A 57671-nucleotide genomic window follows, 5' to 3' on the forward strand; every position below is an offset into this window, starting at 1 on the left:
CTTTGATCGTTTCGGAGTCTAGAATCGCACTAGCGGTATAGCTAAAGCCGCTCCCCGTGTCTGCCTTCACGATGGAGAAAATGGTGAACACCTCCTCACCCTCAGCCTTGGTCGCATCCTCGATCACCTTCCCCTTCTCAACCGTTTCACCGACCAAGGAAGTGTACTGTTCACGAATCAACGCTCCATTCTCCATGAAGAAGCTCTCCACCTCCACTTGGTTCGTCTTCTGACCAAGAGGCGCCGCATGGGTCTTAGGATTGTAATCTTCTTTCACATAACGATAAAAGACCATCCGCTCGTGCAAGTCGGCATCGTCATCATTAACCATCCCCGCAGTGCGCAGCTTGACTCGATAAGGCCGGTCCGCACGAGTCCGCAACGGCACCGCAGGATCCTCGGAGGTAATCGTCACCTTGGCTTTAGGCTGATAAGTCCCGATAATCTTGCTATCCAGGAAGTAGATCTTGGTATCAGGCTCAATACCTTGCGCGTACAACTCAAACTTCGCACCGCTCTCAGGGATCGCCATTGGTGCCGGCGTCACGCCTTCCAAAGTAGGAAGGTAGTAATCCCAGATGAGCCCACTATCGTCCATCTGGATCTGACGGATCAAATCACCATCAGCCTCGGTTTGAGCAAACACTCCAGTCACACAAATAGGCAACAGCCCACAAGCAGCCAACAGAGTTCTGCCACCAACTCGAATCGCTCTCTTCATAGTATCTTTTGGTTCGGGGTTTAATTCTTGATAGAGTCTCTATCCCTTTCCAGGGCTCTTCGCAGCCTTCAGCTGCTTCTTCACATCTCCTCGGTAGGAAATTGGATGCCGCTGATAGACCGACACGGAGATTCGTTGATCAGCAACAATCGCTTCAAGCAAAGGTTCCTTGAGATGCTCCTTGCCGGTTGCCTCCTCGACGCTCAAATCGATAGTACGCAGCCACCCGAAGTTCTGACGCAAAAACTCAGGCCATAACACAAACTGTCCAACAGGCTCGTTCACCACCCGGTCACTCAAGACTTCAGGCACAAACATCACCGCCCCTTCAGGCAAAATCGTGTGCTTGCCGTCGTAAGCGATAATCGTCGAGTTGTCGTAGATCGACGGATTCATCGGCACCGACTTGTTCGGCACAATCATGTAGTTCCGTTCTCGGTCGATCTTCTTGCGCTTCGCGTTCATCTCCTCACGCGTCACACGGTTGGCCGATGGCGCCTTGAGATCCTTCGGCAGACCATTCGCATCCAAGCGGTCTGACTTCTTCAGCCACACCACCTGTTGGGCGGAAACATCCCCTCCAGCCACGACCGCGGCCACCATCAACATGTAGAACAATTTCTTCATATAAACTCTAGTACCTCCAAGCGTCCCAAGGCCCCGCAGCGACTTCCTCGTCGTCCACAAATCTCCAATCCACCTTGGCTCCGCTCTTAATAGCGAGAAAATCTCTTACCGCAGGGCTCACGTCAATCCCCGCATCGTCATTTCGGTTCGGTAGCGGCCGGTTCTGACCAAACACATAGTCAACATCATCGGTCCGAAATGGACCAACATCCCGCCACTGCGCATAGCAAACTTTTCCGTTGTAACGGATCGCAACCCAACGCCCGTCACAAACCGTAATCCCCGGCCCGCGATAGTCCTCCCAGTACCACGGAATATAATGGTCCGCCCCCTCACGCAGCAATCCCGTAGACGGGTCGATGTCGTTAAACGGAAGCGCCACGTAAAATGGCGACTGATCAGGATAAAACCCAATCGGCAGGTAGCCATTTCTGGCGTCGGGCGCATCAAACCCACCAAAGGTCTGCTGCCAATACGGATCCCACGAACTCTTGTCGTTGCTCACCGGGTTGCCAGGCCGAGCCTCTTCCCCAACCCAGAAAACCGTAGCCGTAATTCGATCACGCCAACGATAAGTGGGGTCCAACACCCGGTAGCGGGCCAAGCCAAGGTCACGAACATCAACCCCATGCGGCCGTGGCAACACGGACTCCATCGAGGCTGCTCCAATGGCACACCGATCCATCATCGCTTCATGCGCATCCGCCAGCCGGCCGGATAATCCGACAGCATTCACCGAATGCACACTCGCAATGGCAAACGCCAAAATCATCAGATCACATTTCACTGTCATTCTGATCGCAACACCACCCTAACGAAAACCCTCAGAAGTGAAATCCATTCAACTCCTGAGGGCTTGCTTCAACCACAAGATGCCTGCCACCCAGAGCAGGCCTGCGGTTCAAATGTTACTTGCTTGGGTAGGCACCTCCGCCACGCCCCTCGTCATCGACACACCAAACACCATCAACCTCGAAGACAGCATCACTTGGAACCGCATCAGCAGAACCATAGCAACTCTCGGCATAGGCCTCGGCCTCTTCCTTAGAATAGAAAACTTCCATCCCCTCGTAATCCTTCATGGCATTAGGTCCGCCATGCCCTTTGCCAGGGTTACTAACATCTACACCATCAATGTTGTTTCCGTGACCATTGTTAGACTTACCGGATCCCCTCCATCCATCGAGGGCATCGTCGTAGCTTACCGAATCGTCAGAACCAAAATCGTCGTCGTCACGATCGTCGTCGTCATCGTCGGCGTTTGCATCATCCCAGCCTCCCAAATCTCCAACAGGATCCGGAATCGTCACGCTTCCGGTGAGTCCGTCGTTCTTGGAGCTGATCATCTCCATATTCTTCACGACTTTCCAACCAATATTGGGCTTGGTCCCGACCTCCGCATACAGTGGGGTGTCAAGCTCGCCTACCGGCTTCGGCGGCTGCTTCACACCGGTCCCCATCAGGATGAGATAACCGTCAGGATTAGAAACGTTGGTCGTGAGAACGAACTTAAGTGTCACGTTGCTCTCATCAATCGCCGGCAGCGGCGACACCACTTCGATGTCATCTGTCGTTCCGGTCGCCCGGCCATCAGTCAAGGTGAGTGCATTCCCCACAGACTGACCATTGACAAAGGCCTGAATCTTGAGGTGTGCGTCAACCAAGTCTTCCTGTTTGTTCTTACCCGAGGTCGAGAAGCGCCCATTCGACAACACCTCCGCACCCACCGGCGCTGTCGCGTTCAAACGGGCGTAGTACCCTTGAACCTCGTAATGATACCAGTCACCCATGTTCGCTTCCACTTCGTCGATGGTGTTGGTCATGGAATAAGAATCCATGCCCGGTCCTCCAACAACAAAATCAGCAGACGCTGGAACGACAAAAGCTCCTGCCAGGAGGCAGGCCGACAACATTGAAACATTGGGGCGGGTTTTCATATTCGTTTCGTTACGCTGTTTTTCAGGGGCCGGCAACAGGGGGATCCGGCATAATCCCTTCACACTGAGAAGACGTTACCAAGTCTCAATTTTTCATTCTAGTGACAATATTTAAAATATTGCCTGAAAAAATCCCCCCAATTTTGGGTAGGGTCGGTTATAAACTCCAGAATCCTAACCACTCGTCAAGCACGCGATAACAAATAAGGCTGGTTTATTCCATCCCCCTAACCGAGGCTCGACGATCCGCTCTCGCTTGACAAAACGCCGCCACAGCCGCAGCTTCAAGCCATCACACAACCCGACAGGGGGGCCTCGCGACGGCGAGGTTGAGACCGGACGTAGCACGGAGGGCCGATGACCATCGCCAGCCTGCAAACCGGAGACCCTTCAAACCTGCTCCGGATAATGCCGGCGAAGGAAGATCGGCCCAGCGAAGCCAACGGCATCCAAGCATCGGAACAGCCCGCGGATTTTCAGCCCCACTCTCTCAATCGCCACCCATTCCGGGTCGGCGATTTTTTTTTACCCTCACATCACCAACCAGCCATGATCAAACCTACCGACACACCTCCAGCGGAAGATTCGCTCTTCCCGAACTCGAAACGCATCTACGTCAAAGGCACCCTCCACCCGGAGCTTGAAGTACCGATGCGCGAGATCCAACTCTCGCAGACCAATCACCCAACTGGTCGCGTCGAACAAAACGCACCAGTCCGCGTTTATGACTGCTCCGGACCATGGGGCGACCCTGAGTACGACGGCGAGGTCACCGAAGGCCTGCCTGCCCTGCGCCGAGACTGGATCCTCGACCGCGGCGACGTCGAAGAGTACGAAGGACGCAACATTAAGCCGGAAGACAACGGCTACCTCTCCGACGAACACGCCCGCAAGTTCAACGAAAAGAAGGAGGCAAAGAACAAGCTCAAGGAGTACCCGGGCTTGAAGCGCAAGCCACTGCGCGCCGCTGCAGGCCACCCGGTCACCCAGAAGTGGTACGCCGATCAGGGCATCATCACCCCTGAGATGGAGTACATCGCCATTCGCGAAAACCTCGGTCGCACTCAGGCATTCCAAACCATCGCCGATCAGTACGACAATCCGAACGGCTCCTCGACTACCACGCCAGATGGCTACGAAATGCCACGTCCGTCGCAGATCGACCCATTCAAGCAAGTCTCACGCAACATCCTCGAACATCAGCACCCTGGCCAAAACTGGGGCAACGAGCTTCCTGAGCTCATCACTCCTGAGTTCGTACGCCAAGAAGTCGCCGCCGGCCGCGCGATCATCCCATCCAACATCAACCACCCGGAAGCCGAGCCCATGATCATCGGCAGCAAATTCCTGGTGAAGATCAACGCCAACATCGGCAACTCCGCCGTAGCGTCCACCATCGACGAGGAAGTCGAAAAAATGCGCTGGGCCACCAAGTGGGGCGCCGACACCGTGATGGATCTCTCCACCGGAAAAAACATCCACGCTACCCGCGAATGGATCCTGCGCAATTCCCCGGTCCCAATCGGCACCGTTCCGATCTACCAGGCCCTCGAGAAGGTCAACGGTCGGATCGAAGACCTCACTTGGGAGCTCTTCCGCGACACTCTCATCGAACAAGCCGAGCAGGGCGTCGACTACTTCACCATTCACGCCGGAGTCTTGCTGCGCTTCGTGCCTCACACTGCCCGCCGCATGACCGGCATCGTCTCGCGCGGTGGCTCGATCATGGCAAAATGGTGCCTCTCCCATCACAAGGAGAACTTCCTCTACACCCACTGGGATGAAATCTGCGACATCTGCGCCGCCTACGACGTCTCGTTCTCCATCGGTGACGGACTCCGCCCGGGCTCGATCGCCGACGCCAACGACTACGCCCAGCTTGCAGAACTCGAAGTGCAGGGTGAACTCACCCAACGCGCATGGGCGAAGGGCTGTCAGGTGATGAACGAAGGCCCTGGCCACGTTCCGATGCACCTCATTCAGGAGAACATGCAAAAGCAGATCGAATGGTGCAAAGGCGCTCCATTCTACACGCTTGGACCACTCACCACCGACGTCGCCCCAGGCTACGACCACATCACATCCGGTATCGGTGCCGCGATGATCGGCTGGTACGGCTGCGCCATGCTCTGCTACGTCACACCGAAGGAGCACCTCGGCTTGCCGAACCGGGATGACGTGCGCGAAGGGGTGATCACCTACAAGATCGCCGCACACGCCGCCGACTTGGCAAAAGGCCACCCAGCAGCTCAGGAACGCGACAACGCACTGTCGAAGGCTCGTTTCGAGTTCCGCTGGGAGGATCAGTTCAACCTGTCACTCGACCCGGACAAGGCCCGCAGCTACCACGACGAAACCCTACCGGCAGATAGTGCGAAAACCGCTCACTTCTGTTCTATGTGCGGCCCCACGTTCTGCTCGATGAAGATCACCGACGACGTGCGCAAGTACGCCGAGGAACACGGTTTCACTGAACAAGCAGCAATCGAACAGGGAATGGCGGAAAAAGCCAAGGAGTTCGCTAAAAAAGGCGGAGAGATCTACAACTAATACCATTTGAACGGTCAAATTGGCGGAATGGCGGAGAGCTTTTTCGAGTGAGGCAAGACGCGAACCGCGATGCTAGCGGGCTACCTGAGCTGTGAGCAACGCGGCATCACTCAAAAAGATCCCGCCAAGATCACTTTCTTCACTCCCTATTCGTCTAATCGAATCCCCCATCGGTTACGCCAAGATGACCGTTTAAATGGTATAATCGGTGAATCACCTTCACCAGCCGGCGCGCCCCTTCATCCAGAGGGGGCGCGCTTTTTCATATCCAGTCCGAAGCCCCCCCCAGACATGCTGCTCGGATATCGACCATCCATTGCAGATCAGCCCCCAATCACCAATGACGGTTGATCCGCGCATTTCTCCGCTTACGCTCTACACGAAAATTTCAACCTCGCCACACTCATGAGCACCACGAAACCACTGACAATTGCCACCGTCGGCTGCGGATCCCGCGCCCTGACCTACATGAAGCTCGCCGCCTCGAGACCGGAGCAATTCCAGATCGTCGCTGCTGCCGATCCTATCCCTGAGCGTGTCGCCGCCGCCAAAGAGATCAGCCAAAACCCCGAGTTTCGCTCGTTCGATTCGGCCGACGCCCTGCTGGCGGAACCAAAACTCGCCGACATCCTGATCATCGGCACTCAGGACAACTACCACTACGGCCCGGCCAAAACAGCCCTCCTCAAAGACTACCACCTTCTTTTGGAGAAGCCGGCCACTCAGGATCTCGAAACCACTGAGGAACTCGCAGCCATTGCCACCGAGCGCGGACTAAAAGTCGTACTCTGCTTCGTTCTTCGCTACACCGCGGTGTACCGCAAGATCAAGGAGATCGTCGACTCAGGCCGCCTCGGGGACATCATCTCGCTGCGTGCCTCTGAGGGTGTCGGCGCATTCCACCAAGTCCACTCGTTCGTCCGCGGCCACTGGGCCAAGTCGCAGGAATCCACCCCGATGATCGTTGCCAAGTGCTCGCACGACATGGACATCATCGCCTGGATCATGGGTGAAAAATGCAAACGCGTCTCATCTTTCGGCAACCTCACCCATTTCCACGCAGGCAACCGCCCGGAAGGCTCGCCAGACCTCTGCACCGATGGCGACAACGAGCACAAAAAGAACTGCCCGTACTGCGCACTTCGTTACCTCGACGAGGACATGGAAGGATGGCTCAAGATGGTCTATCCAGATCCTGAAGGCATCCACGATAAGGAAGCGGTCCTCGAGTGGCTCAAGAATTCCCCGTGGGCGCGCAACCCATACGCCTGCGATAACGACGTCGTCGACCACCAAGTGGTCAATATGGAGTTCGTCAATGGTACTACCGCAGCACTCACCATGACCGCCTTCGATCAAGGCCGCAGCATTGAAATCTACGGCACCAAGGCATCACTCCGCGGCGGCGACGCCAACAAACTCCACTTTGGTAAAGATATCGTCATCCGCGACCACATCAGCGGAGAGATCGAAGAAATCGAAATCAAAGTCCCGGAAAAAGGCGAAGAAGGCTACGGTCACGGCGGCGGCGACTTCGGCCTGATCGATTCCCTCTATCAAATCATCACCGAAAACAGCGACTCCGCTTCTCTCATCGAAAACTCGGTCGAAGGCCACCGCATCGCCTTCGCCGCCGAAGCCTCAAGACTCAGTGGCGGCACTCCGGTAAACCTCGCCGACTAACCGCAATCTCTTCTAAAAAAGAATCTTCCCTCTGGGCGGGTGTGTTTATAAATCGGATTATGCCGATAAAACACCCCGCCCTTTCTCGTACCCGCCGCATGCAAAAAACTTTACTCCTTTCGTTCGCGTTTGCCGCGTCGACTTTCGGAGCCATCGCAGACTCGACCACCGTCGAGATCAACGACTTCTCGCACGAGACGGCGGCGGAAAAAGCCGATCGGATGGCGTGGTTCGACGATGCCCGCTTCGGCATGTTCATCCACTGGGGCCTCTACGCCCAGCCGGCAGGTGTCTGGAAAGGCAAAGACTACCCGGGTGTTGGCGAGTGGATCCAGAAACACGCAGAGATACCGGTCGCGGAGTACGAGCCACTGCAAAAAACATTCAACCCACAGAGCTACGATCCTGAGTCATGGGTCAAACTCGCCAAGGCGGCAGGAATGAAATACATCGTGATCACCACCAAACATCACGATGGCTTCGCCCTCTATGACTCAAAGTACACCGATTGGGACATGGGCGGCACCCCATACAAAAAGGACCTCCTCAAACCTCTCGCCGACGCCTGTCGCAAACACGGACTCAGGATCTGCTGGTACCACTCGATCATGGATTGGCACCACCCCCACTATGGCGACAAGGACATCCACCCGTGGATGGGCAACGGCACGATCGACCAACCCGACATGGCGATCTATTGCAAGTTCATGAAGGACCAGCTCCACGAACTGCTCACCGAATACGGCGACATCAGCCTCCTCTGGTTCGATGGCCAATGGGAAGGATCGTGGACCCACGAGATGGGCAAAGAACTCTACGACTACTGCCGCACACTCCAACCCGACATCATCATCAACAACCGGGTCGACAAAGGACGCAGTGGCGCCGCAGGTATGACCAAAGAAGGCACCTTCCGCGGCGACTACGGCACGCCGGAACAGGAGATCCCTGAGACCGGCTTCGGCGAGGGCGCCTATTGGGAGTCGTGCATGACCATGAACGACACCTGGGGATTCAAATCAAAGGACCACAATTGGAAGTCCTCCGAAACCCTCATTCGCAACCTCATCGACATCGCCAGCAAGGGCGGCAATTTCCTTCTAAACGTCGGACCGACGGCAGATGGCATCATCCCACAGCCATCTGTAGAGCGCCTGCAGGACATCGCCAAATGGATGGATACCAACGCAGAGTCGATCCATGGCACATCGGCAAATCCATTCCCTGAAATCACGTGGAATGGCCGCTGCACCCGCAAAGAGACTCCCACAGGCACAGTGCTCTACCTCCACCTTTTTGAGTGGCCGGAAAACAGGGAACTCACCCTGCCCCAATTCCCCAACAAGATCAAAAGCGCCACTCTGATGCACGCTGACACGGCGCTGGACTATGAACTCCAGAGTGACAGTTGGCAGATCAATCTACCAACACAGCAGCCAGATCCAATCGCATCTGTTATCCGAGTGAATCTCGAAGGAGACCTGAAGCTAGAAGCACCGCAGCCATAACGCCCTACCAATGAAGCTCACCGCCCTCGCCTCCGGCCTCCTCATCAGTCTCTGCTCCGCATTTGCCAAACCTCAAGCATCTCCGAACATCATCTTCTTCTTAGTCGATGATATGGGCTGGCAGGACACCTCACTGGCGTTCCATTCCGAGCGCACAAAACTCAACGAGGTCTATCATACCCCAACACTAGAGAGGCTTGCCACGGAGGGCACGCTCTTCACCAACGCCTACGCATGTGCCATCTGCTCGCCATCACGGGTCAGCTTGATGACCGGACAAAACGCGGCACGCCACAAGGTAACCTGCTGGACGCTACGCAAGGACAAATCCCCCGAGCCCAACCACCCACATCTCGCCCCGAGCACGTGGAACGTGAACGGTCTGCAACCCATCGGCGCCGGTGTCCCCAACTCGGTAGAAGCCACTACCCTGCCGGAAGTGCTTCGCTCATACGGCTACCGAACCATTCACGTCGGCAAAGCTCACTTTGGTGCCATGGACACCCCAGGTGAAGACCCTGTAAACCTCGGCTTTGATGTCAACATAGCCGGCTTCGCGGGAGGTGGACCCGGTTCTTTCCACGGCGACAAGAACTTCTCCGGCAAATGGCGGGGAGCCGACCCAATCTGGGACGTCCCCGGACTCGACAAATACCACGGTCAGAAAATCAACCTCACCGATGCCATCACCCGTGAGGCAATTAGCGAAATCGATCGCGCGGTGGCGGACGAAAAACCATTCTACCTCTACATGGCGCATTACGCAGTCCACGCGCCTTGGGAGGACGACCGACGGTTCATCGAGAAATACCAAGGAAAAGGCCTCCCAAAGCAGCAAGCCACTTTCGCCTCCATGCTCGAAGGGATGGACCACTCACTCAGTGAGCTAATCAATACCCTCGACCGACACGGCATTCAGGACGAAACCATCATCGTCTTCATGTCCGATAACGGCTCCCCTCAACAGTGCCAACGGAACCTTCCCTTACGCGGGTTCAAAATCTCGGCCTACGAGGGCGGATCACGTGTCCCTCTGGTCGTAAAATGGCCGGGCGTCACCAAGCCAAACAGCCGCACGGATTACCCGGTCATTATCGAAGATCTCTTCCCCACCATTCTCGAGATGGCTGGCAACCCGCCGACACCAAACGAGCACATTGACGGACACAGCATCGTCCCAGCGCTAAAAGCGCCGGATACCAATCACCCGGACCGCTCGCTCTTCTGGCACTATCCAAACTACTACAACCAGCCCGCCTTCAGCTCGATTCGCCGTGGGGACTGGAAGCTCATCTATTGGCATAGTGACCAATCCGTCGATCTCTTCAACCTCAGTCAGGATCTCGGAGAACAACACGACATCTCAAAGCAGCACCCCGAGATTGTAAACGACCTGCGAAGCGGACTCGGCAAACACCTGCGCTCTGTCGATGCCTCCATGCCCATACTCAAGGCGAGCGGCAAACGTGTTCCTTATCCAGACGCGCCACTCGCTCAGGATTAACCCACGCCCATTTTCCGAACCTAGGACTCGCCGTTCATCACAGGGATTGATGAACGGTGCCCCCCTTAGGCGGCCTCGCCATCGGTCAATGACACGCCCATAAGCGCCAAGCCCTTCAAGGCAAGTACTCCGAACACGAACCCGCCGGTAGCGGTGACGCCGAATGCCAACACCGTGTCCAACAATCCGTGCACCCATCCAGCATCGCGCAACACACTGATCACCATCACCAAAGCGGCAACAAAAACACCCATCACAAACGCCGCACTCGCTACCAGATCCCCATCACGCCCAGCCCCGAAAACGCCAACGCTCTTCGAGCGCGCCCGCACATTCCGAACCCACCGCCGGACTGATTGCACCACCCCCGATCGGCGACGTGCTGTCGGAAGCATGCCAAAATCAACATGCCACGAACGATCATTGAGGTCATGACGTTCGGCGGCACGCCCTGCCGGCCGGCTACTGTAACCGGAAGAAGAAACCAATTCGCCCGAAACCGCTACAGCAGGTGCACAGACATCCACGGATAACTTTGAATCTTTCATCGTTTGCTTTTGTTTGTTCGGTTGTTGTGTGAATCTCCGCCGCCAACGGAGATCCCAGATTTTCGGGCACAGCTCACGCTAGAGCACCCAATTGAATGCTTTCATTCAGGCTGCTGAGCCTGACTCGGCCTCCTCGTTCCGGAGGCCCCTCTCATACGGCTCCACGTCAGCCAACCCGACGCTTGCCATCTCCCATTCTCAGCAACATGACCATCACCCCTTGGATCACCAGGTCATGTACCGGCAGCAAATCGGGATAGTCCTCATTCTCTGCCTTCAGGTAACTTTTGCCCCCCTCGCGCACCAATCGCTTGAGCGTCGTTTCGCCATCGATCAAAGCCGCCACCACATCACCCGGGCGGGCCTCCTTGAACTCCAGGATCACCGTATCCCCATCACAAATATGTGCGTCGATCATCGAATCTCCGCGCACCCGCAATGCGAATGTCCGTGCGTTGCGTGACACCCCAAGTGTCGATACGTCAATAGAGATGCAGCCATCACTTTCCTCCTGCGAGTCCGTCGGCATCCCAGCGGGAATCTGCCCGTACAAAGGCACGTCGATAATCTCCTCGCGCTCCAACTCCTCAGGAAACGCCAATGCTCTCGCCTTACCGGCAGTGCGCTGGATCACCCCCTTCTTCTCCAATGCGCGGAGGTGGGTCACCGCCGCGGTCTGACTGGCAAATCCGAAGTGGGCTTGGATCTCACGAGTCGAGGGCATGACGCCGGTTTGATGATGGACTTCCCGCAAGTACTCGAGAAGTTCGCTTTGTCGCTTGGTAAGTTGAGGGTCCATAACGGGGTGTTCTCTTTACTGTTCGAGAGAACACTACTCAAAGGAACATTTTGAGACAAGAACTTTTTACCTACTGATTTCCTGTCCCCTCATGAGCGTCGGATACAGAGGGACATTTTCGAACACGAGCCCCACGGTCGCTCGCTCAATCGAGTGGATTGTCACTTCCCCCGGCGGGTTTGATCCGCGACGACAACCGGGAGTTGGTTCGTAATGCCTATTATCCTCCACAGGTCCAGCGAATCGCACCTTGCGTCCCCCGCTCTGATCCACCAAGTTCAGCCAACCCACCTTCTTCCCCTGCTATGAGACTTCCCCACTGGATCCCCCTCATCTTCCTTTTCATCCTCACCCACGCGGCATCCGCCGCCTCGGCTCCGTCGATCTACGGCAAGGCCGCCATTGTAGTCGATGCCGATACCGGCGTCGTTCTCTATACCAAGAACGCGGACCAGCGACGCCCCGTCGCCAGCACGCAGAAGCTTCTCACCGCTTTGCTAGTCCTCGAAAAGGGTAACGTCAACGGCATGCTCACGGTCGACCGGTCGGACACGCTCGTGGCTCCCGCCAAGATCGGCCTGCGTACAGGCCAACAATACCGCCGCATCGACTTGCTGCGTACACTTCTGGTAAAATCCAGTAACGATGTCGCGCACTGCCTCGCACGGGACCACTCGGGCTCGGAGGCCGCGTTCGCCCGCCTCATGACTCGACGCGCCCGCCAACTCGGCATGGTCAACAGCAACTTCAAGAACGCCTCGGGATTGCCCGCCGATGGTCAGTACTCGACCGCCCGCGACATGGCCCGCCTCGCCATTACCTCCTACCACACACCAGCCATCCGGGCGATCACCAAGATTGAGACGCTTCCCTTCCGCTTCGCCAACGGCCGCACCAGAACGCTTCACAATACCAATAAGCTTCTCAAGCGGATGCCTGGTGTAAACGGTCTCAAAACCGGATACACCAACGCTGCCGGCCGCTGTCTCATCTGCTCGATCAATCGCGACGGACGCAATATCATCACCGTCGTACTCGGCAGCTCGTCACGCCACATTTGGAACGACAGCCGCAAGCTCCTCGAATACGGGCTCAGTCAGGCGAAGTAACCCCAACCTCCACACACGTGCCCGCGTCCGATCCACACCACCGGCTGCCGGAATCCGAGCTAGCAGACTTGGAGAACCGTGGACTGCTGCGTTCGCTGCGCCACATGGCATCCCCGCAGGGGCGATCTCTCACCCCACAAGGCGGCCGGCCGATGGTGAATTTCGCATCCAACGACTACCTCGGTCTCGCCACGCACCCCACGCTCAAATGTGCCGCCAGCGATGCGGCCGACCGTTGGGGAACCGGTTCCGGTGCCTCCAGGCTCGTCTGCGGCACGCTCCTCCCTCACGTCACGCTTGAGTCGCGCCTCGCTGAATTCAAACAAGCAGAAGCCGCACTGACATTCTCCTCTGGCTACGCCTGCGCCGTGGGAACACTCGGCGCTCTCGCCGGCAAGGATGACATCCTGATTCTAGACAAACTCTGCCACGCATCGCTGGTCGATGGCGCACGCCTCTGCGGTGCCACCCTCCGCGTATTCCCCCACAACCACCTCGACAAGCTCGAGTCGCACTTGAAGTGGGCCCAATCCAAGATCCAGGCCAATGGCCGTATCATCGTCGCCGTGGAGTCGATCTATTCGATGGATGGAGACACGGCTCCGCTCGAAGCCATCGTCACTCTGAAGGAACAATACAAAGCACTGCTGCTTGTCGATGAAGCGCATTCGATTGGAATCTGTGGGCCGGGTGGGCGCGGGCTCGCCGCCGCTCTCGGAGTCGCTTCATCCATCGATTTCCAAATGGGCACCTTGTCGAAAGCTCTTGGTGGTTCGGGAGGCTACCTCTGCGCCTCGCGCAAGTGGATCGACCTCCTGATCAACCGCGCCCGATCATTCATTTATTCAACCGCTCCATCACCCATCAGCGCCGCAGTAGCCACCGCCGCAATCGACCTGGTCGACAGCGAGGAAGGCGACACCTTGCGCTCCCAACTGCAATCCAACATCACCAGGTTGAGAGCCCTCACAGGCAACTCGGAGCTCACCGGACCAAGCGCAATCGTTCCATTAATTGTCGGCGAGAGCGATGCCGCGCTCTCCCTCTCAGACGCCCTGGCCAAGCGGGGAATCCTGGCACCCGCCATACGCTACCCGACCGTACCCAAAGGCAGTGCCCGCATCCGCTTCACCACCACCACCGCACACACGGATGAGGATTTCGTCCTGTTGCAGGATGCCTTAACTTGTCGTTGATTACTCATCATGCCAAAGCTCGCCCTTCTCCAATTGCCTGCATCTGCAGACCGTGCGGAAAACATCTCCCGCACCGAGGCCGCCATCCGTGAGGCCGCTGCCAATGGCGCCCAAATTGTCTGCACCCAAGAACTCTTCACCACGCTCTATTTTTGCCGTGAGCAAGATCCGGAGCACTTCGATCTCGCAGACGAACTTCCAGGTGACATCACCGAGCATCACTGCGCACTAGCCAAGGAGCTTGGCATCGTCATCGTCGCTTCGGGCTTCGAACGCCGCGCCCCCGGGCTCTACCACAACACAGCCTGGGTCGTGGATGCTGACGGTTCATTCCTCGGACTGTATCGCAAAATGCACATCCCTCAGGACCCTGGGTTTGAGGAGAAGTTCTTCTTCACGCCGGGCGATATTGGCTACAAAGCTTGGGACACCGCATTCGGGAAAATCGGTGTGCTCATCTGCTGGGACCAATGGTACCCCGAAGCCGCACGCCTCACCGCGCTCCAGGGCGCTCAGATTCTCATCTACCCAACCGCCATCGGCTGGCTTCCAGAAGAAAAACCCCAACTCGGCGAAGCCCAGCACTGCGCATGGGAAACCGTCCAGCGTGGACACGCCGTCGCCAACAGCTGCTACGTCGCCGCCATCAACCGCGTCGGCACCGAGGGCGACACCGAATTCTGGGGACAGTCTTTCGTTGCCAACCACTACGGACAGGTCGTCGCCCGCGGCTCGATCTCAGATCAACAAATCATCTACGCCGACTGCGACCTCGATGCCATCGATGAACACCGCCGCATGTGGCCGTTCTTCCGCGACCGCCGCATCGACAGCTACTCTAATATTCTGAAGCGCTGGGACGACTGATCTCGGCAATCCAAAAAAAATGGCGTGCTTTCCGAGGAAAGCACGCCATTTGAAGTTCATCGACTCACTTCTTGTCTTCAGCTCGCTTCTTGGCAGCTCCCGAGGCGAAGATCAATCCAAACACAAGGAATACCACGCCGAAAAGCACCACCACCCAGATCAGCACCGGGCCGGACTTCTGCTTCTCTTCAAGCACCATCCCGAGATGACGATCGAGCTTGCGGCGCACCTGGTCCGGTGCCTCCAAACTCAACAAATCGTAAAAACCACGGATACTTCCCGCTCCGTCGATCAACGCCACCCGCTGGTCGTGCTCGTACTTCTCGGGGCCATCGACCTTGATCACGTTGTAGAACATGAGCTCCTTGTTCATGTACTCATGCAGCTCGTCGCGCCCCTCAGGAGTCAGCGAGGTCAGGAAATGCCAGCGATCGTTATCCACGCCGTGTACCTTGGCCCACTCCTTGAGTACTTCCGGGCGGTCCACATCGGGCTCCAAACTCACCGCAACAAATTCCAACTTCTCGTTGTCTTCATACTTGTCGGCGACCTCCTTCATCGACTCAATCACTCCGGCACACTGTGACGGACACTGCGTGAAAACGAAGCTCACCAAATACACCTTGCCTCGCATCTCGCTCAACGCCATCTCCTCGCCATTCGAATTGAGAAAGGTCATGTCTTTCTCAACCCGTCCGACATACAACGGACGCTCGTCCTTCTCCTTCTGCTGACGGTTGAGAACCCCAACCCAGTTGAATGCCACCACCGCGCCCAACGCGATCACCACGCACAACGCCAACACCACATTGGCGTTCTTCTTCGAGAGTTCCTTGTCGCTCATATTTTCAAGATTCTTTGAGAGTTGCAATCACTGGTCGACCAGCGCCGCGCACGGGATAAACTAGGACATCACTTTATTCAGAAAATCAACCGGCCCGCCATCACCCAATTTCACCCTATGAAGAAAGGACTTCCCGCATCATTCCTCACCAGCGCCAAAGCACTTGCCGACTGCCCAGCCGACGGCTTGCCCGAGTTCGCCTTCATCGGACGCTCGAATGTAGGCAAGAGCTCACTGATCAACATGCTGACCTCAAAGAAAGGATTGGCTACCGTCTCAAGCACCCCCGGACGCACCCGCTTGCTCAATTTTTTCAACATCAACGCCAACCGCCCATGGCGACTCGTTGACCTTCCAGGCTACGGCTACGCCAAGGTCTCCGCCAAACAAAGGCATGAGTTCCACGACCTGGTTTCCGATTACCTGACCTCACGAGAAGAACTCACCTGCGTCGTGCAACTGGTAGACTCCAGACTGACGCCCCAAAAGATCGATCTCGAGTTCTCCCAATGGCTCATGGACTCCGAGATCCCGTTCATCCTCGTCTTCACCAAGACCGACAAATCCAAGAGCGGCAAAGTGAGCGCCAACATCACCGCATTTACAGACGCCATGTCCGAATGGTGCGAAGGGCTCCCCCGCATCTTCACCTGCTCTTCCAAAACCGGATCCGGCCGCACCCCGCTGCTCGAGTTCATCGATCAATGCCTGGAAGTCTCGTGACCTAACCACACCAAAGCTCCCCCGCCCCGAACCTTCACCCCTCAAATATTTTCTAGTCGCTATAATATTTTAAAAAAGTTTCATCTAATTGCCGAAATGACGCAACCCAATGGCGAGATCCCCTCGTTATTCATAATCAGGCAGTCGCAGCGAAAATCTCCGCTGCTGCCCTAACGTCATCCCTTAACCGCATTATGAAACTTCCCCATCCCCGCGCCACCAAGATCGGCGCTATCACATTGGTGTCATGCGCTGCCATGACTGTCAGCTCATGGGGTCTCTCCATCGGCGAGGCCGTCAACAAGGCTCTCTCGCGTGATCCCGCGATCAAACAAGCCGTAGCATCAATCTACCGCGCCGAAGGCTACTCGCGTGAGGTCAAAGCCGACTTCATGCCTCAGGTCAATATCGAAGGACAAGCTGGATGGGCAAAACGCGACCGAAGTATCGACGGCGTAGCCACCGGAGGTGACGATTTGTTCAGCCGCCGTATCGGAGTACGCGTTCGTCAGTTGCTCTTTGATTTCGGCTACCAGAAGAACCGTCTGCGGGACGCCCGCAAACGCGAAGAGGCCCAGGCCTATCTCGAGAAAGCCGTCCGCGATGCCATCGCACTGGAAACCGCCGCCGCCTACCTCGACGTAGTCGCCGCCCGTAAGGAACTCGCTCTGGCACACCGCAACCTCTCACTCCACAAGGAGATCGGAGAACTCGCCAAAGGCCGGACCAACTCCGTCGGTGACGATTCAGACGTCGAACTCTCCGCGGCACGGATCGAGTTGGCGGAAACCCTCGTGCTCGAGCGCGAACTGTCATTGGCCCAGGCCGAAGCCGCATTCGCCCGCTTCACCGGCATGGAGGCTCCCGCCAACATGTCCATGCCTCGCATCCCGAATATCACCAGCAAGTCGCAGATTGACCCTCGTGCCAACTGGCGCTACTCCGCGGTCACCACCCAGTACGCCGCTGCAATCCACCGTAAAAAGGCAAAGCAACGGAACAACTATCCCAAGTTCTTCCTCGAAGGCGGCGCATTCGTCGGTGAAGACGTTCTCGGCATTGAAGGACGCGACGACGAATACAACGCACTGCTGGTCATGAACTGGAGCGTATGGGACAGCGGCCGCAATAAAGGCGTCGTCCAACAAGCCCAAGGCGATATCGATGAACAAGCAGCCCTGATCGAAGAGACTCTGGTCAAACTCGAACAGGACATTCGCTCGACCTGGGAAGACCTCGCCACCCACCGCCAACGTATCAACGTTCTCAACGTCTACTCGGATAAGTTGAGCCGGACCGGCGATCTCTACCAGAATCAGTTCGACAACGGAAAGCGCCCACTTCTCAGCTTGCTGGATATCCGCAATGAGAAAATCTCTGCGGACACACGCATCGTTGATGAAGAAAAACAAGCTCGGATGCTCGCCTACGAACTCCTCGCTCTCGGCGGCAAACTCTCCACCTACTTTGACCCGGCTCAAGGAGGCAAAGGCGGAGTCGGCAAATAGCCGCGAAATTCTCCATCTCAACAGATTCCTCCAAGCGCCCGTGTAGCACCGCTGCACGGGCGCTTTTTTGTGTTCCACCCGTTCCTTCCAGCATCCCCCTCTTCAAAGCACCTTCCAGGGTATGCTTCAGCCTCTCTTTGGCGCTCCCTGCCAACAGCCCTTCCGCCGTAGTCATCCCCACATCGATCGCCCCTTGAAAAACCGCAAAGTAACGCGCCTGAAGTTATGGCTATTATTAAGCGTTCTAGAAATCACAAAACATCACAACCCTATCATTTACAACCACTTACAACCAACATAAGACATCCACACCCCATCCGCCACCCGCTGATCTCGTCAATTCCCCCCCCAGGCCATCTCATCACTCGAAAACAGGTCCCCTCAATGACCCCACACCGTTCGACGCCGAGAACGTTATTGAAGACAATCCGGGCATGCGGCTCCAGGCTCCACGCCAGAGGCTTTGCCGCATAATCACGAGCTCCGCCCGCTGGCATAGCCCCGAGTCGACAACCTCCAAAAATCACACCAAAAACACCGCTTTTTTAAAAAAGACACCCCCAAAACACACCACTCGCTTTAAATCTTGAAACCCCTGTTTAAAAACAGACGCTGAATCTGATTTTTTATATTGAATCAACTTCATCATAACCGATAGAGCGTCAATAGTTTGCGGCAGAGAGACAGCTCTTACTGAACTGGAATCCCCCTCACCAGCCGCAAATGATCAAGTCCCCCGTCTCGCGCGCTTTGGCGCTCGCTGTGAGTATCGCAACTTCTTTCACCACAGCGAGCGCGCTGGTGATCAGTGAAGGTGAGATCTACGGAAAAGGAGCCGCAACCCAAGAGCAGGCACAACAGCCTCAGTTTCCTCTCGCCGGCAATTCCGTCATGATCGCCCAAGGATCCGGAGTTTACCTTGGAGATGGTTGGGTGCTCACCAGCACACATGTGGGATGCGCCCCTGTAAGGTTTGCCAATGGCAACACGCTCGCCCCGGACAAGAACACTTGGAGTGTCTTGGAGTCCCGCAACGGAAAACCAAGCGACGTCGCGATCTTCCGGCTCGCAAAGTGGGAACAGTCAGACTTTCTCAAAGAGTTGCCAACCGTGCGCATCTCCCACGAAGCTCCAACCAAAGGCGACCGTGTCGTCCTCGCCGCTACCGGCTACGTGCAAAGCGGCGAGCGCAAACCACTTACCATCAACGGAGAGAAGATTGCCACACAAGGAGTCTACTTGAAGCAAGAGCGAGACTTCCTTTTCGGAGCCACCACCATCTCTCGAGTCCAGGAGAAGCTCGTGAAAACCAATGGAGGCTTGGAAACCGCATCGTTCGTGACCCGCTTTGGACGCGATGCCGGGGAAGCTCAGGCAACTGCAGGAGATTCCGGTGGAGCCGCCTTCCGCTTCAACGAAGCTACCCGTGAATGGGAAGTTGTCGGGGTCATCTTCGCCGTCTCACACCGCGCACGCTTCGTTCCCCACAGCGCCAAGACCTATATCGGATCGTTGGCGGACTACCGCGAGCAAGTGACCTCACTGACCAGTGAAAGCCGTCCCATCGCCACCACAGCGAGCACGGTGGACGCCAATGGCTAATCTCTAACGCATCCGAGGCCCATCCCAAGGAGCTCATCTCCTCGCCCCTATGCCATTTGAATGGTCAAATTGGCGGAATGACGGAGAGCTTTTCGAGTGAGGCAAGGCGCGAACCGCGATGCTACCAGGCTACCTGAGCGGTGAGCAACGCAGCATCACTCAGGACACGCCCGAATGGCATTAACTTAGTCCTCAGCGTCGTCAATTCCGCGCTGAAAGCGCGTCTCATAACAGCCTAGGGTCAGCGAGCCTCAGGCGAGCGCCACCCTAGGTAAATACGCCCACCAATCCCCGGCCGAGCGTGCGATACCGCCAAGGCGCAGCACCCTCCCCGATGGCCGCTCCCGACACGAACAGGCACCCTAAGTTAGTGCCATTCAGGACACGCCCAAGGCTCTCGCACTCAGCTGCGCATCGCACGCTTCATCCCTCCCTTTACTGCGGGTCTCGCTTGGCCTCCCCGGCTGGAGCAAGCTTCGACAGCTTCTCCAATGACGAAACCAACGTTTAGGAATGGTGCACCGCCCCTTATGGCGGAGGCCTGATTCCTGTTACCGGATGAAACCACTAAAACAGCTCTGGAACAACGTCGATGTTAGTCGTCACTATCTCCGACTTGTTCGGCTTGTTCGAATTCTATGGTTTGGTGTTGGTTTGGGTTGAACGCGACTTTCGCCATGGCCATCTAAGAAATCGATGGGCAAACCACATGATAGAGCCAACCACTGTAAAAATTAGCGGAATTGCTAGGGTGATCGTAGCTACGGTCGCAAGGAAAGCGCCTATTCCTGATCTCTCCACTCCCCATACGTGTATTTTGGTGACGCCGAAAGTTGCCAGCATACCGAATAATAAAACTACGACCGATATCGGTATTCCTATTGCTGTCCAAAGGTCAATCACGCAGCTCTTCCAACTGCTGCTCTGTCCATCTAAGGAAGAAAGAGCTTTGCGATAGGTTGTGAGGAGCTTCTTCATTTCTTGCCAAAAGGTGGGGGCTCAACATGCGACCTCCGTTTCGATTCATCCAATCGCCGACCGCACGAACTGCGGTCTTGCCTACTTCTCTCGCATCGCACGTTCCTTGGCTCGAGTGAATGGATTCAACAAATAGGCCAGCACCGTCTTCTGGCCGGTCAACACATCCACTTCCGCGATCATACCGGGCATCAGGTCGAGCTTCTCTCCGCGGCGGTCTTCCCCCAAGGTCGACTCTTTGGTTCGCACCTTGATCTGGTAAAAGCTATTGCCTTCTTCATCCGTGATCGTGTTGGCACTGATGTGCTCCACCGTGCCGTCCAGACCACCGTACACCGCAAAGTCGTAGGCAGTGAACTTCACTGTCGCCTCTTGCCCCGGACGAATGAACGCAATATCCGATGGGCTGATATTGGCTTCCACCACCAGCGTATCGTCCGCCGGCACAAGATCCATGATATCCACTCCACTTTGAATGACCCGCCCCACGGTATCGATATAGATCTCATTCACAGTGCCGCGCACGGGCGCACGAATGACCGTCCGGTCCAACCGGTCCTTGTCTCGTTTGATCGCATGCACCAAGGCGTCGTATTCCGCCTTATCCACGTCATACCCCTCCATCGCCTCGCGCTTGCGCCGCGTCTCCATGGTACTGAGTTGACCGTTTAAATCCGCCAGCTCCTTCTCCACCCGGATATACTCCAACACAGACACAGAGCCCATCCGCCGCGACTTATCGAGCACGGAAAGCTCTCGCTTCACCAACTTCAGCCGGTCTTCGAGTGCATCGCGCGTCTCATTGTAATCCGTCAGGCGCATCGCAAAGAGTTTGGTCTCATTCTCCACCAGGTCCTGCCGGATCCCCTCACGGAAAACCAGTTCTTCCTCACCCTCGGCCTCCGCCATCAAGCGGACCATCCGAGCCTCCAAGGCATCCTTCCTGGCCAGGTTCTCCTGGTAAGCCGCCTCGTAGATGTTGTCGCGAATGCGCAGCAGCACATCGCCCTCTTCCACCATCTGCCCCTCCTCCACATCGATAGACTCCAAAATACCGCCCTCGAGGCTCTGAATCACCTGCACCGAGGAGGACGGAATCACCCGACCGGTTCCCCGGCTCACCTCGTCAAGCTCGGCCCAGTTCGCCCACACCAAAAATGCTACCAACGCCACGATGGACACCAACAAAATGCCCCCACGCCAGCCCGAGGACTGCCTCTGCAACAATGCCTGGCAATCGGATACGTAATCCAAATCATCCGCCTGAAGCGGAGTCTGTGGCCCACCCACTTTGACAGGCGAATCCTTCGCTGCCAGCAATTCCAACTCCTTGGCCAACACCGCAGCCGGATCGGCCTTCCCATTTTTCATCGAACTCTGCTTCTTCATGACAATCGGGTGACCTGTTAATGTTTCGCTTGTGGCTGTCCTTCGCTCGCCTGCTCACGCAGCTTGGCCAATACCTTGTCCCTGGGGCCTGAGAGATAGACCTTTCCTTGGTCCAAGACCAAACAATGCGTCGCAATCTTCACCACCGACATCTTGTGCGTGGCTACGACCATCGCTCGCTCGGGATCCTCCTTAACGTACGCCTGGATCGCCTTGAGGGCCCGCATCTCACTAGTCACGTCCATGTTTGCCGTCGGTTCATCGAGCAATAGAACCTTCGGCGTCTGTAACAACACACGAGCCAAACAAATCGCCTGCCGCTCCCCTCCGGAGAAACTTTGCCCCCGCTCCGTCACCGGCGCGTAAAGCCCCATCGGGTGACTGTTTATCAGATCGCCAATCCCGATCTTATTCGCCACCTCGATGATTTCCTCATCACTGGCCCACGGTTTCCCGAGACTCAGGTTGTCTCTCAGGGTTCCCTGAAACAGGGCCGACTCCTGTTGCATGTAACCAGCAAGACGGCGCAAGGTCGCTGGGTGGTATTGCGAATAGTCGAGATCATTGAGCAGAATCTGGCCGTCACAAGGTTCGTTGATCTTGTTCAAGAGCTTCAACAACGAGCTCTTGCCCGAACCGATCTTCCCTAGCACCGCCCAGCACTCGCCAGGACGAATGTGAAGGTTCAGTCCCTTGATCGCATAACGGCCCTCATCATCATATTTCAGGTTCACATCCTTGAGTTGGTAATCGGGCACCAACTCGGTCACCAATGAGAACTTCTGGCTCTGATCGCCTCCATACTCCAGCGGCATCGCCATCACCTCACTAAGCCCTTTGAGCGAGGTCTTCACCTGCGCCAGACGTGTACCAATCGCAGCAACCGAAGCCAATGGGTTCAGTGCGCGGGACAACAAAATGATACAGGCGATCATCGCCCCCATTGTCATGTCTCCAGCCTTCACCTGGAACACACACAGCACGACCAGAATGACATTGGACGTATTGATAATCCACGACGACGAGCAGTTCGCCAGCAGGGAATACCAGTGCGCTTTGACATCCACATCAGATGAATCCCGGATCATGCGCTCCATGCGGTGCCGGAAGAACCCCTGTGAGTTACTCCCCTTGACCGCTTCCAATCCATGGATCGTCTCCGCTAGGAATGCCTGCCGTTCCAACCCTTGGCGGTAGCTCTCGCTCGCCACGCGCATCAGAGGAAACCTCGCTAGGAAGCCCATCACCAACATGCAAATCGCCGCCGCAACAGGAACCCACCCCACAGGGCCTCCCAAGTGGAAGATCACTCCGATCATCAACAAACTAATCGGCATGTCCACCAAGCCAGCGAGCGTCGCGGAAATGAAGAACTCCCGCAGTGACTCATACGCCCTCGCTTTGCCCGCCAAAATCCCCGACGACCCCGTCTTCCCCTTCATGCTCACCGCCATCAAATGGTCATACACCATCCCTGAAAGCACCCCGTCCAACCGCTTGCCCAAACGCCCGAGAAACGCTCCGCGAAGCAACCTCATGAAAAACTCAAACACAAAGATCGCCAGCACCCCGACCGCCAACACCCACAAAGTCTCCACCGCATTGTTAGGAACTACGCGATCATAAACTGTCATGGTGAAAATCGGCATCGCGATCGCAAACAGGTTCACCATCAACGAAGCCGGAATCGCACGCAGAATCTCGGACTTGAACTGCCACACCGTTTTCCAGAACCAGCCCGTATTATCCCCCGCCGCATAAGCCGCGCTGCGGTTTTCCTCTTCAAAGCGGCTCTCAAACCCCGACGGCCGGAACATCACCAAGTACCCCGAGTAGAGCTTGTTCAACGCACCACGGCCTATGTTCACCCACTGCTGCTTCTCCTTGTCCCACTCCAAAGTATTTGGAGCCCCCGCCTGACCAGACGGCTCGATCACAGCGACTCCCCCCTCTTTCAAAATCAACAACGCCGGCAACACCGCCTCGTGCAGCTTGGCGATGGGCCGCTTCACCAAACGGCACTGAAACCCAATCCGGCGCGCAATCTCGAGCAAACTCTCCATCGAAATCGAAGCCTTCTCCACCGGCACTCCGGCCGACGCCTCATCCCAACTAAATGAAATACTGTGCCAACCGGCCATCCGCTCCAATCCCTGGCATAGCGGGCTTCTCGTCCAAAAACCTTCCCTCCCCTTGAGAGGAGTACGGGGGCTTTCGATGCCACTCAAGTCCACCTCGGTGGAGCCCTCACTCAGCGTAGAATCTTGCACGGGGGTTGATGCCATAACCTACACCCTACACATCTACATGACGCTTAGGAAGTTTTAAAGACACAGCAACATGTAACACTCCCCCCACGTCAGTTCGCCAGCACCTTGGTTAGCAAACAAAAACAACCCACCGCCCCGGCTGTAAATTGCCAGAGCGGCGGGTTGCTTGATTGAGGCCGACTGATTACACGACCACTGCTGGTGGCACATCGTCGCCGCCGTCCGAAACCACATCAGGTGGAGTCAGCAGGCTGGTGTCTTCAGCAGGAGGAGCGAGCTCCTCACCACTGTTGGCAACTGCCATGTCATCGGCTGGAGCGTCCTCACCGGAATCCGGCAACAAGCTCTCGATCGATTCGGCCTCTGTGGCAATTTCGGCCAACTCTGGAGCCTCATCGCTACCGACGCTGTTGATCTCGTCGAGCACATCTCCCATCGATTCATCGTTACCTTCACGAAGGTCAAGAATCACATCAGCGAGCTCGCCAGTGGTTCCGTCCTCATTGGTGTAGGTTGATTGCCCGGTCACAAACGCGTCGCCATTTGCGGCAGTGTAACCTTCGCCATCGCTTTCAAGATCGATGCTGGCGATACCGCGCTCGGTCAGGGAGGTCAACTCACCGACATCAGTCTCAGCGTCGCCGTCCTGATCCTGCCAGACCATGAACTTGTCGAACTCGTCATCGTTGGCATCCAGGACTCCATCTCCATTGCTATCAAATGCAAGGGCGAGGCCTTCCAGGTCGGTATCCGCATCCGGATGTTTGTCAGCAAACATCATTTCGGATCCATCATCGACCACGCCGTTCTGGTTGCCGTCATAGACCAACCAGCCGTCGTCAGAGTTCAACCAGGCGGATTGCTCGAGGTCGCCATCGCCGTCGAAGTCAAAGCCCGCATTCGCGATCTCTTCGATCGACACGAGCTCGATGCCGTCACCATCCAGGTCAAGCGCGATTGGTGGAGCTGGAGCCACCGCGGTGACATCAATGGTCAGCGTTGCGACGGACGTATCACCGTCCACGTCCTCAATGGTGTAGAGGAAGTTCTCCACGCCGAACGCACCATTCACAGCAGTGGTGTACTCATAATCACCTGCATTGATGCTGAAGACATCGGCGAACTCGAAGGTAAACGAGCCACCCAGCGCAGTCACCAGAGCCAGCGTGCTGCCAGCCACCACATTCGCATTGCTGCTATTGGTGATTTGGTTCAACGCAGAGTCATAGGTGTAGGTGGTTCCATTGTGCGCAATGCTCACCAGGCCGCCTGCTCCATCAGCACCGAAGTCATCGGCCACTCCACCATTGGCATCGCCATCCAACACGTTGCCAGAGACATCATTGGTGATGGTCGAGTTGAACGTATCGTTCAAATCGCTGGCGGAGGTGATCTGAATCACGTTGCCGGCAGGAGCATCGTTAGGATACCCCACATCTTGCAGGTCTCCATCCGATGGACCGCTGCCAATGCCGATGGCATAGGCATTGTCGATGCCCTCGGTCACTCCCGCACCTGGATCCGTGTCTGCCGTCTGCAGGAACGCCTCCCAATCGGCAACCTGAGCATCAGTCAACGGATCATACCCGTTAGGGCTCCGTGGCTCACCATCAGAGATGAAGTACACGTTGTTCAGGTCGGCAATCTGCGGTGCAGGCTCCCATGAGTTCTCGGTGTCATTCAGAGCATCCCTGTAGTTGGTCCAGCCACTACCGGTGATAGGACTCAGGAAGTTCGCAAGATCAACCAATCCCTGCGCGGTGGTCACATCGAACCAAACCGATGGTGCACCAGCTTCAGTAGCAAATGGAATTACACGCACTGACTGCACTCCTGGCTGCTCGGCGAACTCAAGGATCGCTGCCTTCGCCAATGAGATCGGATCTCCAGGGTTTGTCTTGTCGCCCATCGACCCCGACTGGTCCAAAATGAACAACGCATTCAATGTCTGGCTACCAGTAGCCTCCACCGAGTAACTGTCATCATTGGCAGTCGGCACCGCATCCACGGTGATGGTCAGGGCCGCCGAGTCAGACGCTCCATTGGCATCCTCCAGGGTGTAGATGAACTGCTCAACCGGCGCATTATCGGTTGGTGCCGTGTAGTTGTAGGTACCCACATTGTCTCCGACCATGTCGATCGAGATCGATCCACCGGTTGCGGTACTGATGGTCAGCACGCCGGTACCCGCATCAAACGATCCGAGACCTCCGACAATACCGTCATCGGTTCCATTCAGTTCGTAGACCACGCCGTCATACTCAAACGAGCGGATGACATTTGGCCCGGTTCCAACACTATCAGCTTGCAACTGATTGACCGACGAGTCGGGATCAACTCCGGTGATCACGTTGCCACTGGTGGACTGGCCGGTGAAGAGCACATCCTGATCATCCAGTGCATCGATCTGGTCGCGCACCTCGATCTTGAACGACCCCGTATCGGTATCTCCATCCGCATCCATGATGGTGTAGAGGAAGACCTCTTCCGTAGTCTGATTGACCTCAGGTGCATCGTAGTTGAAGCCACCGGTCTCGAAGTCGAAGTCGAGTGTTCCACCCAACGCGGTTACCACCGTGAAGTTCGAACCAGCCACCACATTGGCATTGGCATCATTGGTGATCTGGGTTCCATCATAGCTGTAGGTAACGCCATCGATCTCGATCGAGACCACTGCGATGTTGCCACCCAATGGCCCATCGGATCCGAAGTCATCGGCAACGCCACCTTCCAAGTCACCAGCGAGAATATCACCGCTGATCTCAGCAGGAATGGTGCCGAGCAATGTGTCCCCGAGGTCATCGGCAGAATCAATCTGGATCACATTACCGTCAGGTGCATCGTTTGGCACCGCCACCGACTGCAGGTCCTCGTTGCTGGCCCCGGCTCCGATACCGATTGCATACGCATTGTTGATATCGTTCACCGGATCCTGCACGAAGCTCTCCCAGGCAGCCACCTCGTTCACGGTGAGCCCTTCGGCATCCGTGGTGGCCTGACCTCCGCCATCGTTGATTCCATCGTTCGAGCGAACCGTAGGCTCACCGTCGGTGATGAAGTAGATGTTGTTGGCGTCGGCTCCTGGGTTACCTGCCCAGGCGCTCTCAGCATCCACCACTGCGTCTTCGTAGTTGGTTAATCCGTTGCGCACACCATTGGTGAACGTACCGGTATCCCCTTGGGTAATGCCATCGAGATAAGCCTCCAGGTCAGCGAGTGCTCCTGGTTGGGTCAAATCGAACCAAACCGAAGGTTCGCGGCCGAAGCTGTCGAACGGCAACACGCGGATCGCAGTGACCTGACCGGTCTGTGAGGCGAACTCAAGAATCGCGTCCTTGGCAAGCGACAGCTTGGAGTTTGGATCTGTCTCGCTACCCATCGATCCGGAACGGTCGAGAATCATCAGCGCGCTGACAGTCGCGACACCCGGCTCGTCGAGCGAGTAGCAGTCGTCGTTGGCAACTGGTCCATCGTCCTCAATCTGGAAGACACCCTGACCAATGTTCAACGTAGCGGAATCGCTGTCGCCATCGGCATCGGTAATGGTTTGCACCACCTTCAAGCCGCTTGCAGTCGCAAGGTTGAGGATCGCCGAGTCGTCGTCGTTGGAGGTATCTCCATGCCAGACATTGGCCTCCTGGGTGAAGGTCAGCTCACCATTGGTTGGATCAATACTCAGCGTGAAGTAATCCGTCAGGCCGACCGAACCAGTGATCACATTACCACTCTGGTTGAGGACAATCTCTGCTCCCTGACCGATACCATCGATTCCGTCGATGGTGTCTGTGTTATCCAGGGCGAAGATTCCGCTCTTCACATCGACGCCGTCGAGGATCAGCGAGTAGCTCACACTGCCCTCTCCGTCCGAACCGAAGTCCGGAGTTTCGAAGTTGGCGGCAATCGAGTAAGTCACCGTATCCAATCCGGCAGGATCGCTGTCGCCATCGGTCTCTGACCCAAGCGGACGGGTCTCATCGAGCACCAGAGGAGCAACGGTCGCATTGGCCACTGCTGCGGTCGGGCCATCGTCCTGCAGCTTGAACACATCCTGCCCGATCAATATCTCGGCACTGTCTGTGTCTCCTTCAATGTCCGTCACGGTCTGGATCAACTTCAGAGCGTCAGGCTGAGCGGTCATCAGTGTCGATGTGTCGTCGTCATCGTTCACATTACCGTGCCAGACGGTCCGCACTTGCCCTTGATCATCATCAAGCTGGGTAAAGGTGATCTCACCGGTAGCTGTGTTCAACGTGATGGTGAAGTAATCCACTCCTTTGGCCGACCCGGTGATCACATTACCGCTCTGATTGAGCACGATCTCAGCACCTTGGCCGATTCCATCGGCATCCGCCAGTGTCGTATCCGTTGGGTCGACAGCATACAGGCCGCTACCCACGTCCGTGCCGCTCAGCAACAAGGCGTAAGTGGTAGCTCCCGGTCCATCGGCACCGTATTTAACCGGCTCGAAGTTGCCAGCGAACCCAGCGGTCACCGAAGCAAGACCTGCAGGCGAGCTATCGCCATCCGTATCGGATCCCTCTGGTCGCGACTCGTCGAGAACCAGTTCAGGCAATGCATTGGCATTGGCCTCCGCATCCGGCACGTCGTCGATCACATTGGCAACCAGCACATCGCTGGCCACATCGCCATCCGTGTCAGTCAACACCACGTCAAACACCTCGAAGAGCGAGTCATTACCTGGCTCGGTGTGGGTTTCGTTGTCCACCAGTTCATAGGTGTAAGTCACCTCACCAGTGCCAGGGTCATATCCGGTGATGGTCAACACATTGCTCAGTGGCGTGTTGATCACCACAGGTCCGACAAAGACGCCATCGGTAATTACTGCTTCACCATCGACGGTGAGATCATCAATTCCATCTTCAGCCTGGATGAAGAAGTTCTGAGGCTGGGTGGTCGACTCCTTGGTATCGTCCGATCCCTCGGACTCGCCAGGGCCGCGGCTGGCCAACAAGTCATCCTCGTTGACCAACACATCTCCGCCCACCGACTGAGGAGTCAGCCCGGTGATGATCGGCACATCGTTCGGTGTCAGCGTGACATGAAGTGATCCACCAACCTGGTCTCCATCGGCATCCTCAATCTTCAGATCGAACGAGAGATCCACCGGATCACCTGCATCAATCACTTGAAGCGAGATGTTGGAAACCGAGAACGGCTCTTCATTGCCCCCTTCAACCTCAAGACGGTTGTAGCCATCGTCGGTGAAGCTCGCAATCGACCATCCTTCCATCAATCCACTGAGTTCCACGCCATTGGCGCCATCGAAGGTCGCATTTGCGCCGCTTCCTCCGATATTGACCGCATCGCCAGTCACAGTGCCAATCAGCACATTGAACTCGTCGTAGATCTCGATCTTGGTGATCGTGTCCTTCACGTCGCCCACATCGCCGGTGACAAAGTTGTCTCCATCGGCATCGTATGCGGTGACCTTGAAGGCAACCGGACCGGTACCTGGCACCTGGCTCAAGCTGAACTTCGCTCCGTTCACGGTGTAGTGATCGTCGATGTTGAAGTCAGCTCCACTGACGCTGAACTCACCGAAATCGATCCGAACAACCTCGCCGGTGTTGACCGAGTTGTTGCCCACACCAATGTCAGTTGCGTTGTTGTTCACGGATCCACCGGTTGCAGTCACGAGCAACTCGGTATCAGTGCCGGGAGTCTCAATGATCGCCCATGGCACGTTGCCGGCATCCACGCCCGAAAGGTCGGAGAAGCTGACGCTGCTTCCGTTGTCGACCGAGCCAAACAACTCAACGCTGTAAGTGTCGTTGCTCAGTGACAAATCCCCGTCTTGGTTGAGCGTGATCGTAAAGACTTTGCCTGTGTTGGCATCGCCCCCGGTCGCACCAGTCAGAACGGTTCCATCACCATTGAGGTAGAGCAGAATCGCATCTCCATTTGATGTCTGACCACTGTCCTGGCCATTGGTGATGTTGGTGAAGCAGACCGACGCAGGTTCGTCCGCACCGATGTTGTCATCGACATTGACATCCGAATCCAAGTTGAAGGTAGCGGATGTGCCATCTTTATTGGCAAGCTCGCCAGCCTCTGGATGGATCGCCACAGGGATGTCATCCTGCACGGTCACCACGAAGCGTCCGGATCCACCGAGTTCGACGGCATCGCCGTCATAGTCGGTTCCTACCAAGAGCGCGGTGAAGTCGAGTCCCTCCACGGTTCCTCCTCCATTGACTTGGAGCGCGGTGTTCTCATCGTTGTTGCCGTCGTCCTCGTGATCGAGCTGATCATCAAGATCAAAGCTCCACGATCCGTCTGGATTCACCTGCAAGGTGAAGACAACGCGTCCACCCGCAGTCGCGGTCAGCGTGTCGCTGGTGCCATTGAGCGAGTAGCTCACCAGCTCACCTTTCGAGAGCAGTTCCGGCAGATCACCGGGATCGAGCTTCAGGCTCACAGTCAGAGGTTCGTCGGCACCTACCACAAACAGATCACTCAATGCTCCAGCAATTCCAGATGCCTCGTCATCCGCGTTGGTGTCACCGACTTCCTTGTTACCGTCGGACAGATCTCCAGGATCACCACCAACCAGAGCCATACCATCCTCTTCCACAAATGCGGTGACAGCAGGAGCATCGTCGTTGGTAACCGGCACGTCGTCCCAAACGGTCACGGTGAAGTCACCGATTCCTGTAAGCTCAAGGGAGTCGCCATCATAATCGGTTCCCACCAGCAACCTGGTGAAGTCGATGTACGAGACACTTCCACCACTGGTCAGGAGTTCGGAATTCTCACCGCCTCCGGCAACGTGATCGAGCTGATCATCCAAATCAAAGCTCCACGATCCGTCAGACTCGACCTTCAAGGTGAAGACCGTACGCCCACCTGCGGTTGCAGTTAAGGTATCGGCCGCAACATTCAGGCTGTAGCTCACCGCATCCCCTTTGGAGAAGAAGGTTGGCAGGTCGCCGTCGTCGAGCTTCAGGCTAACGCTCACTGGTTCGTCAGCACCCGCTGAGAACAACCCGGTGAGATCCTGAGTTCCGCTGGCCTCATCATCGGCGAACGTGTCTCCGACTTCCTGATTACCCTCGGACAGATCCCCTGCATCTCCCGACACAAGCGACATACCGTCTTCCTCAACTTCAGCACTCACTGGTGCCGCATTCGCAGCCTCCACCGGCACGTCGTCTTCCACCGTAATGACGAAGGCTCCGGATCCATCCAGTTCGAACGCGTCTCCGTCGAAGTCGGTTCCCACCAGCAAGCTGGTGAAATCAAGAGCAGAAACACTGCCGCCGCCCACAGTTTGCAGTGCGGTATTCTCGCTGTCGGTACCGTCATCCACGTGGTCGAGCTGATCCTGCAGATCGAAGCTCCAGGATCCGTCCTTGTTCACCTCAAGAACAAACACGGTACGCCCTCCGGCAGATGCGGTCAGGGTATCCCCCGCACCGTTCAACACATAACTCACTTCCTCTCCCTTCGAGAGCAACTGAGGCAACACACTGCCATCGAACTTGAGACTTACCTCGATAGGCTCGTCCGATCCCGAGGCAAACAGCTGGGTCAACGCACCAGCGTTGCCACTGGCCTCATCGTCATCATTACTGTCTCCCACCAGATCTTTGTTGCCCTCGGATCCATCACCTGTGCCAAACGACATACCGTCTTCCTCAACGGTCGCCAACACGGCAACCCCATTTGGATTCTCAACCGGCACGTCATCCTGAACAGTGACCACAAACTTGTCGCCACCTGTCAGCTCTACTTGGTCTCCATCCGTATCGGTAGCGACCAACAACTTGGTCATATCGATGGATGTCACACTTCCTCCGCCACTCAACGCGAGATCAATGTTCTCGCCGTTGCCCGCGACATGATCCAACTGATCTACCAGATCAAACGTCCACGAGCCGTCTGGCTCAACCTCAACCACGAAGACAACGCGGCCTCCAGCACTAGCGGTCAGTGTATCGGTGGTGCCATTCAACGAATAGGTCACCTCTTCGCCTTTCGAGAGCAATGCTGGCAGATCCCCGTCGTCCAGTTTCAAACTAATGCTAACTTCCTCATCCGCACCGGCCACAAACAACCCGGTGAGCGATCCGTCTGGTCCGGAATCCTCATCGTCAGCATTTGTGTCGCCTGGCTGTTTATTGCCTTCAGACAGGTCGCCGGTTGCCAATGACATTCCGTCCTCTTCTACAAACCCCTGAACTCGTGTTGCAGGATCCACTGCAATCGGCACATCGTCTTGCACCGTGATTTTGAAGAGCCCGTCCCCAGGGAGACCAACGCTATCACCGTCGAAGTCGGTTCCAACCAGCACGCTGGTGAAGTCGATCGCGTCGACACTGCCACCACCAGCAAGCTGCAGGGCTGTGTTTTCGCTATCGGTGCCGTCATCAACGTGATCGAGCTGGTCATTCAAATCGAAGTTCCACGATCCGTCTGGGTTCACCTCAAGGGTGAAGACCTCACGACCTCCCGCCTCGGCGGTCAGAACATTGCCGACCACGGTGTAAGTCACCAGTTCGCCCTTCGAGAGAAGCGCTGGCAGACCACTGACATCAGGATCCAGTTCCACGGTCACATCCTCGTCAGATCCATCAGAGAACAGTGCGCTCAATGAACCAGCTGCACCGCTGGTCTCATCGTCGGCATTGGTATCGCCGACTTCCTTGTTACCCTCGGAAAGGTCACCGGTTGCCAGCGACATGCCGTCTTCTTCCACCGCTCCGATCACAGGTGCCGGCTGTACCGCAGGAATCGGCACGTCATCGGTCACAGTGATGGTGAAGAGCGGTTCACTTGGCAGACTCACCTGATCGCCGTCGAAGTCAGTTCCCACGATCAGACTGGTGAAGTCGATCGCACCAACGCTTCCTCCACCGGCCAGTTGCAGTTCGGTGTTCTCGTCGTCGTTGCCATCATCGACATGGTCGAGCTGGTCATTCAGATCGAAGTTCCACGATCCGTCTGGGTTCACCTCGAGGGTGAAGACCTCACGACCTCCGGCAGATGCGGTCAGGATGTTGCCGACCACCGAGTAGGTCACCACTTCTCCCTTCGAGAGAAGCGCTGGCAGACCACTGACATCAGGATCCAGTCCCACGGTCACGTCTTCGTCCGCACCATCGGAGAACAACGCGCTCAACGAGCCTGCTGCACCGCTGGTTTCATCATCGGCATTGGTGTCGCCCACTTCCTTGTTACCTTCGGAAAGGTCACCAGTCGCAAGCGACATTCCATCTTCCTCCACTGCGCCGGTCACCGGAGTAACTTGCGGCGCAGGCACCGGAATGTCGTCGGTTACGGTGATGGTAAAGAGTGGCAGATCCGGCAGGTTCACCGAGTCGCCATCCGCATCGGTTCCCACGATCACACTGGTGAAGTCGATCACATCCACGCTGCCACCTCCAACGATTTGCAGTGCGGTGTTCTCATCGTTCGCGCCATCATCGACATGGTCGAGTTGGTCGTTGAGATCGAAGTTCCAGGACCCGTCCGGGTTCACCTCGAGAGTGAAGACTTCGCGGCCTCCTGCCGATGCGGTCAACACATTGCCGACCACTGCGTAGGTCACAGCCTCACCTTTCGAGAGCAGCTGTGGCAGCCCATTGGTGTCCACATCCAGGCTCACAGTCACTTCTTCGTCGGCACCATCGGAGAACAACGCGCTCAGTGAACCAGCAGCACCGCTGGTTTCATCATCCGCATTGGTGTCGCCAACTTCCTTGTTACCTTCGGAAAGGTCGCCGGTTGCCAATGACATGCCATCTTCCTCAACCGATCCAGTCACTGGGGCCGGCTGCACAGCTGGCACCGGCACATCATCTTGAACCGTCACGGTGAAGAGCAAATCACCTGCCAACTCAACGGTATCCCCGTCGAAGTCGGTTGCGACAATCACGCTGGTGAAGTCGATCGCATCCACGCTGCCACCACCTGCAAGCTGCAGTTCGGTGTTCTCGCTGTCGGTGCCATCATCCACATGGTCGAGCTGATCGTTCAGATCGAAGTTCCACGATCCGTCCGGATTCACCTCGAGAGTGAAGACCTCACGCCCCCCGGCCGATGCAGTCAGCACGTTGCCCACCACTGCGTAGGTCACCAACTCACCTTTCGACAGCAAGGCTGGAAGCCCGTTGGTGTCAGGATCGAGTCCCACGGTCACCTCTTCATCCGCTCCATCGGTGAACAGCGAAGTCAATGAACCAGCTCCACCATCGGCTTCATCATCCGCATTGGTGTCACCACCCTCTTTGTTGCCTTCGGAAAGGTCACCAGTCGCAAGCGACATGCCATCCTCTTCCACAAACGCTGCAATTGGAGTAACTCCCACAACAGCCTCAGGCACGTCATCCACCACGGTGATGGTGAACAACGGATCACCCGGCAGCCTGACCTCATCCCCATCGAAGTCGGTTCCGACAATCACACTGGTGAAGTCAATCGCATCGACGCTGCCACCACCTGCAAGCTGCAGTTCGGTGTTCTCGTCGTCGTTGCCGTCATCGACGTGATCGAGCTGGTCGTTCAGGTCAAAGTTCCACGATCCGTCTGGATTCACTTCCAATGTGAAGACCTCACGGCCACCAGCCGATGCCGTCAACACATTGCCCACCACGCTGTAGGTCACGACCTCACCTTTCGAAAGCAAGGCAGGAAGACCGCTGGTGTCCGGATCCAGGCTGACTGTCACGTCCTCATCGGCCCCGTCCACAAACAGCGCGCTCAGCGAACCAGCAGCCCCGCTGGTTTCGTCGTCGGCATTGGTGTCGCCCACTTCCTTGTTACCTTCGGAAAGGTCACCAGTTGCCAGCGACATGCCATCTTCTTCCACCGATGCAGTCACCGGTGTGGCCTGCGGCACGGTCACCGGAATATCATCGGTAACAATGATGGTGAAGAGCTTGTCTGCAGGCAACTCAACGGAGTCTCCGTCGAAGTCGGTGCCGACAATCACACTGGTGAAGTCGATCGCATCCACGCTTCCACCACCTGCGAGCTGCAGTTCGGTGTTCTCATCATTCGCTCCATCATCGACATGATCGAGCTGATCATTCAGATCGAAGTTCCAAGATCCGTCTGGATTCACTTCAAGAGTGAAGACCACCCGTCCTCCAGCCTCGGCGGTCAGCACATTGCCGACCACGCTGTAGGTCACTACTTCGCCCTTCGAGAGCAGAGCTGGCAGACCATTGGTGTCCACATCCAGGCTGACGGTCACGTCTTCGTCCGCTCCATCGGAGAACAACGCACTCAGCGAACCAGCACCTCCACTGGTTTCGTCATCGTCATTGGTGTCACCGGCTTCCTTGTTACCCTCGGAAAGGTCACCAGTTGCCAGCGACATGCCGTCTTCTTCCACGGCTCCCACCACTGGTCGGATATCCACCGCAGGAATAGGCACATCGTCAGTCACAGTGATGGTAAAGAGTGGCAGATCCGGGAGAGTTGCCGAGTCTCCATCCGCGTCGGTTCCCACGATCACACTGGTGAAGTCGATCACATCCACGCTGCCACCTCCGACGGTTTGCAGGGCGGTGTTTTCATCGTTCGCTCCATCATCGACATGGTCGAGCTGGTCGTTGAGATCGAAGTTCCACGATCCGTCCGGGTTTACCTCGAGAGTGAAGACTTCGCGGCCTCCTGCCGATGCGGTCAACATATTGCCCACCACTGCGTAGGTCACAGCCTCACCTTTCGAGAGCAGCTGTGGCAGCCCATTGGTGTCCACATCCAGGCTCACAGTCACTTCTTCGTCGGCACCATCGGAGAACAACGCGCTCAGTGAACCAGCACCTCCGCTGGTTTCATCATCGGCATTGGTGTCGCCGACTTCCTTGTTACCTTCGGAAAGGTCACCTGTTGCCAATGACATGCCATCTTCCTCAACCGATCCAGTCACTGGGGCCGGCTGCACTGCTGGCACCGGCACATCATCTTGGACCGTCACAGTGAAGAGCAAATCACCTGCCAACTCAACGGTATCCCCGTCGAAGTCGGTTGCGACAATCACGCTGGTGAAGTCGATCGCATCGACGCTGCCACCACCTGCAAGCTGCAGTTCGGTGTTCTCGCTGTCGGTGCCATCATCCACATGATCGAGCTGATCGTTCAGATCGAAGTTCCACGATCCGTCCGGATTCACCTCGAGCGTGAAGACCTCACGGCCCCCGGCCGATGCAGTCAGCACGTTGCCCACCACTGCGTAGGTCACCAACTCACCTTTCGACAGCAAGGCTGGAAGCCCGTTGGTGTCAGGATCGAGTCCCACGGTCACCTCTTCATCCGCTCCATCGGTGAACAGCGAAGTCAATGAACCAGCTCCACCAGTGGCTTCATCATCCGCATTGGTGTCACCACCCTCTTTGTTGCCTTCGGAAAGGTCACCAGTCGCAAGCGACATGCCATCCTCTTCCACAAACGCTGCAATTGGAGTAACTCCCACAACAGCCTCAGGCACGTCATCCACCACGGTGATGGTGAACAACGGATCACCCGGCAGCCTGACCTCATCCCCATCGAAGTCTGTTCCGACAATCACACTGGTGAAGTCAATCGCATCCACACTTCCTCCACCTGCAAGCTGCAGTTCGGTGTTCTCGTCGTCGTTGCCGTCATCGACGTGATCGAGCTGGTCGTTCAGGTCAAAGTTCCACGATCCGTCTGGATTCACTTCCAATGTGAAGACCTCACGGCCTCCGGCCGATGCAGTCAACACATTGCCCACCACGCTGTAGGTCACGACCTCACCTTTCGAAAGCAAGGCAGGAAGACCGCTGGTGTCCGGATCCAGGCTGACTGTCACGTCCTCATCGGCCCCGTCCACAAACAGCGCGCTCAGCGAACCAGCAGCCCCGCTGGTTTCGTCGTCGGCATTGGTGTCGCCCACTTCCTTGTTACCTTCGGAAAGGTCTCCGGTAGCCAGCGACATACCATCTTCTTCCACCGATGCAGTCACCGGTGTGGCCTGCGGCACGGTCACCGGAATATCATCGGTAACAATGATGGTGAAGAGCTTGTCTGCAGGCAACTCAACGGAGTCTCCGTCGAAGTCGGTGCCGACAATCACACTGGTGAAGTCGATCGCATCCACGCTTCCACCACCTGCGAGCTGCAGTTCGGTGTTCTCATCATTCGCTCCATCATCGACATGATCGAGCTGATCATTCAGATCGAAGTTCCAAGATCCGTCTGGATTCACTTCAAGAGTGAAGACCACCCGTCCTCCAGCCTCGGCGGTCAGCACATTGCCGACCACGCTGTAGGTCACTACTTCGCCCTTCGAGAGCAGAGCTGGCAGACCATTGGTGTCCACATCCAGGCTGACGGTCACGTCCTCGTCCGCACCATCGGAGAACAGCGCACTCAGCGAACCTGCACCCCCACTGGTTTCGTCATCCGCATTGGTGTCGCCACCTTCCTTGTTACCTTCAGAAAGGTCACCGGTTGCCAATGACATGCCGTCTTCTTCCACAGCTCCCACCACTGGTCGGATATCCACTGCTGGGATCGGCACATCGTCAATCACGGTAATTGTGAAGAGCAAGTCACCAGGCAACTCGACTGCATCTCCATCAAAGTCAGTTCCAACAATCACGCTGGTGAAGTCAATCGCATCGACGCTTCCACCACCTGCCAATTGCAGTTCGGTGTTCTCGTCGTTGTTGCCATCATCGACATGATCGAGCTGATCATTGAGATCGAAGTTCCACGATCCGTCTGGGTTCACCTCAAGAGTGAAGACCACGCGGCCTCCTGCTTCGGCAGTCAGGATGTTGCCCACCACTGCGTAAGTCACATCCTCACCTTTCGAAAGCAGAGCTGGAAGACCACTCACATCCGGATCCAGGCTCACGGTCACTTCTTCATCCGATCCGTCGGAGAACAGTGAGCTCAATGAACCTGCAGCACCGCTGGTTTCATCGTCGGCATTGGTATCTCCAGCTTCCTTGTTACCTTCGGAAAGGTCACCGGTTGCAAGCGACATGCCGTCTTCCTCCACCGATCCAGTAACCGGACGGATATCCACCGCAGGAATAGGCACATCGTCAGTCACGGTAATTGTGAAGAGCAAGTCACCAGGCAACTCGACTGCATCTCCATCAAAGTCAGTTCCAACAATCACGCTGGTGAAGTCAATCGCATCGACGCTTCCACCACCTGCCAGTTGCAGTTCGGTGTTCTCGTCGTTGTTGCCATCATCGACATGATCGAGCTGATCGTTCAGATCAAAGTTCCACGATCCGTCTGGGTTCACCTCAAGAGTGAAGACCACGCGGCCTCCTGCTTCGGCAGTCAGGATGTTGCCCACCACTGTGTAAGTCACCAGCTCACCCTTCGAAAGAAGTGCAGGCAGACCACTCACATCCGGATCCAGGCTAACGGTCACCTCTTCATCCGATCCATCGGAGAACAGCGCACTCAGCGAACCAGCTGCACCGCTGGTTTCATCATCGTCGTTAGTATCTCCAGCCTCCTTATTACCTTCCGAAAGGTCACCAGTTGCCAACGACATGCCGTCTTCCTCAACCGAGCCCGTCACAGGCACCGGCTGCACCGTAGGCACCGGCACATCATCAGTCACCGTGATGGTGAAGAGCAGATCACCTGGAAGGCTCACTTCATCTCCATCGAAGTCGGTGCCAACGATCACGCTGGTGAAGTCGATCGCATCCACACTGCCACCGCCTGCGAGTTGCAGTTCGGTGTTCTCGTCGTTGTTGCCATCGTCTACGTGATCAAGCTGATCGTTCAGATCGAAGTTCCACGAGCCGTCCGGGTTCACTTCCAAAGTGAACACTACCCGGCCTCCGGCTTCCGCGGTCAGGATGTTGCCCACCACGGTGTAAGTAACGATCTCTCCCTTCGAAAGAAGTGCAGGCAGACCATTGGTGTCAGGATCCAGGCTCACGGTCACTTCTTCATCCGATCCGTCGGAGAACAGTGCGCTCAATGAACCAGCAGCACCGCTGGTTTCATCATCGTCGTTGGTATCTCCAGCTTCCTTGTTACCTTCGGAAAGGTCACCGGTTGCAAGCGACATACCGTCTTCCTCCACCGATCCAGTAACCGGACGGATGTCCACAGCTGGGATCGGCACATCATCAGTCACAGTGATGGTGAAGAGCAAGTCACCTGGAAGCTCGACGGTATCCCCGTCGAAGTCGGTTCCAACAATCACACTGGTGAAGTCGATCGCATCCACACTTCCACCACCCGCAAGTTGCAGTTCGGTGTTCTCGTCGTTGTTGCCGTCATCGACATGATCAAGCTGGTCGTTCAGATCGAAGTTCCAAGATCCGTCTGGGTTCACCTCAAGAGTGAAGACCACGCGGCCTCCGGCTTCGGCAGTCAGGATGTTGCCCACCACGGTGTAAGTAACAATCTCACCCTTCGAAAGAAGTGCGGGCAGACCACTGACATCAGGATCCAAGCTCACGGTCACTTCTTCATCCGATCCGTCGGAGAACAGTGCGCTCAATGAACCTGCAGCACCGCTGGTTTCATCGTCGGCATTGGTATCTCCAGCCTCCTTGTTACCTTCGGAAAGGTCACCGGTTGCAAGCGACATGCCGTCTTCCTCCACCGATCCAGTAACCGGACGGATGTCCACAGCTGGGATCGGCACATCATCAGTCACAGTGATGGTGAAGAGCAAGTCACCTGGAAGCTCGACGGCATCTCCGTCGAAGTCAGTTCCAACAATCACACTGGTGAAGTCAATCGCACCAACGCTTCCTCCACCGGCCAGTTGCAGTTCGGTGTTCTCGTCGTCGTTGCCATCATCGACATGGTCGAGCTGGTCATTCAGATCGAAGTTCCACGATCCGTCTGGGTTCACTTCCAGAGTAAAGACCACGCGACCTCCTGCCTCGGCAGTCAGCACATTGCCGACCACGACGTAGGTCACGACCTCACCTTTCGAGAGCAGCGCAGGCAACCCGGTCACGTCCGGATCCAGGCTCACGGTCACCTCTTCATCCGATCCATCCGAGAACAACGCGCTCAATGAACCAGCAGCACCGCTGGTCTCGTCATCGTCGTTGGTATCTCCGATCTCCTTGTTACCTTCCGAAAGATCACCGGTTGCCAACGACATGCCGTCTTCCTCAACCGAGCCCGTCACTGGAACAGGCTGCACCGTAGGCACCGGCACATCATCGGTTACAGTAATGGTGAAGAGAAGCTCACCTGGAAGGCTCACTTCATCTCCATCGAAGTCGGTGCCAACGATCACGCTGGTGAAGTCAATCGCATCTACGCTTCCTCCGCCTGCGAGTTGCAGCTCGGTGTTCTCATCGTTGTTGCCATCATCGACATGATCGAGCTGATCATTGAGATCGAAGTTCCAAGATCCGTCTGGGTTCACTTCCAGAGTAAAGACCACGCGGCCTCCGGCTTCAGCGGTCAGGATATTACCCACCACGCTGTAGGTCACAACCTCGCCCTTCGAGAGCAGTGCAGGCAACCCGGTCACATCTGGATCCAGGCTGACGGTTACTTCCTCATCCGATCCATCGGAGAACAGCGCGCTCAATGAGCCAGCAGCACCGCTGGTTTCATCGTCGTCGTTAGTATCTCCAGCCTCCTTATTACCTTCGGACAGGTCACCGGTTGCCAACGACATGCCGTCTTCCTCAACCGAGCCCGTCACAGGCACCGGCTGCACCGCAGGCACCGGCACATCATCGGTCACTGTGATGGTGAAGAGCTGATCACCTGGAAGGCTCACTTCATCTCCATCGAAGTCGGTGCCAACGATCACGCTGGTGAAGTCGATCACATCAACGCTTCCTCCACCTGCAAGTTGCAGTTCGGTGTTCTCGTCGTTGTTGCCATCGTCTACGTGATCGAGTTGATCATTCAAATCGAAGTTCCACGAGCCGTCTGGGTTCACTTCCAAAGTGAAGACCTCACGACCTCCGGCCTCGGCGGTGAGGATATTACCCACCACGCTGTAGGTCACAACCTCGCCCTTCGAGAGCAGTGCAGGCAACCCGGTCACATCTGGATCCAGGCTGACGGTTACTTCCTCATCCGATCCATCGGAGAACAGCGCGCTCAACGAACCTGCTGCACCGCTGGTTTCATCATCGTCATTGGTGTCGCCAACTTCCTTGTTGCCTTCGGAAAGGTCACCGGTTGCAAGCGACATGCCGTCTTCCTCCACCGATCCAGTAACAGGACGGATGTCCACAGCTGGCACTGGCACGTCATCGGTCACGGTGATGGTAAACAACAAGTCACTTGGAAGCTCGACGGCATCCCCGTCGAAGTCGGTTCCAACAATCACACTGGTGAAGTCGATCGCATCAACGCTGCCTCCACCTGCCAGTTGCAGTTCGGTGTTCTCGTCGTTGTTGCCATCGTCTACGTGATCAAGCTGATCGTTCAGATCGAAGTTCCACGAGCCGTCTGGGTTCACTTCCAAAGTGAACACTACCCGGCCTCCGGCTTCCGCGGTCAGGATGTTGCCCACCACGGTGTAAGTAACGATCTCTCCCTTCGAAAGAAGTGCTGGCAACCCGGTCACGTCCGGATCCAGGCTCACGGTCACTTCTTCATCCGATCCGTCGGAGAACAGTGCGCTCAATGAACCTGCAGCACCGCTGGTTTCATCGTCGGCATTGGTATCTCCAGCTTCCTTGTTACCTTCGGAAAGGTCACCTGTTGCAAGCGACATGCCGTCTTCCTCCACCGATCCAGTAACAGGACGGATATCCACCGCAGGGATAGGCACGTCATCGGTTACGGTGATGGTGAAGAGCAAGTCACCAGGCAGCTCTACGGTATCCCCGTCGAAGTCAGTTCCAACAATCACGCTGGTGAAGTCAATCGCATCAACGCTTCCTCCGCCGGCCAATTGCAGTTCGGTGTTTTCGTCGTTGTTGCCATCATCGACATGATCGAGCTGATCATTGAGATCGAAGTTCCAAGATCCGTCTGGGTTCACCTCAAGAGTGAAGACCACACGACCTCCTGCCTCGGCAGTCAGCACATTGCCGACCACGACGTAGGTTACGACCTCACCTTTCGAGAGCAGCGCAGGCAACCCGGTCACATCTGGATCCAGGCTCACGGTCACCTCTTCATCCGATCCATCCGAGAACAACGCGCTCAATGAACCAGCAGCACCGCTGGTCTCGTCATCGTCGTTGGTATCTCCGATCTCCTTGTTACCTTCCGAAAGGTCACCAGTTGCCAACGACATGCCGTCTTCCTCCACCGATCCAGTAACAGGACGGATATCCACCGCAGGGATAGGCACGTCATCGGTTACGGTGATGGTGAAGAGCAAGTCACCAGGCAGCTCTACGGTATCCCCGTCGAAGTCAGTTCCAACAATCACGCTGGTGAAGTCAATCGCATCAACGCTTCCTCCGCCGGCCAATTGCAGTTCGGTGTTTTCGTCGTTGTTGCCATCATCGACATGATCGAGCTGATCATTGAGATCGAAGTTCCAAGATCCGTCTGGGTTCACCTCAAGAGTGAAGACCACACGACCTCCTGCCTCGGCGGTCAGCACATTACCAACCACGACGTAGGTCACGACCTCACCTTTCGAAAGCAACGCTGGAAGACCAGTCACGTCCGGATCCAGGCTGACAGTCACTTCCTCATCCGATCCATCAGAGAACAACGCGCTCAACGAACCAGCAGCACCGCTGGTCTCGTCATCGTCGTTGGTATCTCCGATCTCCTTGTTACCTTCCGAAAGGTCACCAGTTGCCAACGACATGCCGTCTTCCTCAACCGAGCCCGTCACAGGCACCGGCTGCACCGTAGGCACCGGCACATCATCGGTTACAGTAATGGTGAAGAGAAGCTCACCTGGAAGGCTCACTTCATCTCCATCGAAGTCGGTGCCAACGATCACGCTGGTGAAGTCAATCGCATCAACGCTTCCTCCACCCGCAAGTTGCAGTTCGGTGTTCTCATCGTTGTTGCCATCATCGACATGATCGAGCTGATCATTGAGATCGAAGTTCCACGAGCCGTCTGGGTTCACTTCCAAAGTGAAGACCTCACGACCTCCGGCCTCGGCGGTCAGGATATTACCAACCACGACGTAGGTCACGACCTCACCTTTCGAAAGCAACGCTGGAAGACCAGTCACATCAGGATCCAAGCTAACAGTCACCTCTTCATCCGATCCATCGGAGAACAACGCACTCAGCGAACCAGCTGCACCGCTGGTTTCATCATCGTCGTTAGTATCTCCAGCCTCCTTATTACCTTCGGACAGGTCACCGGTTGCCAACGACATGCCGTCTTCCTCAACCGAGCCCGTCACAGGCACCGGCTGCACCGCAGGCACCGGCACATCATCGGTCACTGTGATGGTGAAGAGCAGATCACCAGGAAGGCTCACTTCATCTCCATCGAAGTCGGTGCCAACGATCACGCTGGTGAAGTCGATCGCATCAACGCTTCCTCCACCTGCAAGTTGCAGTTCGGTGTTCTCGTCGTTGTTGCCATCGTCTACGTGATCAAGCTGATCGTTCAGATCGAAGTTCCACGAGCCGTCTGGGTTCACTTCCAAAGTGAACACTACCCGGCCTCCGGCTTCCGCGGTCAGGATGTTGCCCACCACGGTGTAAGTAACGATCTCTCCCTTCGAAAGAAGTGCAGGCAGACCATTGGTGTCAGGATCCAGGCTCACGGTCACTTCTTCATCCGATCCGTCGGAGAACAGTGCGCTCAATGAACCTGCAGCACCGCTGGTTTCATCGTCGGCATTGGTATCTCCAGCTTCCTTGTTGCCTTCGGAAAGGTCACCGGTTGCAAGCGACATGCCATCTTCTTCCACTGATGCGGTAACCGGACGGATGTCCACCGCAGGCACTGGCACGTCATCGGTCACGGTGATGGTAAACAACAAGTCACCAGGAAGCTCGACGGTATCCCCGTCGAAGTCGGTTCCAACAATCACACTGGTGAAGTCGATCGCATCCACGCTTCCTCCACCCGCAAGTTGCAGTTCAGTGTTCTCGTCGTTGTTACCATCATCGACATGATCGAGCTGATCATTCAGATCGAAATTCCACGATCCGTCTGGGTTCACCTCAAGAGTGAAGACCTCGCGGCCTCCTGCTTCGGCTGTCAGCACGTTCCCCACCACGCTGTAGGTCACAGCCTCACCTTTCGAAAGCAGAGCCGGAAGACCAGTCACATCAGGATCCAAGCTGACCGTCACCTCTTCATCCGATCCATCGGAGAACAACGCGCTCAGCGAACCTGCTGCACCGCTGGTTTCATCATCGTCATTGGTGTCGCCAACTTCCTTATTACCTTCGGAAAGATCACCGGTCGCTAGCGACATGCCATCTTCTTCCACTGATGCGGTAACCGGACGGATGTCCACCGCAGGCACTGGCACGTCATCGGTCACAGTGATGGTGAACAGGAGCTCACCTGGAAGCTCGACGGTATCCCCGTCGAAGTCGGTTCCAACAATCACACTGGTGAAGTCGATCGCATCAACGCTGCCTCCACCTGCCAGTTGCAGTTCGGTGTTCTCGTCGTTGTTGCCGTCATCGACATGATCGAGCTGGTCATTCAGATCGAAGTTCCAAGATCCGTCTGGGTTCACCTCAAGAGTGAAGACCTCGCGGCCTCCTGCTTCGGCAGTCAGCACGTTCCCCACCACGCTGTAGGTCACAGCCTCACCTTTCGAAAGCAGAGCCGGAAGACCAGTCACATCAGGATCCAAGCTGACCGTCACCTCTTCATCCGATCCATCGGAGAACAACGCACTCAGCGAACCTGCTCCACCGCTGGTTTCATCATCGTCATTGGTGTCGCCAACTTCCTTGTTACCTTCCGAAAGGTCACCGGTTGCCAGCGACATTCCATCTTCCTCCACCGCTGCGGTGACTGGGACGATCTCCGGTGCGGGCACCGGCACGTCGTCGGTCACGCTGATGGTGAACAAAAGCTCACCTGGAAGACTCACCGAGTCGCCATCGAAGTCGGTACCAACAATCACACTGGTGAAGTCGATGACATCCACGCTTCCGCCCCCTGCGAGTTGCAGTTCGGTGTTTTCGCTGTCGGTGCCGTCGTCCACATGGTCGAGTTGGTCCTTCAGGTCGAAGTTCCACGATCCGTCTTCATTCACCTCCAAGGTGAAGACTTCACGCCCTCCGGCCGATGCGGTGAGCACGTTCCCCACCACGACGTAGGTCACGGGCTCACCCTTCGAGAGCAAAGCAGGAAGCCCGCTCACGTCCGGATCCAAGCTCACGGTCACCTCTTCGTCCGAACCATCAGCGAACAAAGTGGTGAGCGAGCCAGGTCCGGCTCCGGTTTCATCATCGGCATCCGTGTCTCCAGGCTCTTTGTTGCCCTCGGACAAGTCGCCGGTGGCCAACGACATTCCATCCTCATCCACTGATGCAGTGATTGGCCTGATCTCCGGTGCAGGCACCGGCACGTCGTCGGTCACGCTGATGGTGAACAAAAGCTCACCAGGAAGGTTCACCGAGTCGCCATCAGCATCAGTACCAACAATCACGCTGGTGAAGTCGATGACATCCACGCTTCCACCGCCTGCGAGTTGCAGCTCGGTGTTCTCGCTATCGGTGCCGTCGTCCACATGATCGAGTTGGTCCTTCAGGTCGAAGTTCCACGATCCGTCTTCATTCACCTCCAAGGTGAAGACTTCACGCCCTCCGGCCTCGGCGGTCAGCACGTTCCCCACCACGACGTAGGTCACGGGCTCACCCTTCGAGAGCAAAGCAGGAAGCCCGCTCACGTCCGGATCCAAGCTCACGGTCACCTCTTCGTCCGAACCATCAGCGAACAAAGTGGTGAGCGAGCCGGGTCCGGCTCCGGTTTCATCATCGGCATCCGTGTCACCAGGCTCTTTGTTGCCCTCGGACAAGTCGCCGGTAGCCAACGACATCCCATCCTCATCCACCGATGCGGTGATAGGGACGATCTCTGGTGCAGGTTCAGGCACGTCGTCCTGAACGGTAATGGTGAACAACAGCTCTCCGGGAAGGTTCACCGAGTCACCATCAGTATCAGTTCCAACAATCACACTGGTGAAGTCGATGACATCCACGCTTCCACCGCCTGCGAGCTGCAGTTCGGTATTCTCGTCGTTGTTACCATCGTCCACATGGTCGAGTTGGTCCTTCAGGTCGAAGTTCCACGATCCGTCTTCATTCACCTCCAAGGTGAAGACTTCACGCCCTCCGGCCGATGCGGTGAGCACGTTCCCCACCACGACGTAGGTCACGGGCTCGCCTTTCGAGAGCAAAGCGGGAAGCCCGCTCACGTCAGGATCCAGACCAACAGTCACTTCTTCGTCCGAACCATCAACGAACAAAGTAGTGAGCGAGCCAGGCCCGGCTCCTGTTTCATCATCGCCATTTGTGTCACCAGGCTCTTTGTTACCCTCTGACAAATCACCGCTACCAAACGACATCCCATCTTCATCCACCGATGCGGTAATCGGTGTAACCTCAGGCGCAGGCACTGGCACGTCGTCTTGAACGATAATGGTAAACAACGGATTCCCCGACAGCCCGACGGAGTCTCCGTCGAAATCGGTTCCCACAATCACACTGGTAAAGTCAATAAAATCAACGCTGCCGCCGCCCACCAGTTGCAACTCCGTGTTCTCGTCGTTGTTACCATCATCGACATGATCGAGCTGATCATTCAGATCAAAGTTCCACGAGCCGTCAGGGTTGACCTCAAGAGTGAACACCTCACGCCCTCCGGCCGATGCGGTCAGCACATTGCCCACCACCGAATAAGTCACAGGCTCTCCTTTGGAAAGCAGCTGAGGCAACCCACTGGTGTCAGGATCAATACTCACAGTCAGCTCCTCGTCACCACCTGAGGTAAACAATGACGTAAGGGATCCGGCACCACCACTGACCTCATCATCATCGGTGGTATCACCGGGCTCGCGGTTACCTTCGGAAAGATCCCCGTCCGCCAGCGACATACCATCCGCGCTCACGGTGCCAGTCACAGGCACAGCCTCCACGGCAACCTCAGGCACATCGTCTTTGAGAGTGAAGGTGAACATCTTGTCCCCGATAAGACCAGCCGAGTCTCCATCGAAGTCAGTACCGATGATCACGCTGGTCAGGTCGATGACATCCACGCTGCCTCCGCCCTGCAGTTGCAGTTCGGTATTCTCGCTGTCGGTGCCGTCGTCGACGTGATCGAGCTGATCAGTCACATCAAACGCCCACGATCCGTCCGGATTGACCTCGAGAGTGAACACGACACGACCACCAGCCTCGGCGGTCAACACATTGCCCGTCACGCTGTAGGTCACAGGCTCCCCTTTCGACAGCAACTGAGGGAGTTGGCTCGTATCGCCGCTCAAACCAATGGTCAACTCCTCGTCGCCACCCACCGAAAACAGTTGGCTCAGAGCGCCTGCTGTCCCGGTTGCCTCGTCGTCATCCGTCGTAACACCTGGTCCCTTGTTACCTTCCGAAAGGTCGCCGGTCGCCAGCGACATACCACTCTCATCCACGGTGGTCTCAATCGGAGGCATGTCCACCAAGGCCACAGGCACGTCGTTCTGCACCTCAAATGCCAACGTTCCCTCTGGAAGACCGCTCACACTGTCACCATCGAAGTCGACTGCCCGCAAGAGCTTGGAGAAATCGATGAACGGCACGCTGGTCGAGCCATCAGGGCTGGTGCTCAAATCGACAGACCCTTCACCGCTACCAGGCACGTGATCGAGCTGGTCGTCCAAGTCCAGGCTCCACGATCCCGCGGTATCAACCTCAAGAGTGAAGACCACGCGGTCACCATCAGTCGGCACTACCGCCTGAACGATATATTTTGTGCCCACGACCTGCAGCGTGTACACCACAGGTTCTCCCTTGGAGAACAAGGTAGGCAGAGTCGAGAGGTTTTCTCCCACCAGCTCAAAAGTCAACGGGCGGTCGGCGCCAGAGAGGAAAAGAGCATTCAGCGAACCAATCGCCCCAGAATCCTCATCGGCACTGTAATCCGGCGCGCCCGGCTGATTACCCTCAGACAAATCACCAGGGTCACCAAATGTGATCGAAATCCCATCCTCTTTCACCGATCCGAGAATCTGAACACCGTCGGCGCGCGCGATCGGGCTGTCGTCCTCAACCAGTACCGTGAAGATCCCCTCGGTCACCACAGTGCCGTCCGATACAAAAATAGGGATCTGAAATTCCAACTCATCCTCACCATTGGGATTCGGGTGATCCACTGGCCCCAACATGGCGACCTCATAGTTGCCCGCTGCGTCAATCTTGATGAGGAACAGAGCCTCGCCTCCCGCAGTGCCCAGAAGTTCGCCAGTTCCAGCCCCACTCCACACAACCGGATTACCTGTCGAAGTAAACGCGGTCAATGGCTCACCGAAGGTCACCGTCAACGGGTTCCCATCAGGATCCCGCAGATCCACCTGCCCACTTACGGAACTGCTATCGGTAAGGTCGAACGGGCGCACCAAACTGATGTTGTCCTTGTTACCAAAAGGCAAGCCCTCCGAAGAAACCACAGCCGTCTCGTTGTCGACGATAGGCGCTCTGTTCGGATCATCAAAAAACGGACGCGACGAGCGCTCCGATGGTTCCAAGCGCTCCGGCTCTGGCTCAGGTTCCTCTTCCCTTCTCAGAAGATCCAAACGTTCTTCGTTGCGGTAGAGCTCAAACCCGTAAGGCCCCAGCGGCAGGAAGTCGTATGTGTTCGGATCATAAATCGCAGCCCACGCGTTGCTACCATCAAACCCGGTTTGGTCGAACGCGGCAGGCGAGCCAAAAATCGTTCCGTCGATGCTCACCTGCAGCGGCAGCGTCCCATCACCGAAAAGGTTCTCCAAGATCGCGTAGAACCCATTGTCCCACACCACGCTGGTGATCCCTTCTTCGGTCCGCACCTCAACCACCTTCGGACTATCCTCGTCCTGACAGCAACCATCCTCATCTTCATCGATGATCTCAAACTCCAACCGCTCCAAGCGCTTCGCATTCGGATCGAGCTCCACTTCAATCGGACCTCCGAGGTCCACTTCGACCACTTTCTCCGCGACCTTCTCTTCTCCTACTTTTTTGATGACTCGGATCTTCATAACGCTCTTGGGGGGGTAATGGGTTTGACGGCCTCTCGCCGGCTGGGAAAACGAACAATGTTTAACTCGAGTGAATGATTAACCCTTCCGAAGCGGGTATCATTTCTCCATTTCGAGCGTCATATTTTTACCCTGACGTCATTTTTTAATCCACCATAACCTAGAGAATTGTTGGTCAATTCTTAAAAATGACGCTGACAATTCTCCAACCCACCCGAAGCACACGCCAGAAAAAGTCCCGATGAACCCAATATCTCAAGGACATTAGCCGCCCTGTTCAGGCCTGCTCTTATCAGAAACGAGGAGCTGACTCTCACTTCTCATAGGCGCCAGACAGCCCGATTTGGCCGCTCTTGGCAAAAGTTCCCCCCAGGCGCGGAAACCATTTCCACACCAACTACAAATTCCATAACCCCACACCATAAAAACCACAGTGTGCCTCTAGCCTCTAGCCTCTAGCCTCTAGCCTCTAGCCTCTAGCCTCTAGCCTCTAGCCTCTAGCCTCTAGCCTCTAGCCTCTAGCCTCTAGCCTCTAGCCTCTAGCCTCTAGCCTCTAGCCTCTAGCCTCTAGCCTCTAGCCTCTAGCCTCTAGCCTCTAGCCTCTAGCCTCTAGCCTCTAGCCTCTAGCCTCTAGCCTCTAGCCTCTAGCCTCTAGCCTCTAGCCTCTAGCCTCTAGCCTCTAGCCTCTAGCCTCTAGCCTCTAGCCTCTAGCCTCTAGCCTCTAGCCTCTAGCCTCTAGCCTCTAGCCTCTAGCCTCTAGCCTCTAGCCTCTAGCCTCTAGCCTCTAGCCTCTAGCCTCTAGCCTCTAGCCTCTAGCCTCTAGCCTCTAGCCTCTAGCCTCTAGCCTCTAGCCTCTAGCCTCTAGCCTCTAGCCTCTAGCCTCTAGCCTCTAGCCTCTAGCCTCTAGCCTCTAGCCTCTAGCCTCTAGCCTCTAGCCTCTAGCCTCTAGCCTCTAGCCTCTAGCCTCTAGCCTCTAGCCTCTAGCCTCTAGCCTCTAGCCTCTAGCCTCTAGCCTCTAGCCTCTAGCCTCTAGCCTCTAGCCTCTAGCCTCTAGCCTCTAGCCTCTAGCCTCTAGCCTCTAGCCTCTAGCCTCTAGCCTCTAGCCTCTAGCCTCTAGCCTCTAGCCTCTAGCCTCTAGCCTCTAGCCTCTAGCCTCTAGCCTCTAGCCTCTAGCCTCTAGCCTCTAGCCTCTAGCCTCTAGCCTCTAGCCTCTAGCCTCTAGCCTCTAGCCTCTAGCCTCTAGCCTCTAGCCTCTAGCCTCTAGCCTCTAGCCTCTAGCCTCTAGCCTCTAGCCTCTAGCCTCTAGCCTCTAGCCTCTAGCCTCTAGCCTCTAGCCTCTAAATGTAGAACATATCGGCACTCGCCGTGCCTGCCATGTCCTCAAGCGTCGTGGCATGCAACTTCGCATCGACATGACGCGCAATCTCCTGCCATGCCGAAACCACCCGCTGCCCGGACTCCCCGAGCACCTCCAGATCCACATCAATCAAACCACCCTCAAGCGCCTCAACCACTTGCCCAAGTGAAATCTCACGCGGCGGCCGGGCCAACTGATAGCCACCAAACTTCCCCCGCTTGCTCGAAACCAAACCGCTCTTGCGCAAATCATTGAGAATCTGTAGCAGAAAACTGGAGGATACTTCCTCAGCCTGTGCCAACTCCTCCACCCGCGACACACCTCCCGCATCATAACGGTTGGCCAGCTGCACCAACACACGACAGGCATTTTCAAGTTTGCGGGAAATCTTCACGGTTTGATTGATCGCCCGAACCCAGGCCAAAGTAAAATCAAATCCTCTGCAAAGTAATCAATCTTGTCAGCATTTCCCTTTTCGCTAGATTGCGCTAGATTGCGCCCTCCCGCCAAGCGGCTCGTTTCATCGCTCTCATCATGAACACACCTTTTCCCACCTCGTCCTCGCCGGGCGGAGAATCCAGCGTCCCTCACACCACACGACGCCCCGCGGATCTCTCAGCCCACCGCAACGCGGATCCCGTATGGGACGCTCTTCAAGAGGAAGCCGCCCGCGCGATTCAAGCCGAGCCCATCCTCGCCGCAGCCATGGACGAGACCGTACTAGGCCAGCCGTCACTCGAAGCCGCGGTCGCTGCTCGAATCGCCGGCAAACTCGAGGGCCACGGCCTGACTGGAGCCCAGCTTCTGCGCCTTCTCGAAACCGCCTACCTCTCCGACCCTGCGGTAGGTGATGCACTGCGCTGCGACTTGATCGCTATTAAAGACCGCGACCCCGCCGCCGACACCTACCTTGACCCTTTGATGTTCTATAAAGGGTTTCACGCGCTGTCGGCGCACCGTGCGGCTCATTTCTTGTGGAAACAAGGCCGTCACACACTGGCACGCCTTCTCCAAAGCATGATCTCAGAAGCGTTCGCCGTGGATATCCACCCGGCCGCCCGCTTCGGCTGCGGTATTCTTCTTGACCACGCGACCTCTTTTGTCGCAGGTGAAACCGCCATCGTGGAAGACAATGTCTCGATCCTTCACGAAGTCACCCTGGGAGGAACCGGCAAAGAACACGGCAACCGCCACCCCATCGTGCGCTCGGGCGTGCTGATCGGAGCTGGAGCCAAAATCCTCGGCAGAGTCGAAATCGGCCAAGGATCTCGGATCGGCGCCGGCAGTGTCGTTTTGGCAGATGTCCCAGAGCATGTCACCGTGGTAGGCGTTCCCGCAGAAGTCGTGGGACGGGCATCCAGCTCGGAGCCATCCGAATGCATGGACCATTGCTCGATGATGCAGTCATCCGACTTTGAATGGGGCACCGGCATTTGACCCGCGGAAATCAGTCCCCTTCACCCCCCACCACTTCGTTCCCGGACGCCCCTCCGATTCCCGCCAAGTCGACAGAATCTGGTTGCATCCCCGTCTATCGTGGTGAATTGAAACACCTTACTAGTCTAGATTTCCTTAAGATTGCCCAAGCTTGCCACCCGCCAGGGCCAACGGGCGAACTCCTCCACCCCTATGTACCAGTCCCTGATTCTTCCTGTTGGCAGTTCCGACATCGACGGTCCTGATTTCATCCTCGTGCCTTGGAGCGAGGAAAAAGCAGCCCACTTCACCAAGCTCTCGCAGACCGCCCGCGAACTCGCTGAGGACAACGAGAACTTTACCTGCATCCGTTACCGCTCGCCTGAGGCAGCCGGTTTCTTCATGCCGGAAGAGGACGACGAATGGTTCGCCAAGCTGGAGAAACTCCACATCGACAACACCGTCGCATGGGCAACTGAATCCGCGGATGAACTCAAGGAACGCTGGGCAAAACTGCGAGTCCCACTTCCAGATCCACCACGCGTCTCGCTCTACAGCGACGGCAGCGCATTCCTCTCCGGCCCTGTGGCAATCTCGTCACTGCGCTGGGAAACCAGCTGCGGCATCAACGTCTGCGACACCGGTAAAATCACCCCGGCTTACAAGATGCGCTAATTCCCGGCTCGGACAATTTTCCATCCGCGGTCGGCGGGGCGGTCCTGCCATCCCCGCTGACCGCATTTTTTTTGTGTGCGGCGCGCCCCGAATCCGCTAAACACCTCAGACGCGACCACAGCCTCCGAGCACTCGTGGCGCCCATCCCGTCGCACAACCATCGCTCACATCACGCATTCCTGACATGCTCACCACAATCCGCAAAAACCAGAAAGGCCTCCTGATTATCGTCACCATCGCAATCTGCGCGGCATTCGGATGGTTCTTCACCAAAGCCGATACCACGACAGGCCAGCACGTTCCTACTCTCGTGGTGGGCGATGCCAAACTCAAGGTGAGCCAGTACCGACGCATCAGCAACCAACAGATGATCGCAGCTCATCTCCAGTTGCCAGGATCCGAAATCATCTCCCCTCTCGTCAATATGCTGGGTCAGACCCACGGGGAATCCCTCGGTGACGGCGTCTACCCTGCCACCATCCAACTCGTCCGCAATGAAGCCAAGCGCCTTGGCATCGCGGTCAGCGACGACGAAGTCACGGAAATCATCCGCAACACCCCGGCATTCCAGACCAACGGACAGTTCGACGAATCACGCTTCCTCGCCTACGAAGGCGGCGACCCATCCCAGCCATCGGAAGGCATCTACATCGTTCAGCAAACCCCATACGGTCCGGTTCCAGGCGAACGCCCTGTCACCCTCAGCCGCAGTGGTCTCACCGCAGCCGACATCAAGCAGGTCGTTCGCGACTTCCGCTCGGCCCAGAAGATCTTTGAAACCCTCGGGGCTGGCGTCCAAACACCTGAGTGGCGCGCTACACAACGCTACGAACTCCTCAACCAGATCATCACTGCAGACATCCTGGCATTCACCGATGCTCAATTTGAAAGCGAAGTCGACACCTCGGACGAGGCAATTGCCGCCTACTATGAGGAAAACAAAGACCGCTTCATGAACCAGCCTCGCCTGGTGGTTCAGTACGTCAGCTTCGACCACAAGCCGACCCCAGCTGCTGAAAACGAAACCGAAGAACAAGCCGCCGCTCGTGCCAAGGCCGACAACGCTGCCAAAATCGCGATGCGCCGCAAGGCAGACGAACTCTACGAAGCCATCCGCACCGGTAGTTCGTTCGAGCTAGCCGCAGCAAGCTTCGAGGTCAGCCCGACACTCAGCGAACCTTTCGATGTCTTCAACGCACCCGCAGCTCTCCGCCCGGCACAACGCCAGCTCTTGGAAGTCCAAAGCAAGGACGCTCCAGTCATGTTCGTCAACGGCGACCACAGCTCGGTCGTTCTGTTGGTGAAAGACTTCCTCGCCGCTCAGCCAAAGCCACTCGAGTCCATCCGCGACGAAGTGAAAGCCGCACTGGTCAATGCCAACAGCGCAAACCTGGCTGAAGTCGCCGCCAATGAAGCTCAGACCAAACTCGCCGAGCTCGCCAACGGAGGCACCTCACTCGCCGCCCTCAAATCCTCGGCAAACATCACCAACGGCACACTCACCGAAGGACGCCAGGTCGCATTGACCGCTGAAGCATCCGCCGCTGACCGCACTCTCTTCGCCGAGCTCAGCTCGCTCAATGTTGGAGAACTCAGCACTGTCATCCCAACCGCTGACGGCTTCCAGATCGCTCTGATCACCAAGCGTGAAATCGAGCGCTCGGAGACCCGCGAAGAAGAGATCGCATCCCTCGCCAGCCGACTCGCTCTCGAGGCCACCAACAACATCCAGAGCGAATGGTGGACTGAAGCGATCATCAACGCTAATCCACACGTCGAGTAGCCCCGAACCCCAAGTTCGGACCGCGGCCACGTCATAAGCATCCCACCATGAGCGACCAATCCAACGCAACCACCGAAGAACGCGACGCTTTGTTCGATGACGCCAATGGCGACCTCGCTCTGGGGGATATCGACGCCGCGATTCCCAAGTACCGCCGCTGTGTCGAAATCGACCCCGACTTCTTCGACGGCTGGCACGCTCTCGGGATGGTCTTGCTCAAGACCGACCAAGTCCAGGAGGCCATCGGTGCGGGGTTGATGGCCACCACCCTCCGTCCAAACGATCTGCTCGCGTGGACATCACTCTCCCAGATGTACGTCCGTAATGGACAAATCGCCGAAGCCGAGGATGCCAAGGGCAATGCCCGCATCCTCTCGCTGGGTGGAAAGGTGGTTAAAGATACGCCACCATCCGCCTAAACCCATCGCCATCCGATTGAGGATGGCTCCCTTGTCTTAGACGGGATCGCCTCACGCTCACACCGCCGGAATCCGACACCCGGCAACCCAGAGCCCGATCCCGAATCATGAACCACTAGTCTCTCTTTCCCATGCGCCTGATTACCACCGCTATCGACTACACCAACGGCTCGCCTCACATCGGCCACGCCTACGAAAAGGTTCTCGCAGACGTCCTCACTCGCTACGACCGCTTCGCCGGCCGAGACGTCTACTTCCTCACCGGAGTAGACCAACACGGCCAAAAGGTCCAACAAAGCGCCGAGAAGGAGAACGTCCACCCGGCCACCTACGCCAACCGCATCACCAAGGGCTTCCTCAAACTGTGGGAAACCCTCGACGTCAAATACGACGGCTGGGCCGCCACCACCGACCCACGCCACGCCACCTGCGTCCAGGCCATTCTGCAAAAGCTCCACGACGACGGCCAGCTCTACAAGAAGTCCCACCAGGGCTTCTACTCGGTGCGCCAGGAACAATTCCTCACCGATCGCGACCGCAACGAACAAGGCGAGTTCGGCCCGGAATGGGGCGAAGTCCAGGAAGTCGAAGAGGAAAACTGGTACTTCAAACTCTCAGACCACGTGGAATGGCTCCGCGGGTTCGTCGAGTCCCATCCGGATTTCGTCTTCCCTGAGTTCCGCCGTCAGGAACTTCTCAACGCGCTCGAAAAATCGGAAAAAGGCGGAGACCTTTGCATCTCCCGCCCGAAGAGCCGCCTGCGCTGGGGCATCGAACTCCCATTCGACCCTGAGTTCGTCACCTACGTCTGGTTCGACGCCCTGACCAACTACATCTCGTTCGCCGGATACGAAGCGGCCGACAACGCGGAGCTGCCTAAGTTCGAGTCGCTCTGGTCGTCGGAAACCGTCCACATCATCGGCAAGGACATCCTCGTCCCACCACACGGTATCTATTGGCCGATCATGCTCCACGCCATCGGCTTCTCGGACGAGCAAATGCCAAAGCTCCTCGTCCACGGCTGGTGGAACATTCGCGGCGAGAAGATGTCGAAATCCCTCGGCAACGTCGTCGACCCCGCCGAACTCGCCGAAACCTTCGGTCCAGACGGCCTGCGCTACTACCTCGTGCGCGATATCGCCACCGGTGCCGACGCCGACTTCTCACCGGAACGCATCATCACCCGCTTCAACTCGGATCTGGCCAACGATTTCGGCAACCTGTGCAATCGCACACTCAACATGGTCAAGCGCTACCGCGGTGGTGAACTCACCGCCGACTCCGGCTACGACGACGAAATCTGCCAAGCTCTCCGCTCCACCGGCGACTCCGCCCGCGCCGGCTACGCCGAGGCCATGGACAACAACCTCCCACACCTCGCTCTCGAGCACGTGTGGAAATGGATCGTCCAGACCAATCAGTTCGCCGAACAATCCGCTCCATGGGCGCTCGCCAAGGACGAAGACAAAGCAGCCCAGCTCGACGCTGTGCTCTATCACATGGCCGAAGTCATCGCTGAGGTGTCGCTGCTCATTGCTCCTGTCATGCCAGCCGCCGCAGCCAACCTCCAAGACCAACTGCGCCTGACACCAGAGCAACGCTCGATCAAACTCGGTGACCTCGGATGGGGCCTGCTTCCATCCGGCCACACCACCGGCAAACCGAAGCCGCTCTTCCCTCGTCTCCAACTCGAGAAAGAAGACTAAGCACACCCAATTCTCCCAAAACGCCGCGACCGGTCCCAAAACCAGTCGCGGCGTTTTTTTGTACCTGACAAATCAACCACAGAGAACACCGAGTACACAGAGCTTCTCATCCATTGCTCAAGACCTGCTCTTAAACTTCATGATTCACATCAGTGCCACAATATAACATGATAACGATCCAGCGAAAGAGAGCGCAAAAAACTACGATCCGATTTCCAGAGCAGTCATCGGCTGTGCAATCGAAGTACACCGTAGCCTCGGCCCACGCCTACTGGAGCCCGCATATCATAGATGCCTGGAGCACGAGTTGACTCTCGAAAAGGTGCCCTACCAATCAGAGGTACCCCTACCGGTTCGCTACAAAGGGACACGATTGGACTGCGGATACCGAATGGATCTCGTGATCCACGAGCACCTTACCGTGGAACTCAAGAGCGTAAGAAAGATAGAGCCCATCCACGAAGCTCAACTCCTAACCTACATGAGACTATCCGGCCTCAAGGTTGGTCTATTGATCAATTTCAACGTCCCCCTCCTGAGAGAGGGTATTCGACGCTTCGTGATCAACCAACCAATGAAACTCTGTGTTCTCTGAGTCCTCTGTGGTTCAAATACTCGTCGCTTCCTGGTTCCTCAGTCGCTCCGTGGTTCCCCCCTTTCCCATCACACCCCCTTTCCCATCACACCCCCTTTCCCATCACACCCCCTTTCCCATCACACCCCAAGCGCCTCATCCGCAAGCGGCTTCACCCTTGCGTAGCACTCCGGATCCTCCACCAGCTTCACGCCATAAGTCGGGACCATCTCAGCCATCAGCGCCTTCCCTTCCTCGCTATTCAGCAAATGCGGGAAGCTCTTCTCGATC

Annotated in this window: 28 protein-coding genes (2 of these 28 running past the window's edge); 16 read left to right on the forward strand and 12 right to left on the reverse strand. The window is 56.6% G+C overall.

The window, feature by feature from the left end:
• The 4 genes from G3M56_RS11600 to G3M56_RS11615 form a co-directional block, all read right to left on the reverse strand.
• Positions 1-721 carry the 5' portion of a hypothetical protein gene (locus G3M56_RS11600; RefSeq protein WP_164363700.1) on the reverse strand. It extends 383 nt beyond the left edge of the window, so only the first 721 of its 1104 coding nucleotides appear in the window; the start codon lies at positions 719-721; the stop codon falls past the left edge of the window.
• A gap of 39 nt (positions 722-760) precedes the next feature.
• Positions 761-1348, reverse strand: a complete 588-nt coding sequence (locus G3M56_RS11605) for a hypothetical protein (RefSeq protein WP_164363702.1) — start codon at positions 1346-1348, stop codon at positions 761-763.
• Positions 1349-1355: 7 nt separating this feature from the next.
• Positions 1356-2135, reverse strand: a complete 780-nt coding sequence (locus G3M56_RS11610; RefSeq protein WP_235203420.1) for a hypothetical protein — start codon at positions 2133-2135, stop codon at positions 1356-1358.
• A gap of 121 nt (positions 2136-2256) precedes the next feature.
• Positions 2257-3186, reverse strand: coding sequence for a hypothetical protein (locus G3M56_RS11615; RefSeq protein WP_164363603.1), 930 nt, complete (start codon positions 3184-3186; stop codon positions 2257-2259).
• A 648-nt stretch (positions 3187-3834) separates the two neighbouring features.
• On the opposite strand from G3M56_RS11615, the gene thiC reads away from it, so the two are divergent.
• The 4 genes from thiC to G3M56_RS11635 all read left to right on the forward strand — a co-directional run bounded on the left by thiC (position 3835) and on the right by G3M56_RS11635 (position 10530).
• Entirely contained in the window at positions 3835-5835 is a 2001-nt protein-coding gene (thiC, locus tag G3M56_RS11620) for a phosphomethylpyrimidine synthase ThiC (RefSeq protein ID WP_164363707.1), read from the forward strand.
• 405 nt (positions 5836-6240) lie between these two features.
• Complete coding sequence (locus G3M56_RS11625) at positions 6241-7518, forward strand: Gfo/Idh/MocA family protein (RefSeq protein ID WP_164363709.1); 1278 nt, start codon at positions 6241-6243, stop codon at positions 7516-7518.
• Between the two features lie 98 nt (positions 7519-7616).
• Positions 7617-9026, forward strand: coding sequence for an alpha-L-fucosidase (locus G3M56_RS11630; RefSeq protein WP_164363711.1), 1410 nt, complete (start codon positions 7617-7619; stop codon positions 9024-9026).
• 10 nt (positions 9027-9036) lie between these two features.
• Entirely contained in the window at positions 9037-10530 is a 1494-nt protein-coding gene (locus G3M56_RS11635; protein ID WP_164363713.1) for a sulfatase, read from the forward strand.
• Between the two features lie 65 nt (positions 10531-10595).
• Here G3M56_RS11635 and G3M56_RS11640 read toward each other — a convergent pair whose 3' ends face one another.
• Entirely contained in the window at positions 10596-11078 is a 483-nt protein-coding gene (locus tag G3M56_RS11640) for a hypothetical protein (RefSeq protein ID WP_164363715.1), read from the reverse strand.
• Positions 11079-11244: 166 nt separating this feature from the next.
• A complete protein-coding gene (gene lexA, locus G3M56_RS11645; RefSeq protein WP_164363717.1) occupies positions 11245-11877 on the reverse strand; it encodes a transcriptional repressor LexA in 633 nt (210 codons plus the stop codon).
• 305 nt (positions 11878-12182) lie between these two features.
• Between lexA and G3M56_RS11650 the strand changes: the two genes are divergently transcribed.
• The 3 genes from G3M56_RS11650 to G3M56_RS11660 are packed head-to-tail and all read left to right on the forward strand — an operon-like array spanning position 12183 to position 15049.
• Positions 12183-12986 carry a D-alanyl-D-alanine carboxypeptidase family protein gene (locus tag G3M56_RS11650; protein WP_164363719.1) on the forward strand — a complete coding sequence of 268 codons (804 nt, stop codon included), beginning with the start codon at positions 12183-12185 and terminating at the stop codon, positions 12984-12986.
• 17 nt (positions 12987-13003) lie between these two features.
• Positions 13004-14182 (forward strand): aminotransferase class I/II-fold pyridoxal phosphate-dependent enzyme, encoded by a 1179-nt coding sequence (locus tag G3M56_RS11655; protein WP_235203421.1) that lies wholly within the window; start codon positions 13004-13006, stop codon positions 14180-14182.
• A gap of 9 nt (positions 14183-14191) precedes the next feature.
• Positions 14192-15049, forward strand: a complete 858-nt coding sequence (locus G3M56_RS11660; protein ID WP_164363721.1) for a carbon-nitrogen hydrolase — start codon at positions 14192-14194, stop codon at positions 15047-15049.
• Between the two features lie 64 nt (positions 15050-15113).
• Here the strand turns inward: G3M56_RS11660 and G3M56_RS11665 are convergent, their stop codons facing one another.
• On the reverse strand, positions 15114-15893 hold the full coding sequence (locus G3M56_RS11665) for an SCO family protein (protein WP_164363723.1): 780 nt from the start codon (positions 15891-15893) through the stop codon (positions 15114-15116).
• Between the two features lie 117 nt (positions 15894-16010).
• On the opposite strand from G3M56_RS11665, the gene yihA reads away from it, so the two are divergent.
• The 3 genes from yihA to G3M56_RS11680 all read left to right on the forward strand — a co-directional run bounded on the left by yihA (position 16011) and on the right by G3M56_RS11680 (position 19726).
• Positions 16011-16616 (forward strand): ribosome biogenesis GTP-binding protein YihA/YsxC, encoded by a 606-nt coding sequence (gene yihA / locus G3M56_RS11670; RefSeq protein ID WP_164363725.1) that lies wholly within the window; start codon positions 16011-16013, stop codon positions 16614-16616.
• 194 nt (positions 16617-16810) lie between these two features.
• Complete coding sequence (locus G3M56_RS11675) at positions 16811-18124, forward strand: TolC family protein (RefSeq protein ID WP_164363727.1); 1314 nt, start codon at positions 16811-16813, stop codon at positions 18122-18124.
• 723 nt (positions 18125-18847) lie between these two features.
• Positions 18848-19726: a trypsin-like peptidase domain-containing protein gene (locus tag G3M56_RS11680; protein ID WP_164363729.1), complete on the forward strand. Its 879-nt coding sequence runs from the start codon at positions 18848-18850 to the stop codon at positions 19724-19726.
• Between the two features lie 1059 nt (positions 19727-20785).
• Here the strand turns inward: G3M56_RS11680 and G3M56_RS11685 are convergent.
• From G3M56_RS11685 to G3M56_RS11700, 4 genes are all read right to left on the reverse strand, one after another.
• A complete protein-coding gene (locus tag G3M56_RS11685) occupies positions 20786-22093 on the reverse strand; it encodes an HlyD family type I secretion periplasmic adaptor subunit (protein WP_164363731.1) in 1308 nt (435 codons plus the stop codon).
• A gap of 17 nt (positions 22094-22110) precedes the next feature.
• Positions 22111-24378, reverse strand: coding sequence for a type I secretion system permease/ATPase (locus G3M56_RS11690; RefSeq protein ID WP_268839996.1), 2268 nt, complete (start codon positions 24376-24378; stop codon positions 22111-22113).
• A gap of 169 nt (positions 24379-24547) precedes the next feature.
• Positions 24548-49450, reverse strand: coding sequence for a DUF5801 repeats-in-toxin domain-containing protein (locus G3M56_RS11695; protein WP_235203422.1), 24903 nt, complete (start codon positions 49448-49450; stop codon positions 24548-24550).
• Positions 49451-50787: 1337 nt separating this feature from the next.
• Entirely contained in the window at positions 50788-51201 is a 414-nt protein-coding gene (locus G3M56_RS11700) for an RrF2 family transcriptional regulator (protein ID WP_164363736.1), read from the reverse strand.
• Between the two features lie 140 nt (positions 51202-51341).
• Here G3M56_RS11700 and cysE point away from each other — a divergent pair, with 140 nt between their 5' ends.
• The 6 genes from cysE to G3M56_RS14275 all read left to right on the forward strand — a co-directional run bounded on the left by cysE (position 51342) and on the right by G3M56_RS14275 (position 57401).
• Positions 51342-52244 (forward strand): serine O-acetyltransferase, encoded by a 903-nt coding sequence (gene cysE / locus G3M56_RS11705; RefSeq protein ID WP_164363738.1) that lies wholly within the window; start codon positions 51342-51344, stop codon positions 52242-52244.
• 192 nt (positions 52245-52436) lie between these two features.
• The gene (locus G3M56_RS11710; RefSeq protein ID WP_164363739.1) at positions 52437-52898 is read left to right on the forward strand and encodes a hypothetical protein; all 462 of its coding nucleotides are present in this window, start codon (positions 52437-52439) and stop codon (positions 52896-52898) included.
• 184 nt (positions 52899-53082) lie between these two features.
• Positions 53083-54681, forward strand: a complete 1599-nt coding sequence (locus tag G3M56_RS11715; RefSeq protein WP_164363742.1) for a peptidylprolyl isomerase — start codon at positions 53083-53085, stop codon at positions 54679-54681.
• Positions 54682-54728: 47 nt separating this feature from the next.
• Positions 54729-55100: a tetratricopeptide repeat protein gene (locus G3M56_RS11720; protein ID WP_164363744.1), complete on the forward strand. Its 372-nt coding sequence runs from the start codon at positions 54729-54731 to the stop codon at positions 55098-55100.
• Positions 55101-55231: 131 nt separating this feature from the next.
• The gene (gene metG, locus G3M56_RS11725; protein ID WP_164363746.1) at positions 55232-56806 is read left to right on the forward strand and encodes a methionine--tRNA ligase; all 1575 of its coding nucleotides are present in this window, start codon (positions 55232-55234) and stop codon (positions 56804-56806) included.
• Positions 56807-57017: 211 nt separating this feature from the next.
• A complete protein-coding gene (locus G3M56_RS14275) occupies positions 57018-57401 on the forward strand; it encodes a GxxExxY protein (RefSeq protein ID WP_164363826.1) in 384 nt (127 codons plus the stop codon).
• Between the two features lie 119 nt (positions 57402-57520).
• Here G3M56_RS14275 and mqo read toward each other — a convergent pair whose 3' ends face one another.
• Positions 57521-57671, reverse strand: partial view of a malate dehydrogenase (quinone) gene (gene mqo / locus G3M56_RS11730; RefSeq protein WP_164363748.1) — the end only. 1328 nt of this gene lie beyond the right edge of the window; the window shows 151 of its 1479 coding nt (coding positions 1329-1479); its start codon lies off the right edge, out of view; its stop codon occupies positions 57521-57523.

It is taken from the genome of Sulfuriroseicoccus oceanibius (assembly GCF_010681825.2).
In the GTDB taxonomy this organism is placed as follows: domain Bacteria; phylum Verrucomicrobiota; class Verrucomicrobiia; order Verrucomicrobiales; family SLCJ01; genus Sulfuriroseicoccus; species Sulfuriroseicoccus oceanibius.

Coding starts and splice junctions, on each gene's coding strand:
- thiC (WP_164363707.1), top strand. CDS start 3,835: ATGATCAAACCTACCGACACACCTCCAGCGGAAGATTCGCTCTTCCCG.
- yihA (WP_164363725.1), top strand. CDS start 16,011: ATGAAGAAAGGACTTCCCGCATCATTCCTCACCAGCGCCAAAGCACTT.
- G3M56_RS11680 (WP_164363729.1), top strand. CDS start 18,848: ATGATCAAGTCCCCCGTCTCGCGCGCTTTGGCGCTCGCTGTGAGTATC.
- G3M56_RS11695 (WP_235203422.1), bottom strand. CDS start 49,450: ATGAAGATCCGAGTCATCAAAAAAGTAGGAGAAGAGAAGGTCGCGGAG.
- G3M56_RS11675 (WP_164363727.1), top strand. CDS start 16,811: ATGAAACTTCCCCATCCCCGCGCCACCAAGATCGGCGCTATCACATTG.
- cysE (WP_164363738.1), top strand. CDS start 51,342: ATGAACACACCTTTTCCCACCTCGTCCTCGCCGGGCGGAGAATCCAGC.
- G3M56_RS11660 (WP_164363721.1), top strand. CDS start 14,192: ATGCCAAAGCTCGCCCTTCTCCAATTGCCTGCATCTGCAGACCGTGCG.
- G3M56_RS11690 (WP_268839996.1), bottom strand. CDS start 24,378: ATGGCATCAACCCCCGTGCAAGATTCTACGCTGAGTGAGGGCTCCACC.
- G3M56_RS11640 (WP_164363715.1), bottom strand. CDS start 11,078: ATGAAAGATTCAAAGTTATCCGTGGATGTCTGTGCACCTGCTGTAGCG.
- metG (WP_164363746.1), top strand. CDS start 55,232: ATGCGCCTGATTACCACCGCTATCGACTACACCAACGGCTCGCCTCAC.
- G3M56_RS11665 (WP_164363723.1), bottom strand. CDS start 15,893: ATGAGCGACAAGGAACTCTCGAAGAAGAACGCCAATGTGGTGTTGGCG.
- lexA (WP_164363717.1), bottom strand. CDS start 11,877: ATGGACCCTCAACTTACCAAGCGACAAAGCGAACTTCTCGAGTACTTG.
- G3M56_RS11650 (WP_164363719.1), top strand. CDS start 12,183: ATGAGACTTCCCCACTGGATCCCCCTCATCTTCCTTTTCATCCTCACC.
- G3M56_RS11625 (WP_164363709.1), top strand. CDS start 6,241: ATGAGCACCACGAAACCACTGACAATTGCCACCGTCGGCTGCGGATCC.
- G3M56_RS11615 (WP_164363603.1), bottom strand. CDS start 3,186: ATGGATTCTTATTCCATGACCAACACCATCGACGAAGTGGAAGCGAAC.
- G3M56_RS11605 (WP_164363702.1), bottom strand. CDS start 1,348: ATGAAGAAATTGTTCTACATGTTGATGGTGGCCGCGGTCGTGGCTGGA.
- G3M56_RS11630 (WP_164363711.1), top strand. CDS start 7,617: ATGCAAAAAACTTTACTCCTTTCGTTCGCGTTTGCCGCGTCGACTTTC.
- G3M56_RS11715 (WP_164363742.1), top strand. CDS start 53,083: ATGCTCACCACAATCCGCAAAAACCAGAAAGGCCTCCTGATTATCGTC.
- G3M56_RS11635 (WP_164363713.1), top strand. CDS start 9,037: ATGAAGCTCACCGCCCTCGCCTCCGGCCTCCTCATCAGTCTCTGCTCC.
- G3M56_RS11685 (WP_164363731.1), bottom strand. CDS start 22,093: ATGAAGAAGCAGAGTTCGATGAAAAATGGGAAGGCCGATCCGGCTGCG.
- G3M56_RS11720 (WP_164363744.1), top strand. CDS start 54,729: ATGAGCGACCAATCCAACGCAACCACCGAAGAACGCGACGCTTTGTTC.
- G3M56_RS11710 (WP_164363739.1), top strand. CDS start 52,437: ATGTACCAGTCCCTGATTCTTCCTGTTGGCAGTTCCGACATCGACGGT.